Consider the following 55,450-nt stretch of genomic DNA (forward strand, 5'->3'; position numbering starts at 1 on the left):
TGCCTGGGCAAGGAAGCCGGGCTGTTCGTGCCCAGTTGCACCATGGCCAACCTGCTGGCCGTGCTGGCGCAGACCCAGCGCAGCGAGCAGGTGGTGCTGGAATCGTCCGCCCACATGTATACGTCTGAGCGGGGCGCGGCCACGTTCACCGGCTTGTTCTACCAGGGCGTGTCCGGCGCCGATGGCGCGATGGACCTGAACCGCCTGGAAGACGCGCTGGAGGCCGGCGGGCACAAACTGAAGACATCGCTCGTGGCCATGGAGACCTCGCACAACAATGCGGGCGGCGCGGTGCTGCCGCTGGACCATATGCAGGCCGTGTACGGCATGGCCCGCGCGGCCGGCGTGTCCGTGCACCTGGATGGCGCGCGCCTGTTCAACGCGGCCGTGGCGCTGGGTGTGCCGCCGGCAGACATCGGGCGCCATGCGGACACAGTGTCCCTTTGCCTGTCCAAGGGGCTGAGCGCGCCGGTAGGCGCGGTGCTGGCGGGCAGCCAGTCCGTCGTGGCCAAGGCGCGCGTGTTGCGCCGGATGCTGGGAGGCACGCAGCGTCAGTCGGGGATCATGGCGGCGGCGGGCCTGGAAGGCGTGCAGGCCATGGGCGAACGGCTGGCCGAGGACCACGTCCGCGCACGCCGCCTGAGCGATGGCATCAACCGGCTGGCGCCGGCGCTGACGGCGACCGTGCCGCAAACCAATATCGTGCAGGTCGAGACCGCCGACACCGGCATGAGCAATGCTGAGTGGGTCGCGGCGCTTCAGGCCGAAGGCGTGCTGACCCGTCCGTGGGGCCGCACGCGGCTGCGTTGCGTGACGCACCGGCATATCGACGACGACGGCGTCGATGCGGCCGTGCGGGCCTTTGCCACCGTGTTGAACGGCCGCTGATTCAGGATATTTTGGGGTGCGCGATGCGATAATGCCGCATGTCCAGCACCCACCTTTCCCGAAAAGACTATCTCTGCGCATTGGCGGTCGTAGTCATCTGGGGTCTGAATTTCGTTGTCATGAAAGTCGGCATGCGGGGCTTGTCCCCCATGATGCTGGGCGCCCTGCGGTTCGCGCTGGCCGCCTTCCCTCTCATTCTCTTCGTGCGCATGCCGCGGCTGCCGTGGCACTGGATCGCGGCCTATGGGCTGGTGCAGGGCCTGGGCCAGTTCGGCCTGCTCTTCACGGCACTGAAGTTCGGCATGCCTGCCGGCATGGCCTCGCTGGTCATCCAGACCCAGGCGTTCTTCACGCTGCTGCTGGCGGCGCCGGTGCTGCATGAGCACGCGCGGCGCCATCACTGGATCGGGTTGGGCGTGGCCGCGCTGGGTCTGGCGGTCATTGCCGGGGGGCGCGGCGAAGGGCCGGACCAGATGACGATGCTGGGCTTCGTGTTGACGCTTGGCGGCGCATTCATGTGGGCCGTGTCGAACATGATCGTGCGGCTGGCCAGCCGCAAGGCGCCCGGCTACGACCCGTTTGCATTCATCGCCTGGAGCAGCGCCGCGCCCGTGCTGCCCTTCCTGTTGCTGGCGGTGCTGATCGACGGCTGGGAGCCCGTGGTGGGCATGGTGACGGGCATGGGCTGGGGCGAGGCGCTGTCGGTGCTTTACCTGGCGGTGCTGGCCACGCTGCTGGCCTATACCCTGTGGACGCAGTTGCTGACGCGCCACCCGGCCGCGAAGGTGGCGCCGTTCTCGTTGCTGGTCCCGGTGGTGGGACTGTGGGCCGCGTCCATGGCGTTTGACGAACGGTTGCAGCCCTTGCAGTGGCTGGGCGCGGCATGCGTGCTGGCGGGACTGGTCATCAACCAGGTCGGCGGACGCTGGCTGCGCACCCGCTGAATTTCCGCCACGGCTACCGGCCGCGTTTCAACGCTTCGGCGGATCGGACTACGTCAAATTTCCTAGGGACGTTGGCACCCTAGAGTTGTTCGAAGCGGATGTAACGCTTATCGGTGTACTCCCGGCGCGTGGTCATCTCGGTGACGTACGCGCCCGGGGGGCCGCGCCTCAGCCACTCCAACATGTGATCCACCTGGTCCGGCGTGCCCTGAATCAGGGCTTCCACCGTGCCGTCCAGCATGTTCTGCACCCAGCCCCTCGCCCCCAGCAAATGGGCGCGCCGCACCGTGGCGTGGCGATAACCCACGCCTTGCACCGTGCCGCTGACGGTGACGTGGACGGTTTCGAGATGGGAATCGGCTTTAGGGTCTTGCATGGGATGTCCTTCGGATGATGTGCCGCGCGCCGCGAGGTACGTAGGCGGAACCGGCTACAGCGGATGGTCTATAGGCCCGGCGGGCTTCGAAGCGATACGTTAGAGCACATGTCAAAACGTGCCAGCGGAAACGCCCACTACTAGAGCTTGGAGAAGCCATTATGGAAGAGACCAGTTTGTTGTCGGAAGCCGAGACAGCGCGCTACAGGGATCAGGGCTACCTAGCCCTGAAGGATATGTGCCCGCAGGACGAAGTGGGGTATATCCGGCGAACCCTGCTCGACCTGTTCGCGAACAAGACCGGCTACAACGAAGGCGCGCAGTATGACTTCGTGAGCCGGGACGATCCGTCCAAGCCCGCCAAATTTCCTAGCCTGCACGATCCGCGCCATTATGCCCCGGGCATCCTGAAGACCGTGTATCACGAGCGTACGCTGGAGCTTGCCCGCCAATTGCTCGGCCCGCAAGCCGCGCTCTACGGCGAGCATGCCTTGCTCAAGCCGGGCCCGCACGGTCCCGAAACGCCCTGGCACCAGGACGAGGCCTTCCGGTCGCCGGACTTCATCTACAACGAACTCAGCATCTGGCTGGCGCTGCAGCCGGCCACGATCGAAAACGGCTGCATGCAGTTCATGCCCGGCTCGAACAAATGGGACGTGCTGGAGCATCGCTCGCCGGGGGGGGACAAGACCCTGCATCCGCTGGAATGCTGCGGTGATTTTCCGCGCGAGCAGGCGGTGGCCGAGCCGCTGGACCCGGGCGGCATCACCGTCCATGACGCCCGCACGCTGCATTTCACGGGCCCCAACACGTCACAGTCGCCGCGTCTGGCTTACATCCTCATCTACAACACGCCGCCGGTCTACAAGCCCGGGCGCCGCGAGTTTCCGTGGCTGGAAGGCCGCTGGACCGACAGCCAGACGCGCAAGAAGCAATGGCACAAGCGCGGCGGGCTGGCGGTGGACGTGATGCGGCGCCTGCCGGGCGCGCGGCTCACCAGCCCGCGCTGGGTAGCGTGGGCAACGATACGCGCGGTCAGCAAAGTGTGGCCGCGATAGGGCTGGGCGTGCAGGGGCCGTAGAGCCCTTGCGCAAGGGGGGCGAACGGGGCCGGCAAGCGACGCTTGCCGGCCTCGGCGCGTATACTGGGCGGCGCCGCGCGGCGTTTACGCCTGGCGCGGCGGCAAGGCTGCCCACGGCTGGCGGCCCTGAAGCAAAAAAACAAGTCGCAGCTAGCGCACCCCAACCATTCCACAGACCACTCCATGACCGCTAACCTTTCTACGATCACCTGCATCGAAGATTTGCGCGTTGTCGCGCAGAAGCGCGTGCCGCGCATGTTCTACGACTACGCCGATTCCGGCGCCTGGACCGAAGGCACGTACCGCGCCAATGAAAGCGACTTTCACAAGATCAAGCTGCGCCAGCGCGTGGCGGTGAACATGGAAGGCCGGTCGCTGCGCACCACCATGGTGGGCCAGGACGTGGTCATGCCGCTGGCGATTTCGCCTACGGGCCTGACCGGCATGCAGCATGCCGATGGCGAGATCCTGGCGGCCAAGGCGGCAGCCGATTTCGGCGTGCCGTTCACCCTGTCCACCATGAGCATCTGCTCGCTGGAAGACGTGGCGCAAGCCACCAAGAAGCCGTTCTGGTTCCAGCTCTACGTGATGCGCGACCGCGAATTCGTGGCCAACCTTATCGACCGCGCCAAGGCCGCTGGCTGCTCGGCGCTGGTCCTGACGCTTGACCTGCAGATCCTGGGCCAGCGCCACAAGGACATCAAGAACGGCCTGTCGACGCCGCCCAAGCCCACGCTGGCCAACCTGATCAACCTGGCGACCAAGCCGCGCTGGTGCATGGGCATGCTGGGGACCAAGCGCCGTACCTTCGGCAACATCGTGGGCCACGCCAAGGGCGTGAGCGACCTGTCGTCGCTGTCGTCCTGGACGGCCGAGCAATTCGATCCCCGCCTGAGCTGGGATGACGTGGAATGGATCAAGCAGCGCTGGGGCGGCAAGCTCATCATCAAGGGCATCCTCGACGTGGAAGACGCGCACCTCGCCGCCAATAGCGGCGCCGACGCGCTCATCGTCAGCAACCACGGCGGCCGCCAGCTTGACGGCGCCATGTCGTCGATCGCGGCCCTGCCGTCGATCGCGGACGCTGTCGGCTCGAAGATCGAAGTATGGATGGACGGCGGCATCCGCTCGGGCCAGGACATCCTGAAGGCCGTGGCGCTGGGCGCCCGCGGCACCATGATCGGCCGCGCCTTCCTGTATGGCCTGGGCGCATACGGCCAGGCTGGCGTGACCCGCACGCTGGAGATCCTGTACAAGGAAATGGACACGACGATGGCGCTGTGCGGCCGCCGCTCGATCGAGCCCGGCGACCGCAGCATCCTGCTGCCGGGCACGTATCCGAACTGAGTCACGCCCCGCGTGGGGACACGGCCCGGACAGCGATGTCCGGGCCGTATTTTTTGGGGCGCGCCCCGGCGGTTCAAGCGCCGTTGCCGGCTCCCAGGAACTGGCTGGGGCGACGCAAGGCCGGGTCGAAGGGGTTGATCTGCGCCCCGACGGCGTCGGCCTCGCGGCGCAGCATTTCCACGATCAGGGGCAGGCGTTCATCGCTGATGCGTTCAAGAGGGGCGGCCACGCTCAGGGCCGCGACGGTGACGCCGTTCGGGTCCTGGACCGGCACCGCCAGCCCCGCGATGTTGGGAAACACGCCTTGGCCCTGGCTGCGCGCATAACGCAGTTCCAGGCATTCCTTGATGCGCACCCGCATGGAAATCTCGTCCACGAAACCCAGGTGGTGCAGCCGCGGGATGTTGAAGCGGATAACTTCTTCGCGCTCGGCCTCGGGCAGGCTGGCCAGCAGCACCAGGCCGCCCTGGCCCATGCCCAGCGGCACACGGCCGCCGATATCGCCCGTGTGCGAGCGCACGGGGAAAGCGCCGTCCACGCGGTCCACGCATACGGCATCGAAGCCGCTGCGCACCAACAGGAAGATGGTGTCGTTAAGCATGCCGGACAAGCGCAGCAAGGCAGGCCGGTACAGGGTCCGCAGGCTTGACTGGTGATTGCCGGCGGCGGCGGCCAGGGAGAAGAAGGCCACGCTCAGTTGATAGCCCTTGCTTTGCGCCGGCTGTTCCACCACGCCTTCCTGCATCAGCCCCTGCAGCACGCGGTGCACGGTGGCCTGGGCCTGGCCGGTGCGGGCGGCGATATCGGTCAGGCGCAGCTTTTCGCCCTTGGCGTCGGCCAGCACGCGCAGCACGGCGAACGCGCGCTGCAACACGCCCAGGCCGCTGGATTCGTCGAGCGCTTCTGATTTCTTCATTATGTATTTCCGATAATCAAAATATCTAGTCGTATTTTTATCAGGAAATTCGATTGAATGGAAATACAGAACCAAAAATTCGATTCTTCGGAAAACCCTAATTGACCCGAAGTTTTGGCCACTTCTAGACTGCCCCATCGAACAAGCCTTCAGGGGCGCCCGAGCGGCGAACACCTGGCGGCGCAAGGCCCGCTAGGGCTACGGGGTTTGGAATATGTCATTTCTGCGGCTGGACGATGTCTCCAAGAACTACGGCGACCTGCGCGTCGTCTCCGACCTGAATCTGTCGGTTGAAAAGGGCGAGTTCGTTTCCCTGCTGGGGCCGTCGGGTTGCGGCAAGACCACCACCCTGCAGATGATCGCCGGCTTTGCCGACGTGACGCGAGGCTCGATCACGCTGGACGGGCGGGACATCACCCACGCCAAGCCGAACACGCGCGGCCTGGGCATCGTGTTCCAGAGCTATGCGCTGTTTCCGCACCTGACCGTCACGGACAACGTCGCCTTCGGCCTGAAGATGCGCAACGTGGAACGCGCCGAACGCCAGGATCGCGTGCGCGAGGCGCTGGCGCTGGTCAAGCTGGACAAGCATGCGGACCGGTTTCCGCGCGAACTCTCCGGTGGCCAGCGGCAACGCGTGGCGCTGGCGCGCGCGCTGGTGATCCGGCCGCCGGTGCTGCTGCTGGACGAACCCCTGTCCAACCTGGATGCCAAGCTGCGCGAAGAAATGCAGTTCGAACTGCGCGGCATCCAGCGCAAGATCGGGACCACCACCGTCATGGTCACGCATGACCAGGCCGAGGCCCTGTCCATCAGCGACCGCGTGGTCGTCATGCAGGACGGCCGCGCCACGCAGGTGGATGCGCCCTATCGCATGTACGAACATCCCCAAAGCGAGTTCATTTCGCGCTTCGTGGGCAAGACCAACCTGTTGCCGGGCCGCGTGGCGCGTTGCGGCGCGCAGGCCGAGGTCGAGACCGGCGCCCTGAGCGTGCTTGTCGACGGCGAAGGCCTGCGCCACGGCGACACCGTGCAGTTGTCGCTGCGGCCGGAAAAGCTGGTGCCCGTGCCGGCCGGACAAGGCAAGCTGGCCTGCGTCGTCAACACGCGCTATTTCCTGGGCAGCCAATGGATGTACGACCTGGATTCGCCGGTGGGCGCGCTGACCATCCTGACCCCTAACGACGGCCGCCGCCCGCACGACGACGGCGAGGCGATCGGCCTGGACTGGGCGGACGGCGTGCTGCGCGTATTGCGCGCACCCGCGGGCGCGGCGGCAGAGGCCTGACATGGCGACCCTGACGCAACGCGGCGGCGCGGCCGCCGCGGCCAAGCCGCGCAACGAAGGCATGCTGGCCATCCTGGGTTCCATCCCGCTGGCCATCGTGTTCCTGACGCTGGTGCTGACGCCGCTGGCGCTGACCTTCGTGTTGTCCTTCCGCCCGTTCGACTACGCCACCGGCATCCAGCCCGGCCACACCGTCGAACACTATCTGGCGGTGGTGACCGACAGCTACTTCCTGGAGATCTTCTGGCGCACTTTCTGGATCGCCGGCGTCACCACGCTGATCTGCGTGCTGATCGGCGCGCCCGAGGCCTACATCCTGTCACGCATGGGCAAGCCCTGGCGTTCGATCTTCCTGTTGGTGGTGCTGTCGCCGCTGCTGATTTCGCTGGTGGTGCGCGCCTTCGGCTGGAGCATGCTGCTGGGGCCGGGCGGCGCGATCGGCAAGGCCGCCGCCGCATTGGGACTGGGGCCGCTGCTGTATACGCCCACCGCGGTCATCATCGGCCTGGTGCACGTGATGCTGCCGTTCATGGTGATTCCCGTCTGGACGTCCCTCCAGAAGCTGGACCCCGCCGTCGAGCATGCCGCGCTGTCGCTCAATGCCTCGCGCTTCCAGACGCTGACACGCATCGTGCTGCCGCAAGCCATGCCCGGCATCCTGTCAGGCAGCCTTATCGTCTTCGGCCTGTCGGCAAGTTCGTTCGCCATTCCCGCGTTGCTCGGCGGACGTCGCCTGAAGATGGTGGCGACCGTGGTGTACGACGAGTTCCTGACCGAGCTCAACTGGCCGCTGGGCGCGGCCATCGCGATCGTGCTGCTGGTGGTCAACGTGATCATCATGATGGCGTACAACCGCGTCGTCGAACGCTCTTACCGCCGCAGCCTCGGCTGAGCCCGCGCAAGGAATCGAACATGCAAAAGAACGGTCCCATCGCGCTGGCGTTCAACTTCCTGGTGGTGGCGTTCGTGTTGGCGCCGCTGGTCATCGTATGCCTGGTCGCGTTCACGCCGGAGACGACGCTCACGGTGCCCACCACCGACTTCTCGCTGCGCTGGTTTCATGCGGTATTCGAGCATCCCAATTTCATGCAGGCCTTCAAGAACAGCCTGTGGCTGGCCTTCCTGTCGGCCAGCATCGCCGTGTGCCTGGCCGTGCCCGCGGCCATCGCCATCACGCGCTACCGCTTTCCTGGCCGCGACGTCCTGAACGGCCTGTTCCTGTCGCCCCTGATGATCCCGCACCTGGTGCTGGGCGTGGCGCTGCTGCGCTTTTTCGCGCTGATGGGCATGGCCGGCAGTTTCCCGTGGCTGGTGGCCAGCCATGTGGTCGTCATCACGCCTTATGTGATGCGGCTGGTGATCGGCGCGCTGGTGGGCTTTGACCGGTCCATCGAGCACGCGGCCCTGTCACTGGGCGCCAGCCGCGCCACCGTGTTCTTCCAGGTGACCTTGCCGCTCATCATCCCGGGCGTGTCGGGAGGCTGGCTGCTGGCCTTCATCAACAGCTTCGACGAATTGACGATGTCGGTGTTCATCACCGCCCCGTCGACGATCACGCTGCCCGTGCGCATGTACATGTACGCCACGGAGTCTATCGACCCGATGATGGCCGCGGTGTCCGCGTTGGTCATCGGGCTGACCGCCGTGACCATGCTGCTGCTCGACCGTGTGTATGGACTGGACCGTGTACTGGTGGGGCAGAAATGACGCCGCCGCCGATTGCCGCAAAGGGACCGATTGCGCCATGGCAATACTGAAACGCCTGGCCGAAACCGGCCGGCCTCCTTTGACGTTCACCTTTGACGGACGGGCCTGCACGGCCCTGGCCGGCGACACCGTGCTGACGGCCGTGCTGACGCAGGTCGACCATCTGCGCCATTCGGAATTCGGCGGCGCTCCGCGCGCGGGCTTCTGCATGATGGGGGCGTGCCAGGACTGCTGGGTACAACTTGAGGACGGCGACCGCGTGCGCGCCTGCTCCACTTACATCGAGCCGGGCATGCGTCTGCAAAGCGTTCCGCTGGCACCCGCGTCGACGCCGGGCTCGCTAGCGGCCACCGCCTGGCCCGAGGACGACGCGCCATGAGCAGGGTGATGCCTGTGATCGTCGGTGCGGGGCCCGCCGGCGTGCGCGCCGCGCAGGCGTTGGCCGCGCAAGGATTGCGGCCCGTGATCCTGGACGAAGGGCTGCGCCCCGGCGGGCAGATCTACCGGCAGCCGCCGCCCGGATTCTCCCGCCCGAAATCTGCTTTGTATGGCTTTGAGCATCGCAAGGCCGATGCCGTGCATCGCGCCATGGACAGTTTGTTGCCACAGGTGGAGTACCGTCCGGGCTGCCTGGTCTGGAACATCGAGGGTAAGACGCTGGACGTCCTGCGCGACGGCATCAGCACGTCGATTCCGTACACGCACCTGATCCTGGCCACGGGTGCCACCGATCGGGTGCTGCCGTTTCCCGGCTGGCTGACACCCGGCGTCTACACCCTGGGCGGGTCGCAAGTGGCCTTGAAGCACCAGGGTTGCGCGATCGGCTCCCGTGTGACGTTCATGGGGACCGGCCCCCTGCTCTATCTGGTGGCGTACCAGTACGCCAAAGCCGGCGCCCGGGTGGCCGCGGTGCTGGACACGTCGCGTTTCGGCGACCGTCTGGCGGCCCTGCCCGGCATGCTGCGCGCGCCCGCCCTGCTGGGCAAGGGGCTCTACTACATGGCATGGCTGCGCGCGCATGGCGTGCCGTTGCGTAGCGGCGTGCGTCCGGTTGCGGTGCAAGGCGATACGCGCGTCACGGGTCTTTCCTACAGCCAGGGCGGTCAGGTGCACACGGTGGACTGCGACGCGGTGGCCTATGGGTTGGGGCTGCGCTCGGAAACCCAGCTTGCCAGCCTGGCCGGATGTGAATTCGAATTCAATACCCGGGACCGTAACTGGGTCCCCCGCCGCGATGCGGCCGGGCGCAGCAGCGTGGCCGGTGTCTATGTGGCGGGAGACGGCGCGGCGATCGGCGGCGCCGATGCGGCCGAGCTGGCGGGCGAACGCGCGGCGCTGGCCTTGCTGGAAGACACGGGTCATGCGCACGATGCGCGGCGCGCGCGGGAGCTTGAGGCCGGGCTTGCCGCCAATGGGCGCGTGCGCGCGGCGCTAGAGCGCGCTTTTCCGTTCCCGGAAGACTGGGCCACCGGCATCGCCGACGATACGGTCATCTGCCGTTGCGAAGAGGTCTCCGCGGGCACGGTCCGCCAGGCCGTCCGCGAAACCGCCGCGCAGGAAATGAACCGGCTGAAGGCGCTGACGCGCGTGGGGATGGGACGTTGTCAGGGCCGCATGTGCGGCGCCGCGGCGGCCGAGGTGCTGGCGCATGCCGTCGGCTGCGCTCCGGCGGAAGTGGGGCGGCTGCGCAACCAACCACCGGTCAAGCCTGTCCCGGTGCGCGTGGTGTCCCTTGAGCGCCCGAAAAAGGTGTCGGCATGATCCAGCGGATCGATACCGAGGTTGCCATCATCGGCGGCGGCATCGTCGGCGGCAGCGCCGCGCTGTTCCTGCGCCGCCAAGGCATTCCCGTGGTGCTGCTGGAGGCCGCGCTGTGCGGCGCCAAGGCCAGCGGCGTGAACTATGGCGGCGTGCGCCGCCAGGGACGCGGGCTGGAACAGATGCCATTGACGCGGCGCGCGCACGAGCTGTGGGGCCAACTGCCGGAGCTGATCGGCATCGACGGGGAATACGTGCGGTCAGGCCATCTCAAGCTGGCCTGCTCGGAAGCGGACCTGGCCGCGCTGGAGGCCTACCGCGAGCGCACCCGAGGCTTTGGCATGCACCTGGAAATGCTGGACCGCCGGGCGCTGGCTCAGCGTTTCGGCTGGCTGGGCCGGCACGTCGCGGGCGGCTCGTTTTGTCCAGACGACGGTCACGCCAATCCGCGGCTCGTATCGCCCGCCTTTGCGCGCGCGGCCAGCGCCCTGGGCGCCGACGTGCGCGAGGGCGTGAGCGTGACATCCGCACGCCATGACGGGTTGCGCTTCATTGTGCGCGCGGGCGACGCGCTGGAAGTGCGGTCGCGCTACCTGCTCAATTGCGCGGGCGCCTGGGCGGGACGCTTCGCCGAGGGTTTCGGGGAAGCCGTTCCCGAAACCTCCATCCATCCCCTGATGATGGTGACCGAACCCCTGCCCGTGTTCATGAGCGTGAGCCTCGGCGTGCAGGGAGGCGGCATCTACGCGCGCCAGGTCGCGCGCGGCAACTGCGTGATCGGGGGCGGACGCGGCGTGTCCCTGGATCCCGATTTCGCCCGCCCCGGGCGCGCCAACCTGGGCACGCTGATGGCCAATGCCGCCAAGCTGCTGCCCGTGCTGCGCGGCGCGCAGGTCATCCGCTTCTGGACGGGCGTGGAAGGCAATATGCCCGACCACAACCCGGTGCTGGGCCCAAGCGCCACCGTGCCCGGACTGTTCCACGCATTCGGCCTGTCGGGCGCCGGTTTCCAGATCGGTCCCGCCGTGGGCGAGGTGCTGTCGGAACTGGTCGTCAACGGACATTCTTCCATTCCTATCGATGCCTTCCGCATTGAACGATACGCGGCCGCCGCTCACGGCGCCGTGGCTCGGCCTGAACGTGTTCGTGAGCAAACGCAGGAGTCACCATGATGGATAAGAAACAGGGCGCGAAGCGTCCGAGCAAGGGGAAACGGCTGCTGGGCGCGGCGGTGATGACGCTGCTGTCGGCCGGAGCCATGGCGCAGCAGAAGACGCTGTACGTGGGCATGAACGGCGGCGACATGGAGCGCGCTTTCACGCAACACGTGTTCCCGGAGTTCGAAAAGGCGAACAACGTCAAGGTCGTCGTCGTGCCCGGCACGTCGACCGACGTGCTGGCCAAGGCGCAGGCCTACAAGGACAAGCCCCAGATGCACGTCATGTTCCTGGACGACGGCATCATGGCGCGCGCCATTTCCATGGGCCTGTGCGAACAGCTGAATGATGATCCGGTGCTCAAGGAGCTTTACCCCACCGCCGTGATGAAGGACCGCATGGCGGCCGGCATCGACATCGGCATGACGGGCCTGGGCTACAACACCAAGATGTTCGCGGACAAGGGGTGGGCGCCGCCGACCTCGTGGATGGACCTGGCGGATCCGAAGTACAAGGGCAAGGTCGTGTTCCAGTCGGCGTCCGGCAGCACCTTCGGGCTGCATGGCTTCCTGATGTTCAACCGGATCGAAGGCGGCACCGATCAGAATTACGAGCCGGGCTTCAAGAAGTGGCCGTCCACCATCGGCCCCAACGTGCTGGAGTACATCCCCAACTCGGCCAAGCTTGCTGAAATGATCCAGTCCAATGAAGCTGCGATCTTCCCGCTGACGCCCACCGCCATCGCCCGCCTGAAGAAGCGCGACATCCCGGTGGAATACGCCCAGCCCAAGGAAGGTTCCGTCATCCTGATGGTGGGCGAATGCGTCATCGCCAAGAACAGCGAACCGGAACTGTCCCAGAAGCTGGCGCTGTATCTGCTGTCGGCGAAGGCCCAGGCGAAGGCGCTGGAGATGGGCGGTCATTTCCCGTCCAACAAGAACGTCCAGGCGCCTGCCGACAGCGTTGAAGCGCTCAAGCGCTTCCAAGGCTACATGGCGAACGCTAAGATCCTGGACTGGGATCAGATCAACGCGGCCCGGCCGGCCTTCAACGCCCGCTGGAACCGCACGGTCGAACGTTGACGGCAGCGCGGCGCGCCGCCTGTGGATAAACCGCAGGCGCGCCCCGCGCGGCACGGCCAGGGCGCACGCGCCCGCAGACAGGCAAGGACCAGCATGCGGCTCATCATCAACTCCGGCGGCCCCCAGGCAATCGACGAATGGCGCGCGCGGTTCGGCGCGTTCGCGCCCGAACTGGACGTGGTGGGCTGGCACGAGGACGTGGACCCCGCCAGCGTGGACTACGCACTGGTCTGGGCCCCGGACGCCGGCCGCCTGGCCACCTTCTCCAACCTGAAACTCATCATCAGCGCGGGCGCCGGCGTGGACCACCTCCTGGCCGACCCGGCGCTGCCCCGCCACCTGCCGATCGCGCGCATGGTCACCGCCCGCACGCAGACCGAAATGGCGGAATTCGTGCTCACCAGCGCGCTGATGCTCACCCGCGACATCAAGCGCATTGTGGAGAACCAGGCGCGCCGCCACTGGGAGCTGTTCGACTCCCTGCGCGTCGCCGCCGATGTGCGCGTGGGCATCATGGGCCTGGGCCACCTGGGCGTGGCGTCCGCCCAACTGCTGGCGCGCGTGGGCTTTCCCGTGAGCGGCTGGTCCCGCGGCGCCAGCACGCTGCCGAGCATGCCTTCATATGCAGGCCAAGAGCAATTCGGCGAATTCCTCGCCCACACCGACCTGCTCGTCTGCCTTCTGCCCGCCACCGACGCCACCCGCGGCATCCTCAACCGCGCCACGCTGTCCCAACTGCCCGCGGGCGCCAGCCTGATCAACGCCGGCCGCGGCTCGCACATGGTGACCCAGGACGTGATCGACGCGCTCGACAGCGGCCAGCTGCGCCAGGCCGTCCTGGACGTCTTCGAAACGGAACCGCTTCCGCCCGAGTCTCCCCTCTGGTCCCATCCGGGCATCATCGTCTCGCCGCACAGCGCCGCCATTCCCGACCGCAAGGAGCGGGCACGCCACACCGCACTGCTGATCGCCGCCAACGAACGCGGCGAACCGCTGCCCAACATCTACGACCCGGTGCGCGGGTATTGAATAGGCAGGGGTGATGCGTTGCGAAGGGCGTTTGCGGCAGACCCCATCGCGGGCCGCCGACTCGAAAAACCGCAAAATCCGCAAACCCGCCAAAGCTACATTGCCCTCCAAGGAGCAAGCATGAAGCCCGAGACCCGAACCCTCTACGCCCAACGCCTCGACCCGGTCCTGCGGTGGCTCGCCAGCAACCCCGATGCCGATCCCGACCTGCATCGGCTTGCCGACCTGGCCTGCCTGTCGCCGTATCACTTCCATCGCGTCTACCGCGCCATGGTGGGGGAGACGGTGAACGCCACGGTCCAGCGCATCCGCATGCATCGCGCAGCGGTCGCGCTGGCGGGCACGCAGGCGCCGCTGAGAGACGTTGCGCAACGCGCTGGATACGAATCGGACGCCGCCTTCAACCGGGCATTTGGCGCAGCCTTCGGCATCCCGCCGGGCCGGTATCGGGCGGCTCGCTCCCTCCCCCTCGACCCCAAGGAGTTTGCCATGTACCCCATCGCCATCGAGAACTTTCCCGGCGTCACGCTGGCCGTCCTGCCGCACCGCGGCGGCTACCAGGATATCGGGTCCACGTTCACCCGCGCCTTCATGCTGGCCGTCAGCCGTGGAATCGCCACGCCCGACGCCATCGGCTTTGGCGTGTACTTCGACGACCCCGAACAAGTGCCGGAAAGCCAGCTTCGTTCCCTGGCCGGCATGCCTGTCGAACCCGGCGAGGATCTGGGCGGAGAACTGGAGCGCTTCGAGATACCCGCTGGCCGCTGCGCCGTCCTGACCTACACGGGCCCCTACAACGAGATGGGCAAGCCCTACAACTGGATGTTCTCGGAATGGCTGCCCGCCAGCGGCATGGTGCCGGCCGATTTCCCGATGTTCGAACAGTATGTGAACGACCCGCGCATCACCCCGCCCGCGCAGTTGCAGACCCGCATCCATCTGCCCTTGAAATAAGCGGACGGGCCGCCCGCCCTACCCGAGCACGCCGGACAGGTACTGCCGCAGCCAGGCGTGCGCGGGATCGTCCTGGTAGCGTTCGTGCCAGTACAGCGACACCGCGATGGGCGGCAGCGTCAACGGCACCTTCTGGGTGACGATGCGCGCGCTGCCGGACATCGCCTTCGCGATACTGACGGGCATGGTCGCGATCAGATCCGAGCCTTCGACGATGAACGGGCATACCAGATAGCTGGACAGCGTGGCCACGATCTTGCGGCTGCGGTTCTGCCCCATCAGGATGCGATCGATCGCGGTGCTGAAATAGCGGGTGTGCGCGGCCAGGTCCAGGTGCCCATAGCTGAGGTACGCGTCCAGGTTCCAGCGCTTGCGCAGGCACGGATGCCCTTCGCGCACGATGCACACCGCCGGCTCCTGGTAGAGAAAGCGCGTGCGCAGGTCCGGCGCCGGATCGGGGAAATAGCCCGCGATCAACTCCACATGATTCGTGTCCAGCATGCTCAAGCCATGCTGCGGGCGCGCGGGCAGGATCTGGAGCTGGAAGTGAGGCGCATCCATCGCCAGCCTGGGGATCAGCTTGGGCAGCAAGGTGAACTGCACGTAATCGGTGGCATAGAGCGACAAAGTGCGCGAAGAATGCGCCGGGTCGAAGGCCTCGCGCGTGCGGGTCGCGCGGTGCCACCCTTCGAGCAGCGGCTTGAAATTCTGGTGCAGTTCCAAGGCGCGCAGCGTGGGCTGCCAGGCGCCGCCCTCGCGCACCAGCAGCGGATCCCCGAATAGCTGGCGCAGCCGGTTCATCGCCGCGCTCATCGCAGGCTGGCTGATGTTCAGCGCTTCCGCCGCCCGTGAAACGTTGCGGCAGGTCATCAGGGCATCGAAATGCAGAAGCAGATTCAGGTCCGGATTCTTCACAACCATGCACCTATAAGTGGCATCTATACAAATATAAACCTGTAGGACTGCTGTCATCACGGCCACAAGCCTAGGATGACCCTGTTGTTGCAGCGAACCAAGGCCTGGCACGCATGATCCGGCCACAAGGAAGTTCTATCAACAAGGGGAAACCTAGCCATGAACCAAGGGCTTATACGTAGTTGCTGTCGCATTGCCGCCGGCGTCGCGCTAGTCGCGGCAGCCGGGTCCGCCAGCGCGGCCTGGCCGGATAAGGTCATCCACATCGTGGTGCCGTTCGCCGCGGGCGGGTCCACGGACCTGATCGCGCGCAAGGTGGCCGAAGGCCTGGGCCAGCGCCTGGGCGCCAACGTCATCGTCGAAAACCGGCCCGGGGCCGGCGGCACCGTCGGCACGGAGTACGTGGTCCGCCAGCCGCCGGACGGCTACACCATCCTGATGGGCTCTGTCAGCACGCATGGCAGCGCGCCCTGCGTGTATTCCAAGCTGCCCTACGACCCCGTCAAGGATTTCACGCCGCTGGCGGTGGTGGCGACCATCCCCAACGTGATGTCGGTGAACCAGTCCGTGCCTGCCCGCAATCTGCAGGAGTTCGTGGCCCTGTTGAAGAAGGAGCCGGAGAAATACTCCTTCGCGTCCAATGGACAGGGCACCTCCAACCACCTCGCCGCCGAGCTTTTCAAGACGACCGCGGGCGTATCGATGGTGCATGTGCCCTATCGCGGCTCGGGTCCGGCGTTGATCGACCTCGTCGGGGGGCAGATCAACATGATGATGGACGTCGTGATGACGTCCTACCCCTACATCAAGGACGGCAAGATCAAGGCGCTGGCGGTGACCTCACCGCAGCGGTCGCCCATGCTGCCCGATGTGCCCACGGTGGCCGAATCAGGCTATCCGGGCTACGAGGCCATGGTGTGGTTCGGCATGCTGGCGCCCGCCGGCCTGCCGGAGCCCGTGCGCGCAAAGCTGACCGACGGCCTGGTGCAGACCTTGCACGCGCCCGCCATGAAGACCTACCTGGAGCAGCAGGGCGCCCAGGTGTCGGACGTGGCCGGGCCGGCCTTCGGCGCCATGATCCAGGACGAGATCGGCAAATGGTGCAAGGTCGTGAAGAAAGCCGGCATCCGCCTGGATTGACTCCTTGACGCACCGCCGGCTGCGCGCGTGGCGCGGCCGGGAATCCTGTTGCCGCGAGGCGCGTCCTCGCGGCAATGCAAGACCGCAATTTTTCAGGAAAGAACGATATGTATCGCATAGGGATAGACGTCGGAGGCACGTTTACCGATTTCACGATGATCGACGAGGGCGCGGGCGTGGTGCACTTTCACAAGGTGCCTTCGACGCCGCACGATCCTTCGGAGGCCATCGCGACGGGCATCGGCCAGATGCTCGCGGACCATGACGTGGCACCCTCGCAGGTGTCGCACGTGGGACATGGAACCACGGTGGCGACCAACCTGATCATTGAACGCAAGGGCGCGCGCGTCGGCCTGATCACCACGCGCGGCTTTCGCGACGTGCTGGAGATCGGGCGGCAGACCCGGCCGCATCTGTATGACTACAGCGTGGGCAAGCCGCCCGTCGCCGTGCCGCGCGAATTCCGCGCGGAAGTCGACGAGCGCGTCAATGCCGCCGGCGAGGTGCTGACCGAGCTGGATGAGGCGCAGGTGCGCGCCGCCGCCCGCCGGTTCGCGCAGGCGGGCATCGAGGCCGTGACGATCTGCTTTCTGCACGCCTACCGCAACCCGGCCCACGAGCGGCTCGCGGCGCGGATCGTGGCCGAGGAAATGCCCGGCGCGTACATCAGCCAGTCGTCCGAAGTGCTGCCCGAATTCCGCGAGTACGAACGCCTGTCCACCACGGTGCTCAATGCGGCGGTGGGGCCGAAGATGGCGCGCTACCTGGAACGCTTCCTGCAGCGCGTGCGTGAACTGGATATCGCCCACGAACCGCACACCATCCATTCCAATGGCGGCCTGATGTCGATTGCCACGGTGCGCCAGTATCCGGTTCGTACCTGCCTGTCGGGACCGGCGGCGGGCGTGGTCGGCGCGGCCGCCGTCGGGCGCGCCATCGGCAGCCTGAACCTGGTGACGTTCGACGTGGGCGGCACTAGCACGGACGTCTCGCTGGTGTGCGAGGGGCGCCCGCTTTTTACCTCGCACCGCCACGTGGCCGGCTATCCCGTCAAGACGCCGATGGTCGACATCCACGTCATCGGCGCGGGCGGCGGCAGCATTGCATGGCTGGACGACGCGGGCGCGCTGAAGGTGGGCCCGCACAGCGCGGGCGCCGTGCCCGGACCCGTGGGTTATGGACGGGGCGGCCAGGAACCCACCATCACCGATGCCGAGATCGCGCTGCAGCGCCTGAACCCCGTCGCCCTGCTCAACGGGCGCATGCCGGTGCACGCCGAGGCCGCGCGCCAGGTCATCGAGCAGCGCGTGGCCCAGCCCCTGGGGCTGGACATGGAAGCGGCGGCCGAGGGCATCCTGCGCATCGCGGCGGCGAACATGAGCCGCGCCATCCGCGCCGTTTCCACCGAACGCGGCTATGACCTGTCGCGCTTCGCGCTGTACGCCTATGGCGGCGCGGGCCCGTTGCATGCGGTGGAGGTCGCGGAGGAATGCGGCATTCCCGTGGTGATCGTGCCGCAGGAACCGGGCACGATGTGCGCGCGCGGCATTCTGTTGAGCGATATCTCGTTCGACTTCGTGCAAAGCGAGATCTCGCTGGCCAGCGACGATAGCTGGCCCGCCATCTCCGCGATCTTCGACGGGCTCCGCGCGCAGGCCGACACCTGGCTGGATGAAGAACGCGTGGAACCCGCGCTGCGCGTGTGCCACAGTGCCATCGACGCCCGCTACGAAGGCCAGAATTTCGAGGTGCAAGTCAGCCTGGACGACACCGGCGCGGGCGCCTACGCGGAATTTGCGCGGCGTTTCGCGCAGGCCCACGAGCGCGAGTACGGCTATACCGTGGACGATCGCAAGGTGCAGATCATCAACTGCCGCATGCAGGCGGTTGGACAGGTGGTGAAGGCGCCGCTGGCGCCGCGCCACATCGGCGGCGAGTTGGACGACGCGAAGCAGGGCCAGCGCAAGACCTACTTCGGTCCCAAGCACGGCTGGCTTGAAACACCCGTGTACGACCGGGACCGCGTGCCCACCGGCGCGCGCTTCACCGGCCCCGCGCTGCTCGAGGAAATGAGCTCGACGACCGTGGTGGGCGTAGGCCAGCACGCAAGCGTCGACGAATACGGCAACCTGATCATCCGTCTGCAAGGAGGCTCGCATGATGAAGCCTGACCGAATTGAATCCTCCGATGCCGGGGCAAGCCCGGCCCTGTCCGACCCGATCGGTATGGAGGTGTTCTGCAACCGCCTCCTGTCCATCACCGAGGACATGAACAACACGCTGGTGCGCGCGTCGTTCTCGACCAATATCAAGGAGCGCAAGGATTGCTCCGTGGCCCTGTTCGACGCCGCGGGCCGGCTGGTGGCCCAGGGCACGCAGATCCCGCTGCACCTGGGCTCGCTGGACGGCGCGATGGGCGCCATTCTGCGCACTTTCGCGGCGGACGGCATCCGCGACGGCGATGTCTTCATCTGCAACGATCCCTATCTTGCTGATGGCAGCCACCTGCCCGACATCAATATCGTCACGCCGGTGTTCTGGGACGGCGCGCTGCGCTTTTTCGCGGCGAATATCGCGCACCATTCGGACGTCGGCGGCGCGGTGCCCGGCTCGATCGCGGGCGGCCTGAAGTCCATCTTCGAGGAGGGCATCCGCATCCCGGCCTGCCGCATTGCGCGCTATGGCGAAACGGACGAGGACATGCTGCGCCTGATCTGCGCGAACACCCGCGACCCGGAAGAGCGCGTGCTGGATCTGCGCGTGCAGATGGCCACCAACCGACGGGGCGCGGCGGCGGTGCAAGGGCTGATCCGCCAGATGGGCCTGGATGCGGTCCTGCGCTCCGTGGACGATGTGATTGCCTATACGCGGCGCAGATTGCTGAACCGCATCGCCGAGCTGCGTCCAGGCAGCTATACGTTCCGCAGCGACCTCGACGACGACGGCATGGGCGGGGACCCGGTGCCGATCCAGGTGACGCTGACCGTCAGCCCCGGCAACCTGCATTTCGACTTCGACGGCTCGGGCAAGCAGGCGCGGGGCGCCATGAACCTGCCGTTCAACGCCTTGCGCGCCTGCGTCTATTACGCCGTCAAGGCGCTGCTGGACCCGGACCTGGCGCCCAATGCCGGCCTGTTCGATCCCATCACCCTGTCGGCGCCGGTCGGCACCATCACCAATCCCGAACATCCGGCGGCGGTGGGCGCGCGTTCCATCACCGCGCAGAAGGTGGCCGGCGCGATCTTTGGCGCCTTCCGGGGCCTGCTGCCGCCGGAAAAAACGATGGCGTCCAGCAACGACTGCTGCCCCGCCATCGTGTTCTCCGGCCGCTGGCGCGAGCGCGCCGGGCATTTCGTCTATCTCGAAACACTGGGCGGCGGCGCGGGCGCGCGTTTCGACGCCGACGGGATGGACGCGGTGCACGTGCACATGACCAATACATCCAACCTGCCGGTGGAGGCGTTGGAGAACGAATACCCGCTGTTGATGGACGAGTACGCAATGATCCAGGACTCGGGCGGCGCCGGCCGCACGCGCGGCGGCATGGCGATCGCCAAGCAGATCCGCGCGGTGGGGCCGGGCATCGTGTTTTCGGCGCGCTCGGACAGCCATACGGTGGGCGTGGCGGCCGGCGTGGACGGCGGCGGCGATGGGCGCCGTGCGCGGCTGATCCGGAATTTCGGCACGCCCCAGGCGCAGGAACTGTTTTCCAAGACCGCCAACATTGCGCTGGAGCCGGGCGAGAGCGTGCGCATTGAAACCCCGGGCGGCGGCGGCTATGGCGCACCCGCGCAGCGGCCGCGGGCGCGTATCGAACAGGATCTGGCGGACGGCAAGATCAGCGCCGAGGCGGCGCGCACGGATTACGGCGTGTCCGCCTGACCGGGAGGCCGTGCGTCAGCCCACGTTGAGCGTCATGGAGTACTTCATCTTGTCGTGCGGGAACGTGGTGATGGTGGCCAGCAGCAGCACGCCGCCGTCGCCATAGTAGCGGCGGGTGATGACGAATCCCGCCGTGCCGGAGTCGACTTGGAGCTGCTTGGCGATGGTTGCGTTGATGGGGGTCGCCGAGAACTCCTGGTTGACCTCGGTGATGCGGTCGCCGAAGTGGTCTTCGATCAGCCGCAGCAGCGAGATCCGTGATTTCACGTCCACTCGCACGTCTGAATGCACGGGATCCGCGTAGATCAGCGTGCAGGCGGCGGCCGTGTCCTGGTCGTCGAGGGTCTTGATGGAATTGATATGCAGCCAGGGAAGGCCGGACTCGCAGCCCAGCACTTGCGCCAGGCGCCGGGTCAGCTTGACGGTGCGCACGTCCTGCACCAGCAGGGCGGCGTTGCGCGCGTACTGCAGCAGGTCCGGAAACTGCGATATGCGCTGTGTGAAGCGCGTGCTGGCGCGCGCGGTTTCCACGCGCGTGCCGACGCCTGGGCGCCGGGACACCATCCCGGCCACGGTCAGCATGCGGATGGCTTCACGGATGGTGTGGCGGCTGGCGCCGAATTGTTCGCACAGCTCGTGTTCGGTGGGAAGCAAGGTCATGACGGGATAACGCCCGGCGCTGATGTCCTGGGAGAGCGTTTGATAAATGCTCTTGTAGCGCGGCCCGCCTGCCGGGAGGGCGGGTGCCTGCGCGCCAGGCCGGCCGCGCGCTTCCCGCGCTCCGCCGGGGCTGGCCGTGCGCTCGGAGGATCGGGTCATGGGAAAGGCTCCTTGATTGTTTTATAGGGTTTGTACGGAAAATAACCGATTGACAAGGCACTCTGGCTGGATCCATTATTTGTCCGGACATTCATGTACGGACAAATTGTACGGCGGACATGAAGTCACCGGGCGACAAATCAGGCGGTTCTTGCAGTTCTCTTCCAATATCCGGGGGTTTTCATGAGCAAGGTACTAGCAGTGCTCGCAGCGGCGGCAATCGCCGCAGGGCTGGGCGCCAACGCGCAGGCGCAGCAGAAATTGGTGGTGGCCGGGTACGGCGGATCTTTCGAAGACATCATGCGCAAGGACATCTTTCCGCCCTTCGCCAAGCAGCACGGCGCCGAACTGGATTATGTGGCCGGCAACTCCACCAACACGGTGGCGCGCCTGCAGGCGCAAAAGAGCAATCAGCAGATCGACGTGGCCATCATCGACGATGGCCCCATGTATCAGGCCATTGCGCTGGGGTTCTGCGAACCCATCAAGAACCTGCCCGCGGACGATATCTACAGCACCGCCCGCTACAAGGATGACAAGGCAGTCGCCATCGGCATCGTGGCCACCGGCATCATGTACAACAAGAAGGTCTTCGACGAGAAGAAATGGGCTCCGCCCACGTCCTGGAAGGACCTGAAAGACCCCAAGTACAAGAAGCAGCTCGTCATCCCTCCGCTCAACAATACCTACGGCTTGCACTCGCTGGTCGAGTACGCCCGCGAAGGCGGCGGCGGCGAAAAGAACATCGACGCCGGCTTCACCACGTTCAAGAACGAGGTCGGCCCGAACGTGCTGGTCTATGAACCCTCGCCCGGCAAGATGACCGAGCTGTTCTCCAGCGGCCAGGCAACGATCGCCGTGTGGGGCAGCGGCCGCGTCAAGGCCTTCGCCGACACGGGCTTCCCGGTGGGCTTCGTGTATCCGCAAGAGGGCGCCTATGCCTTGCTGTCTTCCGTGTGCCCCGTCGCCAAGGCCAAGACGAACCCGCTTGCCCAGGCCTTCGTGCAGTACCTCGTGACGCCAGAGGTCCAGGAAAAACTGGCTTCCGCCTACGGCTATGGCCCCGTCAACAAGAAGGCCAAGGTGACCGACGATCCGCGCGTCCCGCTGCCTATCGGCAAGCGTGCCGCCGACCTGATCGTCATCGATTGGGACACGGTCAACCAGAACCGGGATGACTGGAACAAGCGCTGGACACGGGAAATCGAGCGCTGAGCGTCTGCGGGCAACGGGCGGCGCTTGCGCCGCCACCGGGAGCATTCATGACCTATCTTGTGCTGGACCGCCTGAGCAAACGCTACGGCGACACGACCGCCGTCGAAGACCTGAGCCTGTCGGTCACGCAGGGCGAGTTCATATCCCTCCTGGGCCCGTCGGGCTGCGGCAAGACGACCACCCTGCAGATGATCGCCGGGTTCGTCGAGCCCACCGGCGGCAGCATCGTGCTCAACGGCAAGGACGTCAGCAAGGTGCCCGCCAACAAACGGGGGCTGGGCATGGTGTTCCAGAACTACGCCCTGTTTCCGCACATGACGGCATCCGAGAACGTGTCCTTCGGATTGGAGATGCAGCGGGTGAAGAAGGATGAACGCGAGGCACGGGTGGCTGATGCGCTCAAGCTGGTCGGCCTGTCGCATCTGGCCGGCCGCCACCCGGCACAGATGTCCGGCGGGCAGCAGCAGCGCGTGGCGCTGGCGCGTGCGCTGGTCATCCGGCCCAGCGTGCTGCTGCTGGACGAGCCGCTCTCCAACCTGGATGCCAAGCTGCGCGAGGAAATGCAGTTGGAACTGCGCAGCATCCAGCGCACGGTGGGCACCACCACGATCCTGGTGACGCACGATCAGTCCGAGGCACTGGCGCTGTCGGACCGCATCGTGGTGATGAACCAGGGGCGTGTCGAACAGGTGGCGGAGCCGTTCGCTGCCTATGAAGGGCCGGCCAGCCATTTTGTGGGCGGCTTCCTGGGCAAGGCGAATGTGTTCACGCCGCAGGCCGAACAATACGAAAGCGAGACCCGCGCACGCATCGGCGAGGCGCATATCGCCATGGACGGCGCGCCCGTGCCGCGCGGCCCGGTGATCGTGCGGCCCGAGAAGATCCTGTTTTCCGAGCCCGCGGCCTGTGCCCTGCCCGGCCGCATGAAGACGCGCGTGTTCCAGGGCAACCATTGGCTGTGCCAGGTGGAAACCTCCGTCGGCGAGGTGATGGTGATCCGGCAGAACGACGGGGTGCCCGTGCCCGCCGAGGGTGAACCGGTGCATCTGCGCTGGCGCGCGCAGGACATGTGCGCCGTGTCCGCCGCCACCGGACCGCAAGGCCGCCCATCATGAACGCGCGCACCAATCCATGGGTGCTGAGCGCACCGGCGCTGGTGGTGTATGCCACGTTCCTGGTGGTGCCGATGGCGCTGGTGTTCCTGATCAGCTTTTTCGACTTCCAGTTCTACGGCGGCATGCAGGCCACCTTCACCTGGAAGAACTACATCGAGATCCTGACCGACAGCTACTACTACGAGATCTACGCGCGCACGTTCGGCGTCGCGGCGGCCGTGACGCTGGCGTGCCTGGTGCTGGGCACGGCGGAAGCCTATGTGCTGTCGCGTATGGCCAATCCGTGGAAGGGGTTGTTCCTGATGGTGGTGCTGGGCCCGCTGCTGATCTCGGTGGTGGTGCGCACGCTGGGGTGGGCACTGCTGTTCGGGTCGACCGGCCTGATCAACAAGGCGCTGATGGGCATCGGGCTGATCTCATCACCCATCGACCTGATGTACAGCAACCTGGGCGTGGGCATTGCGCTGACGCACGTGCTGGTGCCGTTCATGGTGATTTCGGTCTGGGCGTCGCTGCAGCGGATCAATCCGTCCACCGAGGCGGCCGCGCTGTCGCTGGGCGCCAGCCAGTTCACCGTGGTCCGCCGCGTCATCGTGCCGCAGGTGATGCCGGGCATCCTGTCGGGCGCGATCATGGTGTTCGCGATGGCGGCAAGCTCGTTCGCCACGCCAGCCATCATCGGCGGCCGCCGCCTGAAGAATGTGGCCACGGCCGCCTACGACGAATTCCTGAACACCCTGAACTGGCCGCTGGGCGCGGCGCTGGCGGTGGTGCTGTTGCTGGCGACCGTGGTGGTGCTGCTATCGGCCAACCGCATCATCGAGCGCAAGTACGGCGTCGTGTTCAATCAGGCGGGGGGCTGACATGCAATTCCGCAACGGTCCCATCGGGCTGCTCTTCCACACCCTGTTCATTCTCTTCATCCTGGCGCCCATCGTCATGGTGTGCGCGGTGGCGTTCACGTCGGAAGGCTTCATCTCGCTGCCATCCGGGGGACTGTCCCTGCGCTGGTTCCGCGCCATCCTGGACAACCCGCGCTTCATCGAGGCGTTCTGGTTCAGCCTGGGGCTGGGCACCTTGTCGGCCACGCTCGCGATCGGCCTGGCCGTGCCCAGCGCGCTGGCGCTGGCGCGCAACCGTTTCCGCGGACGCGAGGCCCTGGTGGCGTTCTTTCTTTCCCCGCTGATGATCCCGCATGTGGTGCTGGGCCTGGCCTTCCTGAAGTTCTTCACGACGGTGGACCTGGCGGGCACCTATGTGGGGCTGGTGATCGCGCACGTGATCCTGGTCATGCCCTACGCCTTGCGCCTGGTGCTGGCCTCGGCCGCCGGGATCGACCCGGCGCTGGAGCGCGCCGCGCAATCCCTGGGGGCGTCCAACTGGACGGCCTTCCGCCGCGTGGTGCTGCCCCTGCTGCTGCCGGGCGTGGTCAGCGGATGGGTCATTGCGTTCATCACCAGCTTCGACGAACTGACGATGTCGATCTTCATCGCCTCGCCGTCCACGACCACCCTGCCGGTGCGCATCTTCCTGCACATCGAGGACACCATCGACCCCTTGGTGACGGCGGTGTCGGCGTTGCTGATCTACGTGACGATCATTGCCATATTCATCCTGGACCGCGTCGTCGGCCTGGAAAAGCTGTTTGTAGGAAAGGGACGCTAATGACGGACGAGAAAGAACTGGCGCCGCGCGAGCCCGCGCACCGCGGCATCTACGATGCGGCGGTGATCGGCGGCGGGCTGGTCGGATCGGCGGTGGCCTACGGGCTGCGGCGCGAGCTGGACCATGTGGCCGTGCTGGACGAAGGCGACGTGGCCTACCGGGCGTCGCGCGGAAACTTCGGGCTGGTGTGGGTGCAGAGCAAGGGCATGGGGCTGCCGCGCTATGGGGTATGGACCATGGCCTCGGCCTCGGGCTGGCCGGAGCTGGCCGCTCGGCTGCTGGACGAGACCGGGGTGGATGTCCACCTGGAGCAGCGCGGGGGGCTGCATGCGCTGCTGAGCGACGAGGAAGTGGAGGCCCGGACCCAATTCATGAGCACCCTGCTGGCGCAGCCCGGCATGGCGCAGTACGAATGGAAGATGCTGGACCGGGCGGAAGTGGCGGACATGGTGCCGGGCATCGGCCCCGACGTGCGCGGCGCGACATGGACGCCGGTCGACGGCATCGCCAACCCCTTGAAGCTGCTGCGCGCCCTGCACATGAGTTTTGCCCGGCGGGCTGTGGATTACCTGCCGCGCCGTCCGGCGCAAGGCATCCGCCAGCGCGACGGCATCTTCGAAATCGCCACGCCCGCGGGCGCCGTGCGTGCGCGCAAGGTGGTGCTGGCGTCGGGGCTGTCCAACAAGGAACTGGGCCAGCAGGTCGGCCTGGACGTGCCGGTGCGGCCGCAGCGCGGCCAGATCGTGGTGCTGGAACGCACGCGCCGCATGCTGGAGACACCGCTGTCCACCCTGCGCCAGACGGACGAAGGCACCTGGCTGATCGGCGATTCCCAGGAAGAAGCGGGGTATGTGGACAACCTGGTGGGCCTGCCCATCCTGGGCACGCTGGCCGACCGCGCCGTGCGCACCCTGCCCGCGTTGCGCGAGGTCCGCGTGGTGCGCAGCTGGGCGGCTCTGCGCGTCATGTCCAAGGACGGATTCCCGATCTATCAGCAATCCGAGACCTGCCCGGGGGCGTTCGTCGCCACCTGTCATAGCGGCGTGACGCTGGCCGCCGCGCACGCGCTCAATCTGGCGCCCATGATCGCCGCGGGCAAGCTCGCCGACGACATGGCGCCCTTCTCGACCCGGAGGTTCCATGTTCAAGAGGCTTGACGAGGCGCAGCGCCAGGCGGCGGACGCGCCGGTGCGCGTAACGGTCAATGGGGCCGAGCTGCAGTGCCGGCAGGGCGACAGCGTGGCGGCGGCGCTTTTCGCCGGCGGCGTGCAGGCCTGTCGCGACACCGCGGTCAACGAGGTCCCGCGAGGCCCCTATTGCATGATGGGCGTGTGCTATGACTGCCTGGTCACCATCGACGGGCAAGCGAACCAGCAGGGCTGCATGACGGCCGTGCGGGAAGGAATGAAGATCGAGCGCCAGCTTGGCGCGCGCAAGGTGCAAGCATGATAGCGACGACGCAATGCGATCTGCTGGTGGTGGGCGCGGGACCGGCCGGGCTGGCGGCCGCGACGCTGGCCGCGAAGATGGGGGTGGACACCGTGCTGCTGGATGAGCAGCCGGCGCCGGGCGGCCAGATCTACCGCGCCATCACGACCACGCCCGTGACCGACCGCGGCATCCTGGGCGAAGACTACTGGCACGGCGCGACGCTGGTAGCGCCCTTCCAGCAATCCGGCGCGCGCTACGTGCCGGGCGCGACCGTATGGGCCGTGGCGCAACGCACCGCGCCCCAGCCCGAAGAGGGCTTCGAGGTCGCGTATTCGGTAGCGGGCGAGGCCCGCATCGTGCATGCGCGCCGCCTGCTGCTTGCCACGGGCGCGCAGGAACGGCCTTTTCCCATCCCGGGCTGGACCTTGCCGGGCGTCATCACCGCGGGCGCGGCGCAGATCCTGCTGAAGTCCTCGGGCATGGTGCCGTCCGACCGGACGGTGTTGGCCGGCTGCGGTCCGCTCCTGTACCTGGTCGCGTGGCAGTACCTGAATGCCGGCGTGAAGATCGATGCGCTGCTGGAAACCACGCCGCCCGGGCGCATGAGCCAGGCGCTGCCGAAGGTCTGGGGCTTTCTGCGTTCACCCTATCTGGGCAAGGGCCTGAAGCTGTTGCGCGCGGTGAAGGCCGCGGTGCCCATCGTCCGCGGCGTGACGGCGCTGGAAGCGCTGGGCGACGGCAAACTGCAAAGCGTGCGCTACACCGCGGGCGGGCAGACCAAGTCCTTGCCCGCCGAACAGCTCATGCTGCACCAGGGCGTGGTGCCGAATGTGAACCTGTCGCGCGCCGTGGGCGTGGAGCATCGCTGGAACGACGCGCTGGACTGTTGGGAGCCGCAGGTCGACGAATGGGGCGTGACGTCGGTGGACGGGGTGGGCATGGCGGGCGACGGCGCGGGCATCGCGGGCGCGCTGGCGGCCGAGCATCGCGGCCGGCTGGCGGCCTTGCAGGCCGCGCATCTGCTGGGCCGCATCGATGCCCGCCAGCGCGATCGAGAGGCCGTGGCGCCCCGCGCGGCGCTGGCGCGCGCCGTGAGGGGCCGCGAGTTCTTCGATGCGCTCTACAAGGCGCCAGAGGCCTTCCGGCGGCCCACGGGCGACACCATCGTCTGCCGCTGCGAGGAAGTGACCGCGGCGCAGGTGCGCGACACGGTCAAGCTGGGCTGCAGCGGCCCGAACCAGATGAAGGCCTTCCTGCGCTGCGGGATGGGCCCGTGCCAGGGCCGCTTCTGCGGCCTGACGGTATCGGAAATCATCGCCGAAGAGCGTGGCGTGCCGACGCAGGAAGTGGGCTATTACCGCCTGCGCTTTCCGACCAAGCCGCTGACCCTGGGAGAGTTGGCGTCGCTGCCGCAGACGGATGAATCCCGCCAGGCCGTCGTCCGTCTGAAAAAGTAGGCGGGATCCACCGATGTTCTTGAACAGCCGCGTGGCGGCTGACGGAAGGGAAACATGACCGTTCAATCGCGGTCGGCCGAAGTCATCATCATCGGGGGCGGCCTGCACGGCAGTTCGGCGGCGCTGCATCTGGCGCGCGCGGGTGTGGGCGCCCTGGTGATCGAAAAAAACTACGTGGGGCGGCACGCGTCCGGCGTGAATGCGGGCGGCGTGCGCACCTTGGCGCGCCATCTGGCCGAGGTGCCGCTGGCCCTGGCCTCGCGCGAGCTGTGGTATCGCATCGGTGACCTGGTGGACGACGACTGCGGGTTCGAGCAGCATGGCCAGGTGCGGGTGGCCGAGAATGCGGCGGACGCCGAGGCCCTGCGTGCGCGGCTGGCCACCATGACCGCCCATGGCTATACCCACGAGCAGTGGATAAGTCCTGAAGACCTGCTGGCACTGATTCCCGCGCTGGCGCCCACCGTCCAGGGCGGCCTGATCGCGCGCGAGGACGCGGCCGCCGATCCCTACCGCACCACGCTTGCCTTCCGCATGAAGGCCGCCAGCCTGGGGGCGCGCTTCATGGAGGGCGTGCGGGTGCGCGGCGTAACGCGTGACGGCGGCCAGTGGCGCGTGGACACCGACGCGGGTGTGTACACCGCGCCGCGCGTGCTGAACTGCGCGGGCGCCTGGGCCGACCGCATCGCCGAGCAATGGGGCGAGCCGGTACCTTTGACCGCCATCAGCCCCATGATGCTGGTGACCTTGCGCATGGACCATTTCCTGGACCCCGTGGTGCTGGGCACGGGCCGGGCGCTGTCGTTCAAGCAGCGCGCGAACGGCACGGTGCTGATCGGCGGCGGCCGGCGCGCCTGGGTGGACCGCGACGCGGAATGGACCGAGCTGGATTTCCGTTCGCTGGCCGAAGGCGCACGCACCGTCTGCGACCTGTTTCCGCATATGCGCGATGCGATCGTAAACCGGGGGTGGGCGGGCATCGAAGCGGCCATGCCCGACGAGATCCCGGTGATCGGCCGCAGCAGCCGGCACGAGACCGCGTTCCATGCCTTCGGGTTTTCGGCGCACGGCTTCGAACTGGGGCCCATCGTCGGCCGCATCATGGCCGACCTGATTACCACCGGCGCGACGGACATGCCGATCGCGCCGTTCCGCATTGAACGTTTTTCGGATGCCGCACCGGCATCCGGCCCATCCAAGGAGCAGGACCAATGACCGATATCGTGCGCAAGGATTCCAATCAGCGCCTCTCCCGCATCGTGATCCACGGAGACACGGTGTACGTGGCGGGCGTGACCTCGGCGGCCCCAGGAGGCATCGCGGCGCAGACGCGCGACGCGCTGGCGAAGATCGACGGCTATCTGGCGCAGGCCGGCACCGACAAGTCGCGGCTGCTGTCCGTGCAGATTTGGTTGAAGGACATCGACCGGGACTTCGCCGGCATGAACGGCGTATGGGCCGAATGGGCATTGCCGGATGCGATGCCCACCCGCGCCACCTGCGAGGCCAAGTTGGCCGCGCCGGAGCTGCTGGTGGAGATCATCGTGACGGCCGCGAAGCGGCCAGGGTTTGTCAGCGGGCCGGTGTCTGAAAGCTGACTTGGCCGGGACGTCCCGGCAGGTTCAGGGTGGCGGTGGCGGGCGGCGTGGTCGCCACCACCTGACCCGCGCGCAGCACCATCAGGCGGGTGGCGCGCAGGCGTAGCGCTTCGACAGGATCGCGCGCCTGCAGCAGCACCAGGTCGGCGCGCTTGCCGACCGCCAGTCCCGTCTCGTCCAACCCCAGGATACGGGCGGGCGTGGTCGTGACGGCTTCGAAACAGGCGCGCATGGCGTCCTGGCCCGTCATCTGGCCCACGTGCAGGCCCATGTGGGCGACTTCCAGCATGTCGCCGGAACCCAGGCTGTACCAGGGGTCCATCACACAATCGTGGCCGAAGGCCACGGGCACGCCCGCCGCCATCAGTTCCGGCACGCGCGTCATGCCGCGGCGCTTGGGATAGGTGTCGTGGCGGCCCTGCAGCGTGATGTTGATCAGCGGGTTGGCGATCGCGGAGACGCCCGCTTCGCGGATCAGCGGAATCAGCTTGGACACGTAGTAGTTGTCCATGGAATGCATGGACGTCAGGTGCGAGCCCGTGACGCGGCCCTGCAGGCCCAGGCGCTGCGTGTGATAGGCCAGCGTCTCGATGTGGCGCGACAGGGGGTCGTCGCTTTCATCGCAATGCATGTCCACGCGCAGCCCGCGTTCGGCGGCCAGTTCGCACAGGATGCGCACGGATTCCGCGCCGTCCTGCATGGTGCGTTCAAAGTGCGGAATCCCGCCCACCACATCCACGCCCATGTCCAGCGCGCGCTTCAGGTTGTCCAGGGCGCCGGGGGCGCGCAGCACGCCGTCCTGCGGGAAGGCGACGAGCTGCAGGTCCAGGTAAGGCTTGACCGTTTCACGCACGTGCAGCAGCGCTTCCGTGGCCAGCAGGCGCGGGTCGCACACATCCACATGCGAGCGGATCGCCAACAGGCCGCGCGCCACCGCCCAATCGCAATAGGCCAGCGCGCGCTCCACCAGCGCTTCCTGCGTCAGCAGCGGCTTCAATTCGCCCCACAGCGCGATGCCTTCGAGCAGCGTGCCCGACTGGTTCACGCGCGGCAGCCCGAAGGACAGCGTGGAATCCATGTGGAAGTGCGCATCGACGAAAGGCGAAGTCACCAGTTGCCCGGCGGCGTCCACCGTCTGCGCGCCTTCGGCTTTCAGCGCGGGTTCCAGGGCGGCGATACGCCCCTGGGCCACGCCGATATCGATGTTCTGGCGGCCGTCAGGCAGCGTGCAGTTTCGAATAATCAGATCGAACATAAGAATTCCTAGCAAAAAATTTCAGTTGCCGCACCCCACCCTCCCGCATGAAACAGGCGCCCCCCAATCAGGGTCGCACGGAGCCGGCTCCGCCGGTCCGTAGCGACGCCCCCTTGAGGGGGAAGCGCGCAGCGCTTCGGGGGTGAGTCATCCCTTCCGGTCCGTAGCGACGCCCCTGGGGGAAGCGCGCAGCGCTCGGGGGGGCCCTACCTTTCGCCTTTGCGATACGGCTTCATCAGGGCCTGCGGGTAGGCGGCGCGGCGCGCCATCACCACCAGGGCCAGGATGGACAGGATGTAGGGCAGCATCAGGTAGACCTGATAGGGTAGCTCGGGCAGGCCCGGCAACGCTGCGCCGCCCTGCTGCAAGCGCAATTGCAGCGCGTCGAAGAAGGCGAAGATCAGCGCGCCCAGCAGCGCCTTGCCGGGCCGCCACGACGCGAACACGACCAGCGCCACGCAGACCCAGCCGCGGCCGTTGACCATGTTGAAGAAGAACGCGTTGAACGCCGCCAGCGTCAGGAAGCTGCCGGCCACGCCCATCAGCGCCGAGCCCGCGACGATGGCGCCGATGCGCAGGCGCGTTACGGACAGGCCCTGCCCTTCGGCGGCGGCGGGGTTCTCGCCGACCATGCGGATCGCCAGGCCGACCGGCGTCCGGTTCAGCACCCACGCAAGTATGGGCACCGCGGCCAGCGCGATCAGGGTCATGGGCGTCTGCCCGGCCAGCACCGGCCCGATGACCGGTATGCCCTCCAGGAACTTCATCTCGGCGAAGGGCGTGATGGTGGGCGGGGTGCTCACGCTGGGAAACGTCACGCGGTAGGCGAAGTAGCTCAGGCTGGTGGCCAGCAAGGTCACGCCCAGCCCGGAGACGTGCTGTGACAGCCCCAGGGGCACCGTCAGCACAGCGTGCAGCAGGCCGAAGACGGCGCCTGCCAGCGCCGCCGCCAGCACGCCCACGTAGAGCGGCGCGCCCAGGTACACGACCAGCCAGCCGGTGAACGCGCCGGCCGCCATAATGCCTTCGATGCCCAGATTCAACACGCCCGCGCGCTCGCACAGCAGCACGCCCAGGGTTCCCAATATCAGCGGCGTGGCCAGGCGCAGCACGGCCACCCAGAAGGCCGAGGAACTCATCAGATCCATCCATTCCATGGCGTGCTCCTCAAACCCGGTTGCGGCGCGGACGGTACTGCGCAAATAGCGTCGCGACCAGCATGGCAAGCAACGAAGTGGCGACGATGACGTCGGCGATGTAGTTCGGCACGGCGATGGCGCGGCTCATGCTGTCGGCGCCCACCAGCATGCCGGCGACGAAGATGCTGGCCAGGATCACGCCCAGCGGATGCAGGCCCGCCAGCATGGCGACCACCACCCCGGTATAGCCGTAGCCCGGCGACATATCGAGCGTGACGTAACCGGTGCGGCCCGCCACTTCGATGGCGCCGGCCAGGCCGGCAAGCGCGCCGGACAGCATGGCGGTGCCCAGCATCACGCGGTTCACCGGCAGGCCCAGGAAGCGCGAAGCGTGCGCGTTGGCGCCGACGGCGCGCATCTGGAAGCCGAACACCGTGTAGCGGTTGAGCAGCCACAGGCCCAGTGCCAGGCCGGCGGCCCACAGCAGGCCGGTGTGCGCGCGGGTGCGTTCGATCAGCTTGCCCAGTTCGAGGTCGCCGTTAAGGGCTACGGACTGCGGCCAGCCCATCGCCATCGGATCCTTCATCGGGCCGTCCAGCATCATCGACACGAACAGCAGCACGATGAAGTTGCCCAGCAGCGTGGTCACCACCTCGTCGACGCCCAGGCGGGTCTTCAGGAGGGCGGGGATCAGCAGCAGCAAGGCGCCGGCCAGGGCGGCCGCCAGCATCATGCCGCCGAACAGCATGGGCATGGGCAGGTCGAAGCCCGTGCCGTCGTGCAGGCCGCCCACGGCCACGGCCGCCAGCGCGCCCAGGTAGAGCTGGCCTTCGGCGCCGATGTTGTAGAAGCGGGCGCGGAACGCCACCGCGCAGGCCAGGCCGGTCAGCATCAACGGGGTGGCGCGGGTCAGGGTCTCGGACAAGGCGAAGCGCGAGCCGAACGCGCCTTCGAACAGCAGCGCGTAGGTGCGGCCCACGGGGGCGCCGGCCCAGGCCACCAGCAAGGTGCAGACCGCCAGGGTGAAGAGGATGGCCGCGATGGGCGCCAGGGCCAGCGCCAGGCGGCTGGGCTCGGGGCGGCGTTCCAGGATCAGTTTCATGCGAGTGATGCTCAATAGTGGGGGATGTCGGTCAGGGCGGAATGGTCCGTCACGCCCGCGTTCCCGTCATGGCCAGGCCGACGGTGGCGGGCGTCCATTCGGACACCGGCTTGACCGCGACCAGCTTGCCGCCGCACAGCACGGCGATGCGGTCGGCCAGGGCGAAGATCTCTTCCAGGTCCTCGGACACCAGCAGCACGCCCGCGCCGCGAGCGCGGGCCGCCAGCAACTGCTCGCGCACATAGGCCACCGCGCCGATGTCCAGGCCCCAGGTGGGCTGGTCGGCGACGATGAAGCGCGGTTCGCGCGCGAGCGTGCGGCCCAGGATCAGCTTCTGCATATTGCCGCCGGACAGGCTGCGCGTGCGCACGTCGAGCGATGCGGCGCGCACGTCGAACTGCTTGGCCAGGGACGCGGCATACGCGCGGCCGGCGCGGGCGCGGATCAGGCCGTAGCGCGCGAAGCGCTTGTCCTTCAGGTCTTCGACGATGGCGTTTTCCCACAGGGGGCTGTCGCCGATCATGCCTTCACCGTGGCGGTCTTCGGGGATGCGGCCCACGCTCGCCGCCGTCCACCCGGCCGGCGTGGTCGGAGCGGGGGCGTGTTCCGGCCCCAGGCGGATCGTGCCGTCGGACGGCTGGCGCAGGCCGGTCAGCACCGACACCAGCGCCTGCTGGCCGTTGCCGGCCACGCCCGCGATGGCCACGATTTCATGTTTGTGGACCACGAGGTCCAGGCTGTCCAGGCGGGGCGCGCCGTCGCGTCCGTCGCGCACCGTGACCTGGGACAGCGTCACCACGGGGGCGGCCTGCTCGGCGGCCGCCACGGCCTCCACACGGGGCATGACGACCTTGCGGCCCACCATCAGTTCCGCCAGTTCGGCGGGGCTGGTGCCGGTGGTGTCGCGCTCGGCCACCAGTTTGCCTTGCCGCAGCACCGCCACGCGGCGCGACACGGCCATCACTTCGTCCAGCTTGTGCGAAATGAAGATCACGGCCAGGCCTTCGTCGACGAAGCCGCGCAGGGTGGCAAACAGGTCCTGCACTTCCTGGGGCGTCAGCACCGCGGTGGGTTCGTCCAGGATCAGGACGCGGGCGCCGCGATACAGCGCCTTCAGGATTTCGACGCGCTGTTTTTCACCGACGGAAAGCGTGCCCACGCGCGCGTCCGGGTCCACGCCCAGGCCAAAGCGCTGGCCCAGTTCGACCAGGCGGCGGCGCGCCTGTCCGCGGCCCGAGGCCAGCTTCCAGAGCGATTCCGTGCCGACCATGATGTTGTCCAGCACGGTCAGGTTGTCGGCCAGCGTGAAGTGCTGGTGCACCATGCCGACGCCCGCTGCCAGCGCGGCGTCGGGCCGGCCGGCGGGCAGGGCCTTGCCGAAGACCTCGATACTGCCGGCGTCGGCCACATAGTGGCCGAACAGGATCGACACCAGGGTCGATTTGCCGGCGCCGTTCTCGCCCAGCAAGGCCAACACTTCGCCCTGCCGCAGCGTAAGCGAAATATCGTCGTTGGCCGTCAGGCTGCCGAAGCGTTTGGTGATCCCCGTCAGTTGCAGGGCGAGAGGCGCTTGGTTCATCGTGCCGAGGACTTGGGTTCTTTGTCGTTGACCTTCACGGTGAAGCTGCCGTCCAGGATGGCCTTCTGCTTGGCCTGGACCTTGGCGATCAGATCGGCGGGGATCTTCTGCTCGAAGGTGCCCAGCGGCGCCAGCGACGAACCCTTGTGCTTCATCAGCGAGTACTGGCCGAAGTCGTCGGCCTTGAACGTGCCGGCCTTGACCTGCTTGAGCGCCTCGTCGATCGTGGGCTCCATGCTCCACAGGGCCGAGGCGACCACCGTTTCCGGGTACTGCGGCTGTGTGTCGATCACGTTGCCGATGGCCAGCTTGCCGCGTTCCTTGGCGGCGTCCGACACGCCGAAGCGCTCGGCGTACAGCACGTCCGCGCCCTTGTCGATCATGGCGAAGGCGGCTTCCTTGGCCTTCGGGGGATCGAACCAGGAGCCGATGAAGGTCACGGTGAACTCGGCCTTCGGGTTCATTTCCTTGGCGCCTTCGATGAAGGCCTGCATCAGGCGGTTCACTTCGGGGATGGGGTAGCCGCCGACCAGGCCGATCTTGCCGGTCTTGCTCATGCCGCCAGCGATCATGCCGGTCAGGTAGGCGGGTTCCTGGATGTAGTTGTCGAACACCGAGAAATTGGGCTGCTGCGGCTTGCCCGAGGATCCCATCAGGAAGGCGGTCTGCGGATAGTCCTTGGCCACCTTGCGCGCGGCGGCTTCCACCGCGAAGGCCTCGCCCACCACCAGCTTGTTGCCCTGCTCGGCGTACTGGCGCATGACGCGCTCGTAGTCGGCGTTGGTGACGTTTTCCGAGAACGTGTAGTCGATTTCGCCGCGATCGCGGGCGGCCGTCAGCGCCTTGTGGATGCGCGACACCCATTGCTGCTCGACCGGCACCGTGTAGATGGCGGCGACCTTGGTCTTGGCGGGCTGGGCCGGAGCTTGGGCTTGCGCCGCGCCCGAGAACAACAGAGCGCCAGCCGCCGCGGCGGCCAGCTTGAGCAGGCCGCGGCGGGCGATGCCGCCAACGGACGGGGTGGAAACGGATTTCATGCGGGTGACTCCTGCACAGGGAAGGAAAGGTAGGGGAGATGGCCGGGAAGCGGGCGCCGTGTAAGCAGACGACGTGCAACGGGCGCGGTGCATACGGGCGCCGTGAATTCAGACGCCGTGCACGCGGACGCGGCGCAAGCCGGCCCCGGCGGGATGCGATCGCCGTGCGAGCCGCCCGGTTCACGGTCGTGGCCGCCGGCTGGCATGCCGGGGCGAGCGTACGGAAACGAGGGCGTGGGATCGGTCATCGGATGGGAGCGCCAGGAGGCGCACCCATCCGAATGGTCGGGTTCGCAGCCAGTCCTGGCGAAGCAAGTTGTATGCCATGGGGCATTCCTGCGACAAGTCGGGGAAACCTGATGGACGGGCAGGATTATAGGCACCCCGGCGGGGAATCGTGGCACCAGCATGGTGCGCATCGTCCCAGATCGTGGGCGGTGCATGCGTGGAACGGACCGTTGCCGAGCGGCTGGCATGGTCTATGGGCCTAGCGCGCAGCCGCGAGCCTAAAATCCCGGACATCGCCGCCGCAAGGCGCGGCAAGCCGGGAAACCCATGCAAGATATTCAGTTGCTGCTCGAACAATATGGCGGGTGGCTGGTGTTCGCCAATGTCCTGATCGAGCAGGCCGGCCTGCCCGTGCCCGCCTATCCCATGATCATCGCGGCGGGCGCGCTGGGCGGCGCGGCGGGATGGATGGTGCCTTTGCTGGCCGCCACGGCGGCCTGCCTGCTGGCCGACAGCCTTTGGTATTGCGCGGGCCGGCGCTATGGTTCGCGGCTGTTGGGCGTGGTGTGCAAATTGTCCTTGTCGCAGGATTCCTGCATCCGGCAGACGCAACGCCTGTACCTGCGGATCGGCGTGCGCGCGTTGCTGGTGTGCAAGTTCCTGCCCGGCGCCGGGGCCCTGTCCACGGTCATGGCGGGCCTGACCGGAACGCCCTACCGGCGCTTCTTCCTCTTTGACCTGGCGGGCGCCCTGATCTGGGTGGGTTCCGCCCTGCTGCTCGGCGGCCTGTTCCACAGCGTGGTCAACGATGTGCTGGACATCCTGGGCACCTACGGCGCGATGGGCCTGGGCGTGCTGGCGGCGGTGCTGGCCCTGTACATCGTGGCGCGCTTCCTGCGGCGCAGGCTATTGCTGCGCAGCCTGCGCGTCATTCCCAGGCTGTCCGTGGACGAACTCATGCAGTGGCGTCAGGACGGCCGCGACGCGCTGGTCTTCGACGTGCGGCCGGAAGCCATGCGCGATGCGGCGCGCATCCCGGGCGCCCTGGCCGTGGACCTGAAACAGCCCTTGCCCGCGCTGGACCCCAGCGCGCTGGATTCCGACATCGTGGTGTATTGCGCCTGCCCGAACGAGGTGTCGGCCGCGCTGCTGGCCTCGCGGCTGCGCGCCGCCGGCTATCGCAAGACCTGGGCACTGCGCGGGGGCTACGAAGCCTGGGCGCAACACGAGCACCCGGCCTGATCCGGCGTCCGGCGCGTGGGCACCCCCGGCGGTTGCGGGTGCGCCGCGCCCAGGACGAAGCGCATAATTCCGCAATCAGCCCGCGCCAAAGGCGGGCAGCCAACAGGAGACAGGCATGCGGTTGTTGTTCTTGGGCGCCGGCGGTACCGGCGGATACTTCGGCGGACGCGCGGCGCAGGCGGGCGCGGACGTGACCTTCCTGGTGCGCGAGCCGCGCGCCGCGCGGATCCGCGAGCAGGGCCTGCGCATCCAGAGCCCCCTGGGCGACGCCACGCTGCATCCAAAGCTGGTCACCCAGCAGACCTTGCAAGACAGCTATGACGTGGTGGTGCTGAGCTGCAAGGCCTATGACCTGGACAGCGCCATCGAGGCCATCCGCCCGGCCGTTGGCCCCGATACCGCGGTGCTGCCCATCATGAACGGCGTGCTTCAGTACGACGTGCTGGACCGGGAATTCGAGCCGCACCGCGTGCTGGGCGGCCTGTGCCAGATCAATGCGACGCTGGGTTCCGAGGGCGAGGTCATCCATCTGGGCAAGCACGCGAACATCGTCTTCGGCGAACGCGCCGGGCCCGCCCGCAGCCCGCGCTGCGTAGCGCTCGAACAGGCGCTGGCCGGCGGCGAATACGTCAGCCGCCTGAGCGAAAGCATCCACCAGGACATCTGGGAAAAGTACGTCATGCTGACGACGCTGGCCGCCGCCACCTGCATGATGCGCGGCTCCGTCGGCCAGATCGCGTCCACCGACGACGGCATCGATATCCTGCTCAGCCTGCTGCAGGAGTCGCAGGCCGTGGCCGCCGCGTCTGGCCACGCGGTGCGGCCGGAGGCGGACGCCTTCGTCCAGGAACTGCTCGGCGACCGCAGCCAGCCCATGACGGCGTCCATGTTCCGCGACCTGCGCCAGGGCCTGCCGGTTGAAGCGGACCACATCGTGGGCGACATGGTCCGGCGCGCCCGCACGCTGGGCGTGGACGCCACGTACCTGCGCGTGGCTTATTCGCACCTGCAGGTCTACCAGGCGCAGCGCGCCGCCGGCTGAACCGCGGGCGGGCGGCGGGGTTTCGGCCGCCCTGTTCAAGCAGCGCCGCCGGGTGCACACTGGTGACGGGCCGCGGGCGGGATTCCCGCCCCGTTGGTCCGCTCCCCGCCGCCGGATTCCACGCATTGATGCATGAAATGCAAAAAACTCTTCCGGATCCGCGGGTTTTTCGATCGAATCTGACCGAATAGTATGGCTTTGCCTGAACCGGAACCTACAGCGCCGCAAGCTCGCGGCGGCGATTCCGGTTCATCCCTTCCAAGGAGCAAGACCATGAAAATCGCATTGATCGGAATTACCGGCCGCGTAGGTTCGCGCGTGGCGGACGAGCTGCTCAGGCGCGGCCATCAAGTGACGGGCATCGCCCGCAACGCCGCCGACGTGAATCCCCAGCCGGGCCTGTCTGTCCAGCAGGGCGACGCCACCGATCCCGAAGGGCTGACTCCGATTCTGACCGGACACGATGCCGTGATCAGCGCCACGCGCTTTGTGTCGACCGACGCCAAGCCGCTGCTGGCCGCCGTGAAGAATGCCGGCGTGCCGCGCCTGCTGGTGGTCGGCGGCGCCGGCAGCCTGCTGGTCGCACCCGGCAAGATGCTGATCGACACTCCCGAATTCCCTGACGCCTACAAGCCCGAAGCCCGGGCCGGCGTCGTGTTCCTGGACACGCTGCGCCAGGAAAAGGTGTTGAACTGGACCTTCCTGTCGCCGTCCGCCATCTTCGAGCCGGGCGAGCGCACGGCCAACTTCCGCCTGGGCGATGACCATCTGCTGGCGGATGAGGAAGGCAAGAGCTGGATCTCGATGGAAGACTACGCCATCGCGCTGGCCGACGAGGTCGAGACGCCCAAGCATTCGCGCCGCCGCTATACGGTCGGGTATTGATATCGCAATTGTGCAACAGGGCCGAAATCGCCTGCGTTTGTTTGTAAACTGGCAGACCGCCAGCAGGCGTCACCCTGAGTTGTCCCGTATGCGTATGAAGTGGAAATCGTTGGCCGCCTGTGTGCTGGTCGCCGCCAGTTGCCTGGCGGTTGCGCCGGCGCTTGCGGCCGCGCCCCAGTCGAACAAAGAAATCGCCGTGGCGTTTTTCCGCATGATGTTCCAGGACCGCGACATCGACGAGGCGGTACGCCTGTACGTCAGCCCGAACTACAAGCAGCACAACCCGTACATGCGCGACGGCGTTGGACCGATGGTGGATTTCTTTCCGCACTACTTTGAGCAGCATCCGCAGGCCATCGTTGAAATCAAGCGCGTGATCGCCGAGGGCGATCTGGTGATGATCCACAACCATTGGCGCGATTCGCCGGAAGACCGCGGCCAGGCCGTGGTCGATATTTTCCGCATCGAAAACGGCAAGATCGTCGAACATTGGGACGTGAGCCAGGAGATCCCCGAGAATCCCGCCAACAAGAACAGCATGTTCTAGATGCGTCCATGATCGAACCCGTCGACCTGCCCCGCGCCTATCTGCTGCTGAACCACGGCCCCACCGTGCTGGTCACCAGCGCCCACGGAAGCGCGCGCAACGTGATGGCGGCCGCCTGGGCCATGCCGCTGGACTTCAGTCCGCCCAAGATGCTGGTGGTGGTGGACAAGAACACCTATACCCGGCAACTGATCGAAGCGTCCGGCGAATTCGCGCTGTGCATTCCGTCGCGCGCGCAGGCGCGGGCGACGATGCTGGTGGGTTCGCAATCCGGCCGCGACGAAGACAAGTTCCAGGCCAGCGGCCTGCGGACGTTTCCGGCCAGCAAGATCGGCGCGCCGCTGATCAGCGACTGCCTGGGATGGCTGGAATGCAAGGTCGTGCCCGAACCGCACAACCAGCAGGCCTATGATCTGTTCATCGGCGAAGTCGTGGCCGCGTGGGCGGCGCCGGAAGTGTTCTCCGGGAACCGCTGGCACTTCCCCGACGATGCGCGCCGCTCGGTCCATTACCTGGCCGGCGGATCCTTCTTCGCCACGGGCGAAGCCTTCAACGTTTCCGATCCGGAGTAAGCGCCATGCGCAGCGTCTATCTAGCGGGCTTCGATGTCTTTCTGCCCGATGCCGCCGCGCACGGCGAACGGCTCAAGACCCTGTGCGCGACCTATGGTTTCGAAGGCCTGTTCCCCCTGGACAACACGGCGCCCCGCGACCTGTCCGGCCAGGCGCTCGCGCAGTGGATCTATCGGGAGAACGTGGCGCTGATCCGCCGCGCGGACATGGTGATGGCGAATCTGAACCCGTTTCGCGGCGCGGAACCGGATTCGGGCACGGCCTTCGAGGTCGGCTATGCGATAGCCTGCGGCAAGCCCGTCTGGGGCTACACGGGCCAGGCGGGTTCGCTGATCGACCAGGTGGCCGTGGGCGCGGCGGCGGACGACGGCGTGTCGCGCATGGTGGATGCGCAGGGCTGCACCGTCGAGGACTTCGGCTTGAACCTGAACCTGATGCTGGCCTGCAGTGCCCGCATCGTGACGGGCGGCGCCGCCGACTGCCTGGCCTGCATGGCCCGGGCGCCCGGCGCGTAGCGTCAACTACCGGGCGCGTGCCGCCTGGGTCTTCTTCGCGGGGCTTGCCGCCCTTGCCGCCTTGCGCGGCGCGGCGCCGGCCGGTGCGCCCAGGTACCCCATTACGGCATCCACCACGGCCCGTTCCAGCTTTTGCGTGGAAAATCCCGCGGGCGGTTCGAGCGCGGCCGCGTGCACCAGCGACTCCATGATGCGCAGCACCACATAGGTCGCCAGGTCGCGGTCCTGTTGCGCGATTTCGTCCCGGTGCAGTTCCAGCAGATGCCGCATGCGGCGATGGATGTCCTGGTCGGCGAGGCTGTGTTCGCGCGGCAGGTCGAACAGCGGGAATTCCCTTTCCAGCACGCGATGCAGCGCGGGTTCCAGCAGGTGGGCGTGCAGCATGGCCTGCACGATGGCGGCCACGCGTTCTTGCAGGGTGGCCGCGGGGTTGCTGTTCAGGACGCCGTCGATGACGTCCAGCATTTCGTTGTCGTGCCGGTTATGCAAAGCGGCGATCAGCGCGTTCTTGTTCGGAAAGTACTGGTAGAGCGAGCCGACGCTGACGCCCGCGGTTTCGGCGATCAGGTTGGTGTTCGTGCCCGCATAGCCGTGGGTGGCCAGAACGCGCGCCGTGGCTTGCAGAATCGTATCCACGGTGTGCTGGGACCTGAGCTGGCGTGGCGATTTACGGGGCTGTGGGATGGCTGTCATGAAGGCGGTGAAAGGCGAGTATCAGACATGAGCAATGGCTCACGAAATTCAAGGCAGGCAGTCTGGTTCATCTCCCGCCAGGGCGGATTATGCCATCGCCGGATCACACCGCACCCTTCCCGGGAAACACCATGTCGAACGCATCGGCGGCCGGGCCGTGTCGGCGGCCCACGGCCCACGGAGCCGCGCGCCGGCCCCAATGGCCGTCGGCACGGCGCTCAGGGGCAAGGCATGGAGCGGGCGTGAAAGGGGGGCGCGCGTGCGCCCCCCGTACTACGGTTTATGCCGGCATCAGACGGTGGCGGCCATTTCCAGGACTTCGTCGTCCAGCGTTTCGGCCTGCCCGTCCTTCAGCTTCTGCAGATGGTCGGCCAGTTCGGCGATGGTCAGCGCCACCAGGCCGTGCTGGGCGGCGTAGCGTTCAAGCGACGCGCCGCGCATCATCGTGCCGTCGGCGTTCATCAGTTCGCACAGCACGCCGGCCGGACGCAGGCCGGCCAGGACGGCCAGGTCCACCGAGCCTTCCGTGTGGCCGCGGCGGGTCAGCACGCCGCCCGGCTGGGCGCGCAGCGGGAATACATGGCCCGGGCTGACGATGTCGTCGCTTTGCGCCGACGGCGCGATGGCGGCGCGGATGGTTGTCACGCGGTCCACGGCCGACACGCCGGTGCTGACGCCTTCGCGGGCTTCGATCGAGACGGTAAAGGCGGTGGCGTAGCGGCTCTGGTTGCGCGGGACCATGGGCGGCAATTCCAGCCGGTCCAGGGCTTCGCCGGGCAGGCACAGGCAGACGATGCCGCTGCCGTCGCGGATCAGCTGCGCCATCACCGGCACGGTCAGCTTGTCGGCCGCGACGATCAGGTCCGCTTCGTTTTCGCGGTCGAAGTCGTCCATGAGGATGACGGGCCGGCCCAGGCGCAAGTGATGCAGCGCGCGCTGCAAGCGGGCGGCGAACGGTTGCGAAGCCAGGCTGGGGATGGGGGACTGCGGGGTAAGGGTAACGTTGGACATTGAAACGCTCTCGCAAGTTGAAGGGGCGAAAAACGTTTCAGGGCTATTCGACAGCCGAACGCAATACGGCTTTCCAGGCGCAAGCGCGCCCGGGCAGCCCGGTATGTGCCGGCACATCTTCTCTTATCCGGACTATGACCGTCGGCTCTGGCATTTCACCAGATCTGCTGACCCCGGCCTTCCATAAAGGACGCCGGGCGCTCGCGGGCTCGCCACATTGCGTGGCATACCGCCGGTGGGGAATTGCACCCCGCCCTGAAGACGTACTGCATGTCGTGTTAACGACCGGTCGATTGTACGCCTGTCCGGGTCTTTTTCGCAGGCAGGGCCAGCATCGTGCCGCGGCAGGGCGGCGTGCCGCAAAGGCAGCGATAGCCTTCCTTCAGCGCCTTGGTGATGCGGCCGTCCAGCACCAGGCCATAGTCATAGGACAGTTCCGTGCCGCGCGGGATGTCCTGCAGCGCCACGATATACACGCGCTTGCCGTGCTTGCCCTCTTGCGCTTCGCAGTTGGGCTGACAGGAATGGTTGATCCAGCGGGCGTCGTTGCCTTGGTCGCCGCCGTCGATCACGCGGCCGGTGCTGAGCGCGAAGAAGAAGGTGTGGAAGGGATCGTCCGGGTTGGTCGGATGGCGCCGGTCCGCTTCCTTGGCGCTGATGCGCGCGCCGCCGTACTCGACGATGCGCGTGCCCGCGGGAATCTTGCGCGCGGCGAAGACGCCGTTGCCGTGCAGCTTGGAGCGGCGGACGACATACCAGGGCTTGATCGGGGTGTCTTCGTTGGTCATTGAGAGTGGGGTGTGGCGTGAGACGAAACAGAATTATATCGGCGCCTCTGTGACGCCGATGACAGGCGTATAGTGAGCGCCGCCTTGTCCTTCACTTGATATTTATCATGATCGTCCGTCCGCGTCCCTCCGCGCTGGCTTTGTTCTTTGTCTTGCGCGGTTCCATCATCCCGCGCATTGTCAGCAGGCTCATCGTCATCACGCTGCTGTCCTGTGTGGTGGTGTGGATGTACCACCGCCAACTGTTCTCGCCCGCGCACCTGACGGCGGTGCCTTTCTCGCTTTTCGGCCTGGCCTTGTCGGTCTTCATGGGCTTTCGCAACAACGTCTGCTACGACCGCTGGTGGGAAGCCCGCAAGCAATGGGGCGACCTGATCGTGCAGGCGCGCAGCCTGGCGCGCGAAAGCGCCGTGCTGCTGGCGGCCAGCACGGCCAACCCCGTGCAGGAACGGCTGGTGCGCCGCTGCGTCGGCTTTGGCTATGGCCTGGCTGCGCGGCTGCGCGGCCAGGATATGGTGGAGGCCGTGCGGCCGTGGGTGCCGCAGGATGAACTGGATACGCTGTCCGGCTGCCGCAATGTGCCGGACGCCCTGCTCATGGCGATCAACCGCGATCTGGCGTCGTGCCTGCGTCGCGGGGAACTCAGCGACATCCTGTACCAGGGGCTGACCCAGCGCGTGGCGCAGTGCGCCGCCATCCAGGCCGCCTGCGAACGCATCAAGTTTACGCCCTGTCCGTTCGCCTATTCCCTGCTGCTGCATCGCACGGCGTGGCTGTTCTGCCTGCTGCTGCCCTTTGGCCTGGTCGGCACGCTGGAATACCTGACCCCCGTGGCGGTCATCATCATCGCCTACACCTTCTTCGGCCTGGATGCGCTGGGCGACGAGCTCGAGGACCCCTTCGGGCTGGAAGAGAACGACCTGCCGCTGTCGGCGCTGGCCCGCGTCATCGAGGTCGACCTGCTGGAAGGCCTGGGCGTGCGGCCGCTGCCCGAGGCGGCGGCGCCCGTGGACTACGTCCTGCGCTGAACGCAGGGTCACCCTCCCGGTCCGTTGAGCGGCAGCATCGTTTCCTTCAGCCGGCGCAGCACGAAGCAGGACTTGCTGTGCCGGATGCCGGGAATGCGGTAGAGCTGTTCGCGCAGCAGGCGTTCGTAGTCGCGGGTGTCGCGCACGGCGATGCGGATGTAATAGTCGTAGTCGCCCGACACCAGGAAGGCCTCCAGCACCTCGGGAATCGCCGCCAGCGCCCGGCCGAACTCGTAGAGCGTTTCTTCGCTGTGGCTTTCCAGCGTCACATGGACGATGACCGTGTCCATGAACCCCAGGGTGGCCGGGTCGATGTCCACGGTGTAGCCGCGGATCACCCCGGCGCTCTCCATGCGCTTGATGCGGTTCCAGCAGGGCGTGGACGACAGGCCGACGGCCGCGCCGATGTCGTTCAGGCTGGCGCGCGCGTTCTCTTGCAGCACCTTCAGAATGGCCAGATCAAACTTGTCCAGGTTCATTTTCTTTGATTCCTCCAAATCAAAGATAAATTTACTGCGTCTGACGGTAATTCGTGGAAAAGAAGATAAAAATTCTTCGAAACTCCCAATAAGATGGATAGCATGAACGATCGCCTGCACCCCACCGCCGCCGCCGCCCTAGCCGCCACTGCTCGCCCTCCTGAAAACGGGGCGAAGATTCTGCTCGACACGTTGATTGCGCACGGTGTCGATACGGTTTTCGGGTATCCGGGCGGCGCTGTCCTGCCCCTGTACGACGCGCTGTACGCCGAACCGCGCCTGCGCCACGTGCTGGTGCGGCATGAACAGGCCGCGGTGCATGCGGCCGAAGGCTACGCCCGCACCACGGGCCGCACGGGCGTGGTGTTCGTGACTTCCGGCCCCGGCATGGCCAACACGACGTCGGGCCTGCTGGACGCCATGTGCGATTCCATCCCGGTGCTCTGCGTCAGCGGGCAAGTGGCCACGGCGGCCATCGGCACCGATGCCTTCCAGGAATGCGACGCCATCGGCATCTCGCGCTCGGTGACCAAGTGGAACACCCAGATCCGCGCGGTCGACGATGTGGCTGGCGTGGTGTCGCGCGCCTTCGAACTGACCCGCCAGGGCCGTCCCGGCCCCGTGCTGGTGGATTTTCCGAAAGACGTGCAACTGGCCGTGCCGCGCGACGCCGATGACGACAGCCTGGGTCTGCCCTCGCAGCAAAAGCTGGCCGCGCTGCGCGCGCGCCGCCAGTCGGGCAAGCTGGCGCCCAAGCTGCCCCAGTCGGCCGTGCGCCGGGCCGCGGCGCTGATCGCCCAGGCCAAGCGCCCCATCTTCTACGGCGGCGGCGGCCTGGTGAATGCCGGCCCCGACGCCTGCGCGGCGTTCACGGACCTGGTCCGCCACACCGGCGCGCCCTGCACCCTGACCTTGATGGGCCTGGGCGCCTTCCCCGCGTCCGACCCGCGGTTCGTGGGGATGCTGGGCATGCACGGCACGGTAGAGGCCAACCTGGCCATGCACAACTCGGATCTGGTGGTCTGCATCGGCGCGCGCTTCGACGACCGCATCACCGGCAAGCTCTCGGAATTCTGTCCGCATGCGCGCAAGATCCATATCGATATCGATCCCGCGTCGATCAACAAGGTGGTGCGCGTGGACGTGGCGCTGGTGGGCGACTGCCTGCCGCTGGTGCGCGCGCTACGCGCGGAACTCGGCGACGAGCCGCTGGATCCCAAGCGCCTGGCGCCGTGGTTCAAGCGCATCGAGACCTGGCGCGCGCAGGATTGCCTGGGCTATACGCCCGCTGCCGACGCCATTCTTCCCCAGCATCTGATGTCTCGCCTGAACGCCGCGCTGGCGGATCGGGACGCCATCGTCTCCACCGACGTGGGCCAGCATCAGATGTGGGCCGCGCAATACCTGCGCTTTGACAAGCCGAACCGCTGGCTGACCTCGGGCGGCGCGGGGACCATGGGCTACGGCGTGCCCGCCGCCATCGGCGCGCAGGTGGCGCATCCGGACAAGACGGTCGTCTGCGTCAGCGGCGATGCGTCGGTGCTGATGAACATTCAGGAATTGTCCACCGCCATGCAGCACCAGACGCCCGTGAAGGTCGTGCTGTGCAACAACGGCTACATGGGCATGGTCCGGCAATGGCAGGAACTGATCCACGGCGGGCGCTACAGCCACAGCTACAACGCGTCGCTGCCGGATTTCGTGGCGCTGGCGCGTGCCTTCGGCTGGGGCGCGGCCCGGGTCGAAGACCCCGCCCTGCTGGATGCCGCGCTGGCCGAATGCCTGGCGCATGACGGCCCGTACTTCCTGGACGTGGCCGTGACGGCGCAGGAAAACTGCTTCCCGATGATGCCGGCTGGACATGGCCACCAGAAGATGATGCTGGCCGAAGGCGTCTGGTATCAGGACGAGACGACCTGACGCGGGCAACCTGACGCACGCGGCCCTGACGCGCGCTGCCCCGACGCGGGGGCGGCAGGCACGCGGCGTGGGAACCGTTTCCTTTCAGAATTGAATCGACAGCCCGCCGTCCACGACCAGCACGTGGCCGTTCACGTAGGACGCGGCCGGAGACGCCAGGAACACCGCGGCGCCCGCGATTTCTTCTGGCTCGCCCCAGCGGCCGGTCGGGTTGCGGGCGGCGATGCGGGGGCCGAACTTGGGATCCCCCACCATGTCCGCATTGGTTTCCGTGGCGAAGGTGCCCGGCGCGATGGCGTTGCTGGTGATGTGGTGTCCGCCGAATTCCGCCGCCAGCGCGCGCACCATGCCGGTCAGGCCCTGCTTGGCGGCCGGGTAAACGGCATCCCCCTTGCGCGCCAGTTCTCCCACGACCGAGGTGATCGCGATCAGGCGTCCGCCGCCCTGGCGCACCATGCGCTCGGCCGCGAACTTGGCCAGCAGCATGCCGGCCACGAGGTCGGTGTCGATGAGCTCGCGGATCTCGGCGGGGCTGGTGTCGCGCAAGGTCTTGCGATTGCGCGCCCCGACGTTGTTCACCAGGACGTCCAGGCGGCCATGCTCGCTGTCGATCCGCAGGAAGGCGCGTTCCATGGCGGCGTCGTCGCTGACGTCGAAGGGCAGCGGATGCGCGTCCAGGCCGGCGGCGGTGAGTTCGCCGGCTGCGGCGGCGGTGGCCTCGGCGTTGCGTCCGTTGATCAGCACACGCGCGCCGCAGCCCGCGAGCGCCCGCGCAATGCAGAAGCCCAGCCCGCGGGCCGAGCCGGTCACCAGCGCCACCTGTCCCGTCAGGTCGAAGTTGCGCAGATACGGTAGTGTCTTCATCAGTCCGGTTCCGTTCATTCCCTGAATTCCGGCGCCCAGTGCAGCAGCCGCCGTTCCAGCCAGGTCACACAATAAACCAGCGCGATGCCGACGATGGACAGCAGCGTCACCGCCGCGAACATGTCGGTGGCGTTCAAGGTCGCCAGCGCGGTGATCATCAGATAGCCCATGCCGGTGGTGGACCCGACGAATTCCGCCAGCACCACGCCGATCAGCGCGAAGCTGATGGCGTTCGGCAGTGCCGCGAAGGTCCAGGCGGCGGCGGTGGGAATGCGCACCCGCCACAGGATCTGCCGCGGCGAGCCGCCCAGCGTGCGGCAGAAGTCGACAAGTTCGCGTTCCACGCTGCGCCCGCCCTTATAGGTGTTGAAGAACACCAGGAAGAACACCACGAACCAGGACGTGACCACCTTGGATGCCAGGCCCAGCCCGAAGAACATGGTGATGAGCGGCACGAAGGCGATGCGCGGCATCGAGTTGAACGCGACGATGAAGGGGTTGAACACGTCGGCCAGGAAGCGGCTGCGGCTAAGCGTCATGCCGACGATGAAGCCGCTGCCCACGCCGACCACCAGCCCCACCATCGTGGCCTGCAAGGTCAGCCACAAATGCGGCCAGACCGAGCGCGGCCCCGGCTGCATCCATTCCCATAGCCGCACGGCCACGCGCGACGGCTGGCTGATGAAGAAGGGGTCGAACAGCGTGTTCTGCGTGAACCATGGAATGCGCGTGAGCGTCTCCCAGGCGCCCAGGATGAGGGTCAGGATCAGCACCTGCCACAGCGTGATGCGCAGTCGGCGCGCCACGCTGGCGCGGCGGTCCAGCCGCAGCTGGTCCTGCAGGGAATCGGAGGTTTCAGTCGGGATCATGGCGCGTGGGGATTCAGGCGGCGGCGCGGAACTGCTGGCCCAGCACGCTCCAGAGGCTTTGCACGTGGGCGACGAACTGCGGCGTTTCGCGCAGCGTGAAGACGTCGCGCGGATGCGGGATGCGGATGCGCTCGTCCAGCAGCACGCGGCTGGGCGGGCCGGACAGCACCACGACCCGGTCGGACAGCAGGATGGCCTCGTCGAGATCGTGCGTGACCATCACGATGGTCTGGCCCAGCTTGCGCCAGATTTCCATCAGTTCGCGATGCAGGTGGGTCTTGGTATGCGTGTCCAGCGCGCCGAAGGGCTCGTCCAGCAGCAGGATGCGCGGCTCCACCGCCAGGCTCATCAGCAGCGCCACGCGCCGCCGCATGCCGCCGGAAAGCTGGTGCGGAAAGGCGTCGGCGAAGGGACTGAGGTGGCCTAATTCAAGCAGCTCGGCCACGCGGCGTTGGATGCGGTCGGCGGGCACGCCCTGGAACTTCAGGCCCAGCGCCACGTTTTTCCTGACGCTGAACCAAGGCAGCAGGGTGTCCTTCTGGAAGATGTAGCCCAGCGCGGGCGGCACCTGTCCGTCCACCACGCGGCCGTCCACGCGGATCTCGCCCGTGGTGGGGCGCAGGAAGCCGGCGATCATGTTCAGCAGCGTGCTCTTGCCGCAACCCGAAGGCCCGACGATGGAGATGAACTCGCCTTCCTGGATGGCGAGGCTGACCTCGCCCACCGCGTGCGTCGTGCCCTGGCGCGACTGGTACGCCTTGCCCACCTTGTCCAGCGTGATCATTAAAGGCCCCGGGCCTTGCGCACGAAGCTCATGTTCACGCACTTGGCGTACGGGACGGTCTTGATTTCATCGTTGGAGAACTGGCGGCCGTCGCCCATGATGGCCGTCATGCGGTTGTACGCGTCCTCGGTGATGATGTTGTCGTTCAGGAACACCGTTTCCTTGTAGACGCCCAGGGTCTTCTCGATGGCGGCGCGCGGGAACGCGCTGAGGAAGTCGTCGAAGATCACATCGGTGATCGCCGCCGCGCTGTTGGCGCTGATGAAGTCCTGCGCCTTGACCATCGCGCTGACGAAGGCCTGGACCACTTCGGGCCGTTTCTGGATGGTGTCTTCGAGCGTCAGGGCCGCGATGCCCGGCACGTCGCCGCCCATGAATTCAGTCCACGAGCTTTCGGTGGTGGCGTCGAAGATGGGCACGCCCCAGCCTTCCTGGCGGGCCTGCTCCATCATGGACATGGTGGCCATGCTGGCCGACACCGAACCGGTCTTGAGCGCGCCCAGCATGGTTGCCAGGTCGCCCAGGGGGCGGATGTCGACTTTGTCGGCCACGCCGGCCTTCTGCATCAGGTAGAGCGCCATCAGCCAGGTGCTGGACTGCGGCTGCGTGGCGCCCACGCGCTTGCCGGCCAGGTCCTTCAGCGACTTGATCTTGCCGCTGTCGAAGTCTTCGCGGCGCACGATGACATTGGCGTAGGTCAGCTTGCGGTCAAAGCCGAATATCAGCGTGGCGGGCTTGCCGGCGATCGTCAGCGCGGGCGCGGCGGTGGCCGCGGTGGCGCCGAACACGATCTGGCCGGCGGCCAGAAGCTGGTTGGTCCGCGGGCCGCTCTGCGAATTCAGGTACTCGACCTCCAGGCCGTTCGCCCCGAAAAACCCCTTCTTCAAGGCCACGTAACCGGCCGCGAAGAATGGGTCGATGCTGCCCTGGCCGTAGACCACCTTGCCCAGCTTCGGGCTGGCGAAGGCGACGCGTCCGTTGAGCAGGCTGATGCCCGCCAATGCGGAAGCGGCGGCCAGCACGCGGCGGCGGTTGGTGAAATCGGGGCTACGGGTCATGTCGTCCTCGGATCTGATCTGGTTGCGGCTGTTTGGCGTAAACAATACCCCAGCGTTTGCCGTCCAACAATGGAAAACGCCCGGTTGCCCGGGCGTTCCGTACTGCGGCGCGAGTCTACCCTACGCTGCGGTTTTCTTCGGCGCGGCCTTCTTGACCGCCTTCTTGGCGGCGGTTTTGGTTGCCGTCTTGGTTGCGGTCTTGGTGGCGGCCTTCTTGACCGCGGCCTTCTTGGCGGGCGCCTTCTTTGCCGCCGTCTTTGCAGCCGTCTTGGCCGGCGCGCGGGCGCGGCCGGGCTTTTCAGGGCGCGGTTCGAACTCGAAGCCGACCTTGCCATCGGGCTGGCGCACCAGGAACGCCTTGAACTTGCGGTTCGTGCGGCTGGAGACAAAGCCGTCGAGCAGATCGGTGCGGCCGTTGGTCAACAGCTTTTCCATCTGCTCGCGCGAGATCTCCTGCTGAAGGATGACCTTGCCGGAACGGAAATCGCAGCTCTTTTCGGGGCCGACGGATTTTTCGCAGACGTAGCTCATGCCGTGCTCGAACACACGCGACTGGCACTTCGGGCAGGGACCCACCGGCGTGTGGCCGGAGAAGTCCACGGCTTCGTTGTCGTCCTCGTCGTTCTGGCCGAAGTCGAATTCCAGCTTGTATTCGTCGCTGATGCGCAGGATGGCGGCGAAGGGCCGGCCCATCTTGCTGATGAAGCCCTGCATCGGGCCGATCTCGCGCTTGGCCAGCAGTTCTTCCACTTCCGGCAGTTCGAACGTGCGGCCGCCGGGGTGCTTGCCGATCGAAAAATCGCAGGCCGTGCAGGCAAAACGGCGGTAGTTTTCCTTCACGACGGCGCCGCACTTGGGGCATGGCGTCTGCAGCGTGGCGTAGTCGCCCGGCACCGTGTCGCGCTCGTATTCCTTGGCGCGCTTGACGATCACCTGGGTCATCTGCGCGATCTCGCGCATGAAGGCCTCGCGTCCCAGCCCGCCTTGTTCGATCTGCTTGAGCTTGTGTTCCCATTCGCCGGTGAGTTCGGGCGAGGTCAGTTCGGTGACGTCCAGGCCCGACAGCAGGGTCATGAGCTGGCGCGCCTTGGCGGTGGGCACCAGATCGCGGCCTTCGCGGCGCAGGTAGACCTCGTTGAGCAGCCCTTCGATGATGGCGGCGCGCGTGGCCGGGGTGCCCAGGCCGCGCTCGGACATGGCTTCGCGCAGTTCTTCGTCGTCCACCAGCTTGCCGGCGCCTTCCATGGCCGACAGCAGCGTGCCTTCGTTGAAGCGCGCCGGGGGCTTGGTCGACAGGCCCACGGCTTCCACGTCCTCGGTGCGCACGGTCTCGCCGTCCGCCACGGGCACCAGGTTGGCGTCTTCGCCCTGCGCTTCCTTGCCGTACACGGCCAGCCAGCCCGGCGTGACCAGCACCTTGCCGTCCGTGCGGAAGCGATGCCCCTGCACTTCGGTCAGGCGCGTGGTGACGCGGTATTCCGCGGCGGGGAAGAACACCGCCAGGAAGCGCTTGAGCACCAGGTCGTACAGCTTGGCCTCGGCTTCGCTCAGGTCATGCGGGATCTGCAGCGTGGGGATGATGGCAAAGTGATCCGACACCTTCTTGTTGTCGAAGATGCGGCGGTTCGGCTTGACCCATTGCTGGCTGACGACGGTGTCCGCATGGCGCGACAGGCCGCCGACGGCGTTGGAGCCGCCCTTGGCCAGTGCGCGCATGGTTTCCTGCACCGTGGCGATGTAGTCCTCGGGCAGGTAGCGTGAATCGGTACGCGGGTAGGTCAGCGCCTTGTGGCGTTCGTACAGCGTCTGGGCCAGCGAAAGCGTGGTCTTGGCGGAAAAGCCGAAGCGGCCGTTGGCCTCGCGCTGCAGGGACGTCAGGTCGTACAGCGCCGGCGACATCTGGGTCGAGGGCTTGGATTCCTCGGTGACGTTGCCCGGCTGGTCGCGGCAGGCGGCCACCACGCTTTGCGCGGCGGCTGCCGACCACAGGCGGGATTCCCGCTTTTCGGGGTCGCGGTCGTCTTTCTTGAACTGCGGGTCGATCCAGCGGCCTTCGTACAGGCCGGCGGCCGCGATGAAGGTGGCGCGCACTTCCCAGTAGTCGCGCGGCACGAAGCGGCGGATGCGTTCTTCGCGCTCGGCCACGATGGCCAGGGTGGGAGTCTGCACGCGGCCGACCGGGGTCTTGAAGAAACCGCCGTCCTTGCTGTTGAAGGCGGTCATGGCGCGGGTGCCGTTGATGCCGACCAGCCAGTCGGCCTCGGCGCGCGAACGGGCGGCGGCTTCCAGCGGCTTCAACTGGACGTCGTCGCGCAGGTTGGCGAAGGCTTCGCGGATGGCGGCCTGCGTCATGGATTGGAGCCACAGGCGCTGGATCGGCTTCTTCACGCCAGCGTACTGGATGATGTAGCGGAAGATCAGTTCGCCTTCCCGTCCCGCGTCACAGGCATTGATGATGGCGTCCACGTCCTTGCGCTTGGCAAGGCGGACCAGCAGCTTCAGGCGTTCGGCGGATTTCTTGTCGGTGGGGCCCAGCTCGAATTCAGGCGGAATCACGGGCAGGTGCGCGAAGCTCCACTTTCCCTTGACCGGATCGTTGGGCGCGACCAAGCTCAGCAAGTGGCCAATGCTCGATGCGAGGACGTAACGTTCGCTTTCAAAATAGTCGCCCTCGCGCGCGAAGCCTCCCAAGGCGCGTGATATATCAAGGGCCACCGAGGGCTTCTCGGCAATAATCAGCGTTTTATTCATGTGTATCCAGTGGCGGTAGTCCCGCCTTAGTAGCGCGGATAATAAGATCGGAGATTCGCCAGATGCAAGTCGGCACTGAAAGACAAGCGGGATCCGAACTGCACGCTTGGCGTCAATTCCTGGCGCGAAGCACCCTTTGGCTAGGCGTTTTGCTGCTGGGCAGCGCTGCGGTTTGCTGGGTCGCCGCCAACTGGCAGGACATGACAAAAGTGCAGCGTTTCGCCGGAGCGCAGGGGCTTCTGGCCGTTTGCGCGCTGGCCGCCGCCTGGGCTGGCTTGCGCCTGCGGGACCGGCCCGGCGTGCGGCGCAGCATTCCCGGCGCGCTGCTTGCACTTGCCGGCATTCTGCTGGGCGCCCTGCTCGCGCTATTAGGCCAAACTTACCAGACTGGCGCCGATACCTGGGAATTGTTCGCGTGGTGGGCGCTGTTGCTCCTGCCCTGGGCGCTGGCCGCGGGCAGCCAGGCCGTCTGGCTGCTGTGGGCGCTGGTCCTGAATCTGGCGGCGGCGCTGTGGCTGGGCGAACGGGTTTTTACCTGGCTGATGATCTTCGGCGGCCCGGGCGTCCCCAGCCTGTTCATGGCCGCCCTGAACCTGCTCCTGCTGCTGGGCTGGGAACTGGCGGCTAGCCGCTGGCGCGCCAGCACGGTATTCGGCCCCCGCATCCTGGCCGCCATCGCCATCAGCGTGCTGGTGCTGGCCTTGATGTTCGGCGACTTCATCCTGCGCGGGCTGGGCACCTACAACGGCATCGCCTGGGTGGCCGCCACCTTGGGCCTGGGTCTTTACTATCAGCGGGGCCGGCGCGACCTGGTCATCCTGGCCATGCTGGCCGCGGGCGTCATCTGCGTATCGCTGCGCGTGGTGGGCGAGTGGCTGTGGCGCCTGGAGCCCGGCGTCTGGGCCGCCCTGCCGCTGGCCGCGCTGCTCATGGCCGAGGCGGTCCTGGCGGCCCGCTGGCTGCGCCGGCTGGGCGCGGATTCCTCGCCCGCCCTGCCCGCCGCGGATGCCGAACCGGCCAGCGCGTCGGCCGGCAACGCGGTCGACCCCGCCGATTCGGGCGCGCCGGTGGCGCAGCTTGCGCCGGCCGCGGTGCCGCGCGCCGAGCCGCCCTGGTACGTGCAATGCCTGCTGGGCCTGAGCGCCTGGCTGGCGACCTTGCTGCTGCTGGTGTTCGTCGCGTTCTCGGGTTTCATCACTTCCGAGGGCGGCGCGCTGGTGGCCGGCCTGGTGCTGTGCGCCGCCGGCGTGGCGGTGCTGCGCAGCGATGCCGGCCCCTTCTGGCGGCAGTGCGGCACGGCCATGGCGTTCGCGGGGCAGATCCTCATCATCTTCGGCCTGTCCAGTTCCACGTCGTTTGCCAGTGCGAGCTTCTTCGTGCTGCTGATGGCGGCCGTCGTGTACGCGCTGGGTCCCGACGTGATCCTGCGATTCCTGAGCGGCCTCTTGATCGCCATGGCGGGCGCGGCCCTGATCTGGCGGGGCCTGTCGCCCGACCTCATGCAGGACGACCTGCTGGACGCCTGGATGCGTTTCGACGCGACGCGCGCCACGTTCCTGTGGCTGCCCATCGGCGTGATCGGCGCCTGGGCCACCGCCGTCATCATCACCGTCAGCCACCGCGTGGGCGCCAGGCGCGGCCACGCGCTGCAGCCGCTGGCCTGGGCCTTCCTGCTGTCCGTCCAGGGCATGGTGTGGCTGGCCAGCGGAATTTCGGCCAGGCAGTTGCCCGCCATCTGGCAGTTGACGCCGCATACCGCCATCCTGATCGTGGCGGGCGCGCTGCTCCCGGTTGCCGCTGCCCTGGCGGTGTTGTGGCCGCGCCGCCGGCTGCTGACGAAAGGCGTGACCTGGGGCGTGCCGATCGGCCTCTTGCTGCTGTCCCTGTTCTGGCTGCCCAGCCCGGGCGTGGGATTTGCCCTGGCATGGCTGCTGCTGGGCTTCGGCCTGAACCAGTCGCGCGTCATGGTCTTTGGCGTGGCCAGCCTGCTGGCCTACCTGGGCGTCTATTACTACCAACTGGAACTCCCGCTGCTGCAAAAGGCGCTTTGGCTGGGCGGCGCCGCGCTGCTGCTCTTCCTGTTGCGGGCGGCGGTGTGGCTGGTGCCGCGCCTGATGCGCACCCAGGCGCCGGCCAAGCCTCGTTCGCTGCCGCCGGTGTCCGGCCCCCTGCGCTGGCGCACGCTGGCCATCCTGGGCGGCCTGGCGCTGGTGCTGGTGGTGGCCAACGGCGGCATCTGGCAGCGCGAAAAGCTGCTGGCCTCGGGCAAGGTCGTCATTCTGGAACTGGCGCCGGTGG

52 protein-coding genes and 1 riboswitch (2 of these 53 only partly in view) are annotated in these 55,450 nt (G+C 67.1%); of the genes, 34 read left to right on the forward strand and 18 right to left on the reverse strand.

From position 1 onward, the window contains the following. Nucleotides 1–888: the 3' portion of a low specificity L-threonine aldolase gene (locus ASE30_RS19865; RefSeq protein ID WP_057286003.1), read on the forward strand. Its footprint begins 171 nt before the window's first position; only the last 888 of its 1,059 coding nucleotides appear in the window; the start codon falls outside the window, past its left edge; it ends in the stop codon at nt 886–888. Between the two features lie 38 nt (nt 889–926). Next, nucleotides 927–1,832 carry an EamA family transporter gene (locus ASE30_RS19870; protein WP_057286004.1) on the forward strand — a complete coding sequence of 302 codons (906 nt, stop codon included), beginning with the start codon at nt 927–929 and terminating at the stop codon, nt 1,830–1,832. A gap of 79 nt (nt 1,833–1,911) precedes the next feature. Here the strand turns inward: ASE30_RS19870 and ASE30_RS19875 are convergent, their stop codons facing one another. Beyond that, a complete protein-coding gene (locus ASE30_RS19875; RefSeq protein ID WP_057286005.1) occupies nt 1,912–2,208 on the reverse strand; it encodes an acylphosphatase in 297 nt (98 codons plus the stop codon). Nucleotides 2,209–2,369: 161 nt separating this feature from the next. On the opposite strand from ASE30_RS19875, the gene ASE30_RS19880 reads away from it, so the two are divergent. Both ASE30_RS19880 and ASE30_RS19885 read left to right on the forward strand, forming a co-directional pair. Further along, a complete protein-coding gene (locus tag ASE30_RS19880) occupies nt 2,370–3,266 on the forward strand; it encodes a phytanoyl-CoA dioxygenase family protein (RefSeq protein ID WP_057286006.1) in 897 nt (298 codons plus the stop codon). Between the two features lie 206 nt (nt 3,267–3,472). Then, nucleotides 3,473–4,636 carry an alpha-hydroxy acid oxidase gene (locus tag ASE30_RS19885; protein ID WP_057286308.1) on the forward strand — a complete coding sequence of 388 codons (1,164 nt, stop codon included), beginning with the start codon at nt 3,473–3,475 and terminating at the stop codon, nt 4,634–4,636. A 73-nt stretch (nt 4,637–4,709) separates the two neighbouring features. On the opposite strand, the gene ASE30_RS19890 is transcribed toward ASE30_RS19885, so the two are convergent. After that, nucleotides 4,710–5,552, reverse strand: coding sequence for an IclR family transcriptional regulator (locus tag ASE30_RS19890; protein WP_057286007.1), 843 nt, complete (start codon nt 5,550–5,552; stop codon nt 4,710–4,712). A gap of 214 nt (nt 5,553–5,766) precedes the next feature. On the opposite strand from ASE30_RS19890, the gene ASE30_RS19895 reads away from it, so the two are divergent. The 9 genes from ASE30_RS19895 to ASE30_RS19935 all read left to right on the forward strand — a co-directional run bounded on the left by ASE30_RS19895 (nt 5,767) and on the right by ASE30_RS19935 (nt 14,527). Then, nucleotides 5,767–6,840, forward strand: a complete 1,074-nt coding sequence (locus ASE30_RS19895; RefSeq protein ID WP_057286008.1) for an ABC transporter ATP-binding protein — start codon at nt 5,767–5,769, stop codon at nt 6,838–6,840. A gap of 1 nt (nt 6,841) precedes the next feature. Next, a complete protein-coding gene (locus ASE30_RS19900; protein WP_057286009.1) occupies nt 6,842–7,732 on the forward strand; it encodes an ABC transporter permease in 891 nt (296 codons plus the stop codon). Between the two features lie 20 nt (nt 7,733–7,752). Next, nucleotides 7,753–8,547 carry an ABC transporter permease gene (locus ASE30_RS19905; protein ID WP_057286010.1) on the forward strand — a complete coding sequence of 265 codons (795 nt, stop codon included), beginning with the start codon at nt 7,753–7,755 and terminating at the stop codon, nt 8,545–8,547. Between the two features lie 37 nt (nt 8,548–8,584). Continuing rightward, entirely contained in the window at nt 8,585–8,926 is a 342-nt protein-coding gene (locus tag ASE30_RS19910; protein ID WP_057286011.1) for a (2Fe-2S)-binding protein, read from the forward strand. Continuing rightward, a complete protein-coding gene (locus ASE30_RS19915; protein ID WP_057286012.1) occupies nt 8,923–10,308 on the forward strand; it encodes an NAD(P)/FAD-dependent oxidoreductase in 1,386 nt (461 codons plus the stop codon). Before ASE30_RS19910 ends, ASE30_RS19915 begins: the two co-directional genes overlap by 4 nt. Next, a complete protein-coding gene (locus ASE30_RS19920) occupies nt 10,305–11,477 on the forward strand; it encodes an FAD-binding oxidoreductase (RefSeq protein ID WP_057286013.1) in 1,173 nt (390 codons plus the stop codon). The genes ASE30_RS19915 and ASE30_RS19920 overlap by 4 nt, the downstream gene beginning before the upstream one ends. After that, nucleotides 11,474–12,544 carry an ABC transporter substrate-binding protein gene (locus ASE30_RS19925; RefSeq protein WP_057286014.1) on the forward strand — a complete coding sequence of 357 codons (1,071 nt, stop codon included), beginning with the start codon at nt 11,474–11,476 and terminating at the stop codon, nt 12,542–12,544. The genes ASE30_RS19920 and ASE30_RS19925 overlap by 4 nt, the downstream gene beginning before the upstream one ends. A 93-nt stretch (nt 12,545–12,637) precedes the next feature. After that, nucleotides 12,638–13,573 (forward strand): glyoxylate/hydroxypyruvate reductase A, encoded by a 936-nt coding sequence (locus ASE30_RS19930; RefSeq protein ID WP_057286015.1) that lies wholly within the window; start codon nt 12,638–12,640, stop codon nt 13,571–13,573. Nucleotides 13,574–13,693: 120 nt separating this feature from the next. Then, nucleotides 13,694–14,527: a GyrI-like domain-containing protein gene (locus ASE30_RS19935; protein WP_057286016.1), complete on the forward strand. Its 834-nt coding sequence runs from the start codon at nt 13,694–13,696 to the stop codon at nt 14,525–14,527. Nucleotides 14,528–14,545: 18 nt separating this feature from the next. Here the strand turns inward: ASE30_RS19935 and ASE30_RS19940 are convergent, their stop codons facing one another. Next, a complete protein-coding gene (locus ASE30_RS19940; protein WP_200964453.1) occupies nt 14,546–15,448 on the reverse strand; it encodes a LysR family transcriptional regulator in 903 nt (300 codons plus the stop codon). 153 nt (nt 15,449–15,601) lie between these two features. On the opposite strand from ASE30_RS19940, the gene ASE30_RS19945 reads away from it, so the two are divergent. The 3 genes from ASE30_RS19945 (at nt 15,602) to ASE30_RS19955 (ending at nt 20,464) form a co-directional block, all read left to right on the forward strand. Further along, nucleotides 15,602–16,582 carry a tripartite tricarboxylate transporter substrate binding protein gene (locus ASE30_RS19945; RefSeq protein WP_057286017.1) on the forward strand — a complete coding sequence of 327 codons (981 nt, stop codon included), beginning with the start codon at nt 15,602–15,604 and terminating at the stop codon, nt 16,580–16,582. Nucleotides 16,583–16,689: 107 nt separating this feature from the next. Then, the gene (locus ASE30_RS19950) at nt 16,690–18,753 is read left to right on the forward strand and encodes a hydantoinase/oxoprolinase family protein (RefSeq protein WP_057286018.1); all 2,064 of its coding nucleotides are present in this window, start codon (nt 16,690–16,692) and stop codon (nt 18,751–18,753) included. Further along, a complete protein-coding gene (locus ASE30_RS19955) occupies nt 18,740–20,464 on the forward strand; it encodes a hydantoinase B/oxoprolinase family protein (protein ID WP_057286019.1) in 1,725 nt (574 codons plus the stop codon). The genes ASE30_RS19950 and ASE30_RS19955 overlap by 14 nt, the downstream gene beginning before the upstream one ends. A 15-nt stretch (nt 20,465–20,479) precedes the next feature. Here ASE30_RS19955 and ASE30_RS19960 read toward each other — a convergent pair whose 3' ends face one another. Next, nucleotides 20,480–21,283 carry a GntR family transcriptional regulator gene (locus tag ASE30_RS19960; RefSeq protein WP_057286020.1) on the reverse strand — a complete coding sequence of 268 codons (804 nt, stop codon included), beginning with the start codon at nt 21,281–21,283 and terminating at the stop codon, nt 20,480–20,482. Between the two features lie 183 nt (nt 21,284–21,466). Between ASE30_RS19960 and ASE30_RS19965 the strand changes: the two genes are divergently transcribed. From ASE30_RS19965 to ASE30_RS20005, 9 genes are read left to right on the forward strand one after another with little or no spacing between them, the layout of a single operon-like run. Continuing rightward, the gene (locus ASE30_RS19965) at nt 21,467–22,498 is read left to right on the forward strand and encodes an ABC transporter substrate-binding protein (RefSeq protein WP_057286021.1); all 1,032 of its coding nucleotides are present in this window, start codon (nt 21,467–21,469) and stop codon (nt 22,496–22,498) included. A gap of 47 nt (nt 22,499–22,545) precedes the next feature. Continuing rightward, nucleotides 22,546–23,613, forward strand: coding sequence for an ABC transporter ATP-binding protein (locus ASE30_RS19970; RefSeq protein ID WP_057286022.1), 1,068 nt, complete (start codon nt 22,546–22,548; stop codon nt 23,611–23,613). After that, nucleotides 23,610–24,476: an ABC transporter permease gene (locus ASE30_RS19975; RefSeq protein ID WP_057286023.1), complete on the forward strand. Its 867-nt coding sequence runs from the start codon at nt 23,610–23,612 to the stop codon at nt 24,474–24,476. The genes ASE30_RS19970 and ASE30_RS19975 overlap by 4 nt, the downstream gene beginning before the upstream one ends. 1 nt (nt 24,477) lies before the next feature. Continuing rightward, nucleotides 24,478–25,278 (forward strand): ABC transporter permease, encoded by an 801-nt coding sequence (locus tag ASE30_RS19980; RefSeq protein ID WP_057286024.1) that lies wholly within the window; start codon nt 24,478–24,480, stop codon nt 25,276–25,278. Further along, nucleotides 25,278–26,435, forward strand: a complete 1,158-nt coding sequence (locus ASE30_RS19985) for an FAD-binding oxidoreductase (RefSeq protein ID WP_057286025.1) — start codon at nt 25,278–25,280, stop codon at nt 26,433–26,435. The genes ASE30_RS19980 and ASE30_RS19985 overlap by 1 nt, the downstream gene beginning before the upstream one ends. Beyond that, complete coding sequence (locus ASE30_RS19990; protein WP_057286026.1) at nt 26,419–26,727, forward strand: (2Fe-2S)-binding protein; 309 nt, start codon at nt 26,419–26,421, stop codon at nt 26,725–26,727. The genes ASE30_RS19985 and ASE30_RS19990 overlap by 17 nt, the downstream gene beginning before the upstream one ends. After that, a complete protein-coding gene (locus ASE30_RS19995) occupies nt 26,724–28,166 on the forward strand; it encodes an NAD(P)/FAD-dependent oxidoreductase (protein ID WP_057286027.1) in 1,443 nt (480 codons plus the stop codon). The genes ASE30_RS19990 and ASE30_RS19995 overlap by 4 nt, the downstream gene beginning before the upstream one ends. A 54-nt stretch (nt 28,167–28,220) precedes the next feature. Further along, nucleotides 28,221–29,381 carry an FAD-binding oxidoreductase gene (locus ASE30_RS20000; RefSeq protein ID WP_057286028.1) on the forward strand — a complete coding sequence of 387 codons (1,161 nt, stop codon included), beginning with the start codon at nt 28,221–28,223 and terminating at the stop codon, nt 29,379–29,381. Beyond that, on the forward strand, nt 29,378–29,764 hold the full coding sequence (locus ASE30_RS20005) for a RidA family protein (RefSeq protein WP_057286029.1): 387 nt from the start codon (nt 29,378–29,380) through the stop codon (nt 29,762–29,764). The genes ASE30_RS20000 and ASE30_RS20005 overlap by 4 nt, the downstream gene beginning before the upstream one ends. On the opposite strand, the gene ASE30_RS20010 is transcribed toward ASE30_RS20005, so the two are convergent. From ASE30_RS20010 to ASE30_RS20030, 5 genes are all read right to left on the reverse strand, one after another. After that, entirely contained in the window at nt 29,739–31,019 is a 1,281-nt protein-coding gene (locus ASE30_RS20010) for an amidohydrolase family protein (RefSeq protein ID WP_057286030.1), read from the reverse strand. The two genes, ASE30_RS20005 and ASE30_RS20010, sit on opposite strands and share 26 nt — an antisense overlap. A gap of 206 nt (nt 31,020–31,225) precedes the next feature. Beyond that, nucleotides 31,226–32,176, reverse strand: a complete 951-nt coding sequence (locus ASE30_RS20015) for an ABC transporter permease (protein ID WP_057286031.1) — start codon at nt 32,174–32,176, stop codon at nt 31,226–31,228. Nucleotides 32,177–32,186: 10 nt separating this feature from the next. Next, nucleotides 32,187–33,260 (reverse strand): ABC transporter permease, encoded by a 1,074-nt coding sequence (locus ASE30_RS20020; RefSeq protein ID WP_057286032.1) that lies wholly within the window; start codon nt 33,258–33,260, stop codon nt 32,187–32,189. Between the two features lie 49 nt (nt 33,261–33,309). Next, complete coding sequence (locus tag ASE30_RS20025; protein WP_057286033.1) at nt 33,310–34,839, reverse strand: ABC transporter ATP-binding protein; 1,530 nt, start codon at nt 34,837–34,839, stop codon at nt 33,310–33,312. Beyond that, nucleotides 34,836–35,876 (reverse strand): BMP family protein, encoded by a 1,041-nt coding sequence (locus tag ASE30_RS20030; protein WP_057286034.1) that lies wholly within the window; start codon nt 35,874–35,876, stop codon nt 34,836–34,838. Before ASE30_RS20030 ends, ASE30_RS20025 begins: the two co-directional genes overlap by 4 nt. Nucleotides 35,877–36,431: 555 nt before the next feature. Here ASE30_RS20030 and ASE30_RS20035 point away from each other — a divergent pair. From ASE30_RS20035 to ASE30_RS20060, 6 genes are all read left to right on the forward strand, one after another. After that, nucleotides 36,432–37,346 carry a DedA family protein/thiosulfate sulfurtransferase GlpE gene (locus ASE30_RS20035; RefSeq protein WP_057286035.1) on the forward strand — a complete coding sequence of 305 codons (915 nt, stop codon included), beginning with the start codon at nt 36,432–36,434 and terminating at the stop codon, nt 37,344–37,346. 115 nt (nt 37,347–37,461) lie between these two features. After that, nucleotides 37,462–38,388, forward strand: a complete 927-nt coding sequence (panE, locus tag ASE30_RS20040) for a 2-dehydropantoate 2-reductase (protein WP_057286036.1) — start codon at nt 37,462–37,464, stop codon at nt 38,386–38,388. Between the two features lie 273 nt (nt 38,389–38,661). Next, a complete protein-coding gene (locus ASE30_RS20045; RefSeq protein WP_057286037.1) occupies nt 38,662–39,273 on the forward strand; it encodes an NAD(P)-dependent oxidoreductase in 612 nt (203 codons plus the stop codon). An 88-nt stretch (nt 39,274–39,361) separates the two neighbouring features. Continuing rightward, entirely contained in the window at nt 39,362–39,820 is a 459-nt protein-coding gene (locus ASE30_RS20050) for a nuclear transport factor 2 family protein (protein WP_057286038.1), read from the forward strand. Nucleotides 39,821–39,828: 8 nt separating this feature from the next. Then, nucleotides 39,829–40,392, forward strand: a complete 564-nt coding sequence (locus ASE30_RS20055; RefSeq protein WP_057286039.1) for a flavin reductase family protein — start codon at nt 39,829–39,831, stop codon at nt 40,390–40,392. Between the two features lie 5 nt (nt 40,393–40,397). Next, nucleotides 40,398–40,907 carry a nucleoside 2-deoxyribosyltransferase gene (locus tag ASE30_RS20060; RefSeq protein ID WP_057286040.1) on the forward strand — a complete coding sequence of 170 codons (510 nt, stop codon included), beginning with the start codon at nt 40,398–40,400 and terminating at the stop codon, nt 40,905–40,907. A 6-nt stretch (nt 40,908–40,913) separates the two neighbouring features. On the opposite strand, the gene ASE30_RS20065 is transcribed toward ASE30_RS20060, so the two are convergent. The 3 genes from ASE30_RS20065 to ASE30_RS20075 all read right to left on the reverse strand — a co-directional run bounded on the left by ASE30_RS20065 (nt 40,914) and on the right by ASE30_RS20075 (nt 43,399). After that, complete coding sequence (locus ASE30_RS20065) at nt 40,914–41,600, reverse strand: TetR/AcrR family transcriptional regulator (RefSeq protein WP_057286041.1); 687 nt, start codon at nt 41,598–41,600, stop codon at nt 40,914–40,916. A gap of 291 nt (nt 41,601–41,891) precedes the next feature. After that, nucleotides 41,892–42,611, reverse strand: coding sequence for a 3,4-dihydroxy-2-butanone-4-phosphate synthase (gene ribB, locus ASE30_RS20070; protein ID WP_057286042.1), 720 nt, complete (start codon nt 42,609–42,611; stop codon nt 41,892–41,894). A gap of 111 nt (nt 42,612–42,722) precedes the next feature. Next, nucleotides 42,723–42,878, reverse strand: a riboswitch (FMN riboswitch). 11 nt (nt 42,879–42,889) lie between these two features. Then, nucleotides 42,890–43,399: an SET domain-containing protein gene (locus ASE30_RS20075; RefSeq protein WP_057286043.1), complete on the reverse strand. Its 510-nt coding sequence runs from the start codon at nt 43,397–43,399 to the stop codon at nt 42,890–42,892. A 107-nt stretch (nt 43,400–43,506) separates the two neighbouring features. Between ASE30_RS20075 and ASE30_RS20080 the strand changes: the two genes are divergently transcribed. Beyond that, on the forward strand, nt 43,507–44,427 hold the full coding sequence (locus tag ASE30_RS20080) for a bestrophin family protein (protein ID WP_057286044.1): 921 nt from the start codon (nt 43,507–43,509) through the stop codon (nt 44,425–44,427). A gap of 8 nt (nt 44,428–44,435) precedes the next feature. Here ASE30_RS20080 and ASE30_RS20085 read toward each other — a convergent pair whose 3' ends face one another. Then, a complete protein-coding gene (locus ASE30_RS20085; RefSeq protein WP_057286045.1) occupies nt 44,436–44,906 on the reverse strand; it encodes an Lrp/AsnC family transcriptional regulator in 471 nt (156 codons plus the stop codon). Nucleotides 44,907–44,999: 93 nt separating this feature from the next. Here ASE30_RS20085 and ilvB point away from each other — a divergent pair, with 93 nt between their 5' ends. Next, on the forward strand, nt 45,000–46,826 hold the full coding sequence (gene ilvB / locus ASE30_RS20090; protein WP_156407719.1) for a biosynthetic-type acetolactate synthase large subunit: 1,827 nt from the start codon (nt 45,000–45,002) through the stop codon (nt 46,824–46,826). An 84-nt stretch (nt 46,827–46,910) separates the two neighbouring features. Here the strand turns inward: ilvB and ASE30_RS20095 are convergent, their stop codons facing one another. The 5 genes from ASE30_RS20095 to ASE30_RS20115 all read right to left on the reverse strand — a co-directional run bounded on the left by ASE30_RS20095 (nt 46,911) and on the right by ASE30_RS20115 (nt 53,152). Further along, nucleotides 46,911–47,690, reverse strand: coding sequence for an SDR family oxidoreductase (locus tag ASE30_RS20095; RefSeq protein ID WP_057286311.1), 780 nt, complete (start codon nt 47,688–47,690; stop codon nt 46,911–46,913). Between the two features lie 14 nt (nt 47,691–47,704). Beyond that, entirely contained in the window at nt 47,705–48,559 is an 855-nt protein-coding gene (locus ASE30_RS20100) for an ABC transporter permease (RefSeq protein WP_057286046.1), read from the reverse strand. Nucleotides 48,560–48,572: 13 nt separating this feature from the next. Further along, entirely contained in the window at nt 48,573–49,343 is a 771-nt protein-coding gene (locus tag ASE30_RS20105; RefSeq protein ID WP_057286047.1) for an ABC transporter ATP-binding protein, read from the reverse strand. Then, a complete protein-coding gene (locus tag ASE30_RS20110) occupies nt 49,343–50,401 on the reverse strand; it encodes an ABC transporter substrate-binding protein (RefSeq protein ID WP_057286312.1) in 1,059 nt (352 codons plus the stop codon). The genes ASE30_RS20105 and ASE30_RS20110 overlap by 1 nt, the downstream gene beginning before the upstream one ends. A gap of 120 nt (nt 50,402–50,521) precedes the next feature. Then, nucleotides 50,522–53,152 (reverse strand): DNA topoisomerase III, encoded by a 2,631-nt coding sequence (locus ASE30_RS20115; protein WP_057286048.1) that lies wholly within the window; start codon nt 53,150–53,152, stop codon nt 50,522–50,524. A 62-nt stretch (nt 53,153–53,214) separates the two neighbouring features. On the opposite strand from ASE30_RS20115, the gene ASE30_RS20120 reads away from it, so the two are divergent. Beyond that, nucleotides 53,215–55,450 carry the 5' portion of a GDYXXLXY domain-containing protein gene (locus ASE30_RS20120; RefSeq protein WP_057286049.1) on the forward strand. The gene runs 395 nt beyond the window's last position, so 2,236 of the gene's 2,631 nt are visible here — the first part of the coding sequence; the start codon lies at nt 53,215–53,217; its stop codon lies beyond the right edge, outside the window.

The sequence above is a fragment of the Achromobacter sp. Root83 genome, assembly GCF_001428845.1.
Lineage (GTDB): Bacteria > Pseudomonadota > Gammaproteobacteria > Burkholderiales > Burkholderiaceae_B > Achromobacter.

Excerpts from the sequence above, each read along its gene's own strand:
- ASE30_RS20075 (WP_057286043.1), bottom strand. The coding sequence starts at position 43,399 with ATGACCAACGAAGACACCCCGATCAAGCCCTGGTATGTCGTCCGCCGC.
- ASE30_RS19950 (WP_057286018.1), top strand. The coding sequence starts at position 16,690 with ATGTATCGCATAGGGATAGACGTCGGAGGCACGTTTACCGATTTCACG.
- ASE30_RS19970 (WP_057286022.1), top strand. The coding sequence starts at position 22,546 with ATGACCTATCTTGTGCTGGACCGCCTGAGCAAACGCTACGGCGACACG.
- ASE30_RS20005 (WP_057286029.1), top strand. The coding sequence starts at position 29,378 with ATGACCGATATCGTGCGCAAGGATTCCAATCAGCGCCTCTCCCGCATC.
- ASE30_RS20100 (WP_057286046.1), bottom strand. The coding sequence starts at position 48,559 with ATGATCCCGACTGAAACCTCCGATTCCCTGCAGGACCAGCTGCGGCTG.
- ASE30_RS20035 (WP_057286035.1), top strand. The coding sequence starts at position 36,432 with ATGCAAGATATTCAGTTGCTGCTCGAACAATATGGCGGGTGGCTGGTG.
- ASE30_RS20020 (WP_057286032.1), bottom strand. The coding sequence starts at position 33,260 with ATGAAACTGATCCTGGAACGCCGCCCCGAGCCCAGCCGCCTGGCGCTG.
- ASE30_RS19930 (WP_057286015.1), top strand. The coding sequence starts at position 12,638 with ATGCGGCTCATCATCAACTCCGGCGGCCCCCAGGCAATCGACGAATGG.
- ASE30_RS19935 (WP_057286016.1), top strand. The coding sequence starts at position 13,694 with ATGAAGCCCGAGACCCGAACCCTCTACGCCCAACGCCTCGACCCGGTC.
- ASE30_RS20060 (WP_057286040.1), top strand. The coding sequence starts at position 40,398 with ATGCGCAGCGTCTATCTAGCGGGCTTCGATGTCTTTCTGCCCGATGCC.
- ribB (WP_057286042.1), bottom strand. The coding sequence starts at position 42,611 with ATGTCCAACGTTACCCTTACCCCGCAGTCCCCCATCCCCAGCCTGGCT.
- ASE30_RS20000 (WP_057286028.1), top strand. The coding sequence starts at position 28,221 with ATGACCGTTCAATCGCGGTCGGCCGAAGTCATCATCATCGGGGGCGGC.
- ASE30_RS20095 (WP_057286311.1), bottom strand. The coding sequence starts at position 47,690 with ATGAAGACACTACCGTATCTGCGCAACTTCGACCTGACGGGACAGGTG.
- ASE30_RS19985 (WP_057286025.1), top strand. The coding sequence starts at position 25,278 with ATGACGGACGAGAAAGAACTGGCGCCGCGCGAGCCCGCGCACCGCGGC.
- ASE30_RS19955 (WP_057286019.1), top strand. The coding sequence starts at position 18,740 with ATGATGAAGCCTGACCGAATTGAATCCTCCGATGCCGGGGCAAGCCCG.
- ASE30_RS19890 (WP_057286007.1), bottom strand. The coding sequence starts at position 5,552 with ATGAAGAAATCAGAAGCGCTCGACGAATCCAGCGGCCTGGGCGTGTTG.
- ASE30_RS20065 (WP_057286041.1), bottom strand. The coding sequence starts at position 41,600 with ATGACAGCCATCCCACAGCCCCGTAAATCGCCACGCCAGCTCAGGTCC.
- ASE30_RS20010 (WP_057286030.1), bottom strand. The coding sequence starts at position 31,019 with ATGTTCGATCTGATTATTCGAAACTGCACGCTGCCTGACGGCCGCCAG.
- ASE30_RS19900 (WP_057286009.1), top strand. The coding sequence starts at position 6,842 with ATGGCGACCCTGACGCAACGCGGCGGCGCGGCCGCCGCGGCCAAGCCG.
- ASE30_RS19870 (WP_057286004.1), top strand. The coding sequence starts at position 927 with ATGTCCAGCACCCACCTTTCCCGAAAAGACTATCTCTGCGCATTGGCG.
- ASE30_RS19915 (WP_057286012.1), top strand. The coding sequence starts at position 8,923 with ATGAGCAGGGTGATGCCTGTGATCGTCGGTGCGGGGCCCGCCGGCGTG.
- ASE30_RS19885 (WP_057286308.1), top strand. The coding sequence starts at position 3,473 with ATGACCGCTAACCTTTCTACGATCACCTGCATCGAAGATTTGCGCGTT.
- ASE30_RS20055 (WP_057286039.1), top strand. The coding sequence starts at position 39,829 with ATGATCGAACCCGTCGACCTGCCCCGCGCCTATCTGCTGCTGAACCAC.
- ASE30_RS19995 (WP_057286027.1), top strand. The coding sequence starts at position 26,724 with ATGATAGCGACGACGCAATGCGATCTGCTGGTGGTGGGCGCGGGACCG.
- ASE30_RS20045 (WP_057286037.1), top strand. The coding sequence starts at position 38,662 with ATGAAAATCGCATTGATCGGAATTACCGGCCGCGTAGGTTCGCGCGTG.
- ASE30_RS20050 (WP_057286038.1), top strand. The coding sequence starts at position 39,362 with ATGCGTATGAAGTGGAAATCGTTGGCCGCCTGTGTGCTGGTCGCCGCC.
- ASE30_RS19940 (WP_200964453.1), bottom strand. The coding sequence starts at position 15,448 with ATGGTTGTGAAGAATCCGGACCTGAATCTGCTTCTGCATTTCGATGCC.
- ASE30_RS20015 (WP_057286031.1), bottom strand. The coding sequence starts at position 32,176 with ATGGAATGGATGGATCTGATGAGTTCCTCGGCCTTCTGGGTGGCCGTG.
- ASE30_RS19920 (WP_057286013.1), top strand. The coding sequence starts at position 10,305 with ATGATCCAGCGGATCGATACCGAGGTTGCCATCATCGGCGGCGGCATC.
- ASE30_RS19960 (WP_057286020.1), bottom strand. The coding sequence starts at position 21,283 with ATGACCCGATCCTCCGAGCGCACGGCCAGCCCCGGCGGAGCGCGGGAA.
- ASE30_RS19975 (WP_057286023.1), top strand. The coding sequence starts at position 23,610 with ATGAACGCGCGCACCAATCCATGGGTGCTGAGCGCACCGGCGCTGGTG.
- ilvB (WP_156407719.1), top strand. The coding sequence starts at position 45,000 with ATGGATAGCATGAACGATCGCCTGCACCCCACCGCCGCCGCCGCCCTA.
- ASE30_RS19945 (WP_057286017.1), top strand. The coding sequence starts at position 15,602 with ATGAACCAAGGGCTTATACGTAGTTGCTGTCGCATTGCCGCCGGCGTC.
- ASE30_RS19880 (WP_057286006.1), top strand. The coding sequence starts at position 2,370 with ATGGAAGAGACCAGTTTGTTGTCGGAAGCCGAGACAGCGCGCTACAGG.
- ASE30_RS19980 (WP_057286024.1), top strand. The coding sequence starts at position 24,478 with ATGCAATTCCGCAACGGTCCCATCGGGCTGCTCTTCCACACCCTGTTC.
- ASE30_RS20105 (WP_057286047.1), bottom strand. The coding sequence starts at position 49,343 with ATGATCACGCTGGACAAGGTGGGCAAGGCGTACCAGTCGCGCCAGGGC.
- ASE30_RS20085 (WP_057286045.1), bottom strand. The coding sequence starts at position 44,906 with ATGAACCTGGACAAGTTTGATCTGGCCATTCTGAAGGTGCTGCAAGAG.
- ASE30_RS19990 (WP_057286026.1), top strand. The coding sequence starts at position 26,419 with ATGTTCAAGAGGCTTGACGAGGCGCAGCGCCAGGCGGCGGACGCGCCG.
- ASE30_RS19925 (WP_057286014.1), top strand. The coding sequence starts at position 11,474 with ATGATGGATAAGAAACAGGGCGCGAAGCGTCCGAGCAAGGGGAAACGG.
- ASE30_RS19905 (WP_057286010.1), top strand. The coding sequence starts at position 7,753 with ATGCAAAAGAACGGTCCCATCGCGCTGGCGTTCAACTTCCTGGTGGTG.
- panE (WP_057286036.1), top strand. The coding sequence starts at position 37,462 with ATGCGGTTGTTGTTCTTGGGCGCCGGCGGTACCGGCGGATACTTCGGC.
- ASE30_RS20115 (WP_057286048.1), bottom strand. The coding sequence starts at position 53,152 with ATGAATAAAACGCTGATTATTGCCGAGAAGCCCTCGGTGGCCCTTGAT.
- ASE30_RS19895 (WP_057286008.1), top strand. The coding sequence starts at position 5,767 with ATGTCATTTCTGCGGCTGGACGATGTCTCCAAGAACTACGGCGACCTG.
- ASE30_RS19875 (WP_057286005.1), bottom strand. The coding sequence starts at position 2,208 with ATGCAAGACCCTAAAGCCGATTCCCATCTCGAAACCGTCCACGTCACC.
- ASE30_RS20080 (WP_057286044.1), top strand. The coding sequence starts at position 43,507 with ATGATCGTCCGTCCGCGTCCCTCCGCGCTGGCTTTGTTCTTTGTCTTG.
- ASE30_RS20110 (WP_057286312.1), bottom strand. The coding sequence starts at position 50,401 with ATGACCCGTAGCCCCGATTTCACCAACCGCCGCCGCGTGCTGGCCGCC.
- ASE30_RS19965 (WP_057286021.1), top strand. The coding sequence starts at position 21,467 with ATGAGCAAGGTACTAGCAGTGCTCGCAGCGGCGGCAATCGCCGCAGGG.
- ASE30_RS19910 (WP_057286011.1), top strand. The coding sequence starts at position 8,585 with ATGGCAATACTGAAACGCCTGGCCGAAACCGGCCGGCCTCCTTTGACG.
- ASE30_RS20025 (WP_057286033.1), bottom strand. The coding sequence starts at position 34,839 with ATGAACCAAGCGCCTCTCGCCCTGCAACTGACGGGGATCACCAAACGC.
- ASE30_RS20030 (WP_057286034.1), bottom strand. The coding sequence starts at position 35,876 with ATGAAATCCGTTTCCACCCCGTCCGTTGGCGGCATCGCCCGCCGCGGC.